This is a genomic window from Mesorhizobium sp. M0293, from assembly GCF_040321735.1.
Classification (GTDB): Bacteria; Pseudomonadota; Alphaproteobacteria; order Rhizobiales; family Rhizobiaceae; genus Mesorhizobium.
Window position 1 is genome coordinate 56,962 of the sequence record NZ_JAMYSA010000004.1, and the last position, 57,671, is coordinate 114,632.

The window sequence follows — 57,671 nt, forward strand, 5'->3', positions numbered from 1 at the left end:
TTTCGAAGCCACGTACCTTGGGCGGCAAGCTCGACCATGCGCTCGACGCAGCTCCAAGTGCGGCCCCGTCAACGATCTCCTTGAACCTGCGGAACTTGCCCGAAAGCACTTCTCTTACGGGAGATGATTGGCTTTGTCGCCGAACCGACTGATGGAGATGGTGGCGGCGCCGCCCTAGCGATCAGACCCGCCTTGCAGCGCAATGGCTACCCGGGCCCGACCGGGAGATGCGGGCGGGACTGTGAACTGCGGAGACGGAGCGGATCGGCATGGAGCCGTGACCGCTTGCGGTCTGGCTCTGGAACGAGTTAACGAAGCGCGGACTTCCGATCGTGTCAAGCGCCGCCCTCTCGATGATGCCGGACAAATCGGGCCCCGACGAGCGGCGGGCCTTGCCAGATCGGACGGACCGGATGGTTTAAGCAGGTTCGCACCAAGAGCCACGGCACCTGTGTCGTGCGGGTGCTGCTGTCGGCACGCGACCTTCTCGTCAGCCTAGTAGGCAAAATCGAGAACAGATGCCTGGGCTTCTTGAGGCCTTCGGCGTCATATTCGGCAAGAAGATCGATGCCCAGGTGATCCTACACATGCTCAGGATACAGGCGACGCAAGTCTACCATGATCCGCTGCGAGCCGGCATCAACGACGTGCAGGAACTGTCGAAGACACATGAAGCGATCGCCAGGGCCAAGACCGAGATCCAGCACCGCATCCTGACAACTACCTGCCGCTGTATTTTCCCGAGATCGATCGCTTCCGGGGGAACAGCCGCAGCGATTGGTTCTTTGCCTTCCTCCATGCCTTTCCGACCCCAGCAAGCATCACGGCGCTGACGAAGGAGGAGTTTGTGGCAGCAGCTTGGGATGCCGTCGGCCGCAAGGTCAGCAAGACACAGATTCTGATGGACATTTTCGAGACGGCGCGCCCATCGATCGGATTGCCGCTGCCACTGGATGACTTGATGCGCCTGCCATTCGCATGTTCCAGATGGTCATTGACGAAGCACGCAGCCTGATCCGGCAACATAATGAGATCGAAGCACAGGCCGACGATCTGCTGCGGCACAGCCAGGATTATCAGCTCCTGCGACAAATCCCGGGCATCGGACCGATCGAGGCATTGACCGTCATTGCCGAAGCCGGCGATCTTCGCCGCTTAGGTCATCATCGCCAGTTTCTAAAGTTTTGCGGGCTGGACCTCTCGACACAGAAGTCCGGTGAGGCCAGACCCGCCTTTCCAACCCAGGCACACGACCCATTCAATAGCATTCCTAAGCATACTGACCAGGGCGACCTCGACCCCCCTAATCACAGCGGTGAGCTCGCAGGCGGGGTCGATGAACACTATTGATTGGCCGAGCTTGAGCGGCATCTCTATCACATTGATAGCCTATTAGGCTGGTCAGGTTTTATCGGACCCATGATCCATCCGAGCAGCTTGTGAGGGATGCAGCCGAACCAGGCGCTGCTCCCACAGTCTTCGCAGGTCCTCCAGCAGAGCTTCATGCTCAGCCTGATCCGGCGCAATTATATTGAGGTGATCGCTTAACACGGCTTCGCCCTCAATCCGCATCAGCAGATTAAACAGGTCGTTTGAAATTCGCACACTGTCAATGCTGGAGTGGTTCGGAATAATCTCGCAGACAGTCTCCTGATGATCTCGCGCTGTGTAAGCACGGGTTTGATGGAGGGAGACTGAGGGAGGCAATGAAATCGAAAGCGCAGTCCAATCCTGCAGCGTTGCAGCCCGTTTTTTTACCAGGAAGGGCCCGACCACAAGTCCATCCAGCTCTGTCGTCAAAAATGTGGCAATCGCGTCTGCAACCGTATCCACGATCGGTTCAGCATTGTTGTTAAAGGACGTATTGAGCAGAATTGGAGTGCCTGTCCGCTTCTTGAACGCATTGATGACCTCCCAGTAAGCGGGGTTGGCATCGCGCGATACTGTTTGCAGCCGAGCCGTACCGTCGACGTGCGTAATGGCACCCAACAAGGCGCGCTTTGAGTCACGCACGCGAACGACGAAATTCATGAATGGAAATTCGTGTTTACCGTCCGGGAGGTCGAAAAATTCGCTCGCATCCTCTTCCAGCACAGATGGTGCGAAAGGCCTATAGCCTTCGCGCTTCTTGACCATGGCATTGATCCGGTCCTTGTTTGCAGCGGGCCGAGGGTCGGCAAGAATGCTGCGGTTGCCCAGCGCACGTGGCCCAAACTCCGAACGACCCTGCACCCAGCCGATCACGGCGCCGTTGGTGATCCAGTGGGCTGCACTGCTCGCTACGTCATAAGAGCGTTCAACCTCGAGATGTCCGGACCATGCGTTCAGTTCCTGTTCCACGGCGCGGTCGCTCCCGAGATCAGGACCCCAATAGACCTCCTGCAGTCGCTCACGCGGCGCGGGGCGGCCCATCTCGTTAGAGACTATCAGCGCAGCTCCCAATGCGCAGCCAGCGTCGTGAGACGCGGGTTGCACGAAGATGTCTTCGAAAAGCCCTGAATACAGCAGCTTGCCGTTCATCGTGCAGTTGTGGGCTACCCCTCCCGCCAGACACAACCGCTTCATGCCGGTGGCCTCACGGTGGTGCCGGAGAATGTGGAACACGATCCGCTCAAGCGCTTCCTGCAGTGACGCACTCACATCTCGATGCTGCTGGGTGAAAGGCATTCCCTTTCGCCTGATCTCGATGTTGCGGAGCAACGCCGGACCGATGCGGTCGAGGTGAACACGGTAGCCACCGTTGGCGGAGAGCTCGTAGAACTGCTCGAAGAGCTCGCGATAGGGAGCGGGGTCGCCATAGGGCGCGAGTCCCATTACCTTATACTCGTCGAACATGCCGTAGCCGAGACAGCGGATCGTCTCGAGATAAAACAGCCCAAGAGAATTGTCCTCCGGGAAAGCCTCGATTTGCGTAATTTCTGTGCCAGACCCTACCGCCACAAGGCCCGACAGGAAATCACCACAGCCATCAATCGCTAGAATGAGACTTTGTTCGAAGCCCGACATTGCAAAGGCGCTCACGGCGTGCGCCTGATGATGACCTACGAATGAAATACGCGAACTGTCCAACTTAGTGCCGAACTCACGCGCTAACAGGTTCTGCACCAACATTTTAGCATCCAACGGAGTGGAGAGAATGTCCGGTTGGGAAGCGGACATACCTTCAAGCATGGCGTTGGCATAGGGCTCGCTGGCGTAGACCGCGACACGATCAATGTCGCTGAGCTGAACCCCGGCCGTCGAGAGACAGTATTGAATCGAACCACTTGGCAGCTTGTTCGAGTGCTTGATTCGATTGAGGCGTTCCTCTTCTACGGCGGCTATCACCTTTCCGTCTCGGACGAGCACCGCGGCGCCATCGTGCATAAAGGCGTTCTGACGCTCGAATCGGTTTTCATGGACTTGGTCAAGTCCGCCGCTGATTCCTAGGCACAGCATTTCTTTCTCCAAATAGTAACGGGAAGCCAAATTGGCTTACCTCGACTGTTTCCAACTAAATAGGCCGTGTTGTCGCCTGCAGCTGCGACCGCCCGTCAGGCATCAGCGGCATCGAAGAAAGCCTCATAAAGGATCAATGAGATGCTTCGACTGTGCCGCCTACAGTGCCATCACGCCGAGAGCTTGGCTGGATCATCCAATCCTGAGCGGCTGCTGACATGTATCCGGCGATGTCGTTTTCATCGGCAGAACCAACTTGCGATGCCGCCTGTCTTGGGAAGGGCGGCCGTCGACGAATAACAGTACCGCCCCCGTGAACTGGCCCGATTTCATTCTCCGAAGCGACCATGGTCGCACCGCCCGACATTGTCGGCCAGTTGCAACTCACTTTCTCGGCACGACCTCCACTGCACGTCAGGGCGCATCGAAGATTTTCTCCTTTGGATTATTCCTAAGGCAGCTTTCGTCACGCGATAGAGCAGCGTGTGATTGGTGCGTGAGGCTCTTTTTTGTCCATGCACGATTCCGGAAGAGTGATGAAATCGATTGTTTTGATCAAAGTCATCCACGCTATGAATAACAGCCGCAGCACATGCGTTTTCAAAGCGCTTCAGGCTTCCCGGATGGCTACTCCGATGTGAAGCGCATGGCATTCCAAGCGCTCTGTCAACCAAACGATGAGTATCGGCGTCGACCCTCATTGCCTTCGTCTTCGCGACTCCGTGACAGCGGCTGGCATTGTGTTTGTAGGGCATCGGGCGAAGATCATGTCGATCGGCCATCTCGCCTGCCTATTGACAAACCCTTGAACAATGATCCACGCACCAGCGCGATTGTGATCACGAGCGCCTCTGAGCTCGGGAGGTTCGGTTTTCTGAGGGTTCCTGGGTCTCCGAAGCGATGGAGGTAGCTAGCCTTCCTGGTGCTATACGGTTGTGCTCTTCATGGAGTGGACGCATTTGCGTCTCGAAAGCGGTTCTTCAGTGGAACCGGCGCCAAGGCCCGTCTGTGGTCGTTCAGAACACGGGGTGCCGTCTCCAAACCGGATATTGGAGCGGGCAGCCGCCGGAATTTGACCCATGGAAATGAGCGCCTGTCAGGAGGCGTTCGAAAAGGGCGCGATCTTCATCGCGGCTGTTTCATGGTGTCATTCCTGACATGTTCTTTATAATCGGCAGCTTGCGGATAGTGTTGCCCGTCGCCGCCCGTAGCGCGTTGGCGACGGCCGGGCCGATCGGCGGCACACCTGGCTCACCAACTCCCGTGGGCGGCTCCTCGGACGGCACAATGTGCACCTCGACTCGCGGCATCTGCTCGATCCTGAGCGGTGTATAGGTATCGTAGTTCTCTTGGTCTACGACACCGCCATTCAGGGTCAGCTCCTCCTGGAGGATCGCGCCTAGCCCGAAGCCGATACCGCCCTCCATCTGAGCGCGAATCTGGTCAGGATTTATCGCGGTGCCGCAATCTACCGCGCAGACGACGCGGTCGACCTTGAAACCATTTTCATCGTTGAGGGTGATCTCCACCACATCGGCGACATAGGTCGAGAGGCTTTCATGCAGGGCCACGCCGCGGAAACGGCCTTCCGGCAGAGGCTTGTCCCAGCCTGCCTTCTCAGCAGCCACTTTAAGCACGGCGGCATGCCGTGGATGGTGACCGAGCATTGACAAGCGGAAGTCGACCGGATCACGGTTCGCAGCGGCGGCGAGCTCATCGATCAGGGTTTCCACCGCGTAAGCGGTGTGGGTGGAGCCTACCGAACGCCACCACAGCACTGGGATGTTCACGTCCGTGGTGGTCAGCTCGACCTTCAGGTTCGGGATCGCATAGGGCAGGTTGGTGGCGCCCTCTACGGAGGTTGGATCGATGCCGTTCTTGATCATCGCCGCAGAGGTCGAACCGCCCAAGACCGATTGGCCCACGATGTGGTCATGGAGAGCGACGACATTGCCTTTCTTGTCGAGCCCCGCCTTGACTGCGTGCACATAGGCCGGCCGGTACCGCCCACCCCGCATGTCATTCTCGCGGGTCCACTGCACCTTCACTGGCTTGCCGCGTCCCAGTGCACGCGCTGTGGAAACAGCTTCGATAATGACATCTGCATCCAAGACCGCGCGGCGGCCGAAACTGCCGCCGGTCTTCATCACGTGCAGCCTCACCTTGTCCGGCGTGGTGCCGCCTACCTGAGCGGCAGCCGCCTGATAAAGGTCGGGCATCTGGTGTCCGCCCCAGACGTCGATGGTGCCGTCTTCGTTGATTCGGGCGGCCGCGTTGAGTGGCTCGATCGAAGCATGGACAAGATAGGGGAATTCGTAGTGCCCCTCGATGATTTTCTCAGCACTGGCGAACGCTGCGGGAGTGTTACCGTCGTCGCGCGCGGTGGCCGCGCCCAGATCGTCTGCTGCCTTGTTGTATTCGGCCATGATCTCGGCCGTGCCGCGCTCTTCGGCCTTCTCCTCGTTCCAGGTCACCTCCACGAGGTCGCGGCCCTTCAGCGCCGTCCAGGTGTCCCTGCCAACCACGGCAATGCCTCGCGGCGTCTGGACGACATCGACAATGCCGTCGAGTGCCTTGGCCTTGGTTGCGTCGAAGCTCTCGATCTCGGCGCCGAACTTCGGCGGATGGATCATAACGGCCGTCTGGAGTCCCTCCATCATGAGGTCGATCGTGTAGGTCTGCGCGCCGTTGGTCTTGCCGGCGGAATCGTAGCGCTTGAGGCTGTCCGATCCGATCTGGGCCCACTTGTCGCGCGGCTTTAGCGGCACGTCGTCGGGAACCGGCATTCCCGCTGCGGCTTCAGCCAGGTCACCGTAGCGCGCCTGCATCCCTGAGGCGTGCGACACGACCCCGGAAGCGACTTTGATCTCGCCGGCTGGCACATCCCACCGCTGCGCCGCGGCCGCCACCAGCAAGGCCCGTGCGGCAGCACCCGCCTTGCGGTAGCGTTCCCACGACGAGCCCATCGACGTGGAGCCACCAGTTGCCTGTGCGGCCCCGCCCCAGGCGAGATTGCCGTAGAACGCGGTATTGCCATATCCGCCGACCACGTCCACCTGCGCCCAGTCGCCGTCGAGCTCTTCCATAACCAGGGTGGCGATGCCGAAATAGGAGCCTTGTCCCATCTCGAACTGCGAGGAGTGGATGATGATTCGGTTCTCCTTTGTGATCTCGACATAGGTCTGGAAGGGGTTCGCCTGAACCTTTGCAGGGGTCGTTTGTGCGATGTCGGGCGCGGCCAGCACTGGCCGGTAGCCCACTGCGAGGCCGCCGGTGGTGACGCCCGCGCCGACGAGGAACCAGCGGCGCGTGGGCCGCACGGCAGTATGCTTCGAGAGAAACTGCGACATGCCTCAAGTCTCCAGCCGGTTGGCGGTCTCGTGGATGGCCGCGCGGATGCGATGATAGGTGGCGCAGCGGCAGAGATTGCCGCTCATCGCCGAATCAATATCATCGTCCGACGGCTTAGGCGTCTCTGTAAGGAGGGCCACGGCCGACATGATCTGGCCAGACTGGCAATAGCCGCATTGAGGTACGTCGAACTCGGCCCACACGGCCTGGACCGTTTCGCCTATCTTGCCCGACACACCCTCAATGGTGGTGATCGAGGCTCCTTCGATGTCGCCGACTGCGGTCTGGCACGAGCGCGTCGGCATGCCGTTAACGTGAACCGTGCAAGCGCCGCACTGGGCAAGCCCGCAACCGAATTTCGTTCCCGTGAGTCCGATGACGTCACGGACCGCCCAGAGCAGCGGCATCTCTGGATCGACGTCGAGTGTTCGCGCCTCGCCATTGAGGGTAAAAGCGACCATTGCTTGCTCTCCTTGTCCTGAGCTGGCTATCTCGTTGAGCCTCCGCCCGCCTGGCAACCGAGCTCTTGTTGCTGAGGCCTAGCGACCACACCCTAGGAACGCGCAGCTCAAGCAACAAGCCGCTAGGTTGGCGAGTTACGAGATCGTGAAGTGGGTCGTGTCGAAAGGCTGGAGGCAACTGAATGTCATTTTTTGGGCGGACAGGCCGCTTTAGGCTGGGTTACACGAGACTGGACATTCGGGTCGTCGCGAACATCGACCGCTGGTCGGCCGCGTCCGGCAGGGCCCTGATTGGCTACACGAAATGAAATGGGACGACTATCGATGGGGGCCTACCTCGACCCGCAACCTCCACGACTGGACCCTCAGGTTTCCGACTATCGTCCCGGGCGGTGGCCGAGCTCGGCGCCTCGGACGCGATAATAGACGGTGAGGCGTTCGTCGTTGACCAGAAGGCTTGTCGCGCATTCCCAGTCTTCAGCGGGCTCTTGGCCGCGGCGGGAGACGTCAGGACCATGCTTGCCGGCTTCGACCTGCTCAAGATCGACGGCGAGGGTCTTCGCGATCGGCCACTCGTCGATCGGCGCAAAGCGCTAGTTAACCTGCTGAGACGCCGCCCAAACGGCATCGTTCTGAGCGACGAGATCAGCGGCGGCAGCGACATTCTCGCGCAAGTCTGCCAGTTCGGCCTCGACGGCATCGTCTCCAAGCTGCGTGTCAGTCCATATCGATCCGGCCGGCGCCAAGAATGGGTGAGACAAAATGCGTGCTGAGTGATGAGTTCATCGTCATCGGCTGCGAACCCGGCAACAGTTACGGCGGTCGGGAAGCGTGCTCTGGCGAATGTCGAGGACGGAAATCTGGTGTTCGCCGGCGGCATTGGCACCGGCTTCAATGCGCGCACCGGGCCGGAAGTAAAGCGCCGGCTCGATGCCATTCAAATGGGTAAACACCGATTCCTAGTTTGAAGGCGAACGGTGCGGCATGGGCGGAGTGCCCTGCGCAGTCTGTACCTCCGCAGTCGATTGTCGAGTTCGAAGGGGTGTGATTGGCGTCGAGACCGCTCCAGCCATGGCTATCAGCACGCCGAGTGCGTTGTTTTCGATCAGTTCTCGAAATGAGCGGGTAAATACATGCACTTCCTTTCACTTGCCGAACGGGGTTTGCTGTTCACCGGCTGGCATCCGATGGCAAACCTTTCAACGCGGCGGCGATCTGGCGCTTCGCTGCTGGGGGCAGAGGCAGGATGGGACGCGGGGGTTCGGCACTGCAAATGTCGAGCAATTCAGCGAGTGCATAGACGACGCGAAGGCTCGAGAACTCCTTGAAGACGCTCCAGATCGGGACCAGCGCGGCATTGATCCGTCGCGCTTCGGCCGCATCGCCCTGTTGCGCCGCTGTGACGATCGTCATGCAGACCTCGGGCAGGATGCCCGCGAGGACGCTGTACCATGTGTCGGCGCCGGCGATCATGGCCTCGGCGGCGTTCCAGTCGCCGCTGTAGCCAATCGAGAACCCTTCCGGCAGTGTGCGCCTCTGGGCGGTCAGATGGTTCTTGATCGCATCGCTTTTGTCTGTCGGATTCTTGATGGCGACAATCCCAGCCACCTTTGCCAGGCGGCTGACAAGGGGTGGACTGAAATGGAAATGCGTCGTTCCTGGATTGTCGTAGACGACGATCGGCAGGCCACTTTCGCGCGCCACAGTGGAGAAATGTTCGAACACCTCGTCATCAGTAAGCGGGGTGTAGGAGGCGGCGGCAAGCAAACCCGCAGCTGCTCCAAGGGCCTTGGCGTCTTGCGCGAGCCCCACGGCTTCATCGGTGCGCAGCGCGCCCACACCCACCACGACCGGCATTTGCCCCGCCGTTTGGTCCAAGGTCTCGGAGAGCGCCCGCCGCCGTTGCTCGCGCGACAGATAGATGTATGTGCCGGTGCTGCCGAGAAGACCGATGGAATCGACCTGAGCAATGCCAAGCCGAGCAATCAGCCTGCGCAGGGCAACGCTATCGACGCGGCCGTCACGATTGGTCGGGGTGATGGGGAACGCGGAAAGACCGCTCAGGAATGCCATGGCAAGGCTCCAGATCTATGTGTGAGCGCAGAGGTGGCCGCACGCCAGGTCATTACAAGACGTCCAAAGCCCGCCGCAGATCGGCGATCAGGTCATCAGCGTCTTCAAGCCCCACCGAGAGACGCATGAGATCCTCGCCGACTCCATCGGCCAAATGGGCATCCTTGCGGATCGGCTGCCGAGCACGGGTGAGGCTTGCTGGATGATAGATGAGGCTGTCGGCATCGCCGAGGCTGACGGCGCGAATGATCAGGTTGAGCCGGTCCATCATCCGGCGCGCTCCTTCGTATCCAGCGTGGAGGCCAAAGGCCAACATGCCCGATCCGTTGGACATCTGTTTTCGCGCCGTCACCTGATCAGGGTGCGAGTCGAGGAACGGATAACTCACAAATGCCACCGCCGGGTGCGCTTCCAGCGCCCGAGCCACCGCAAGGGCCGTGGCGCTGTGCCGTTCCATACGCAGCGTCAGCGTCTTGAGACCGCGCAGGATTAGGAAAGCTGACATGGGCGAGAGCGCTGCGCCGGTGATGTAGCGCAGGCCCGTTTCATGCAGCGTACGGAGCGTTTGGGCGTCGCCGAGAAGCGCCCCGCCAAGGGCATCGCCATGACCATTGATGTACTTGGTCAGCGAATGGAGCACGATGTCCGCCCCGTGCTCAAGCGGTCGCTGGAGCGCGGGCGAGGCGAAGGTGCTGTCGACTGCAACCCTTACACCGCGCGCGTGAGCGCGCTCGGCAATTGCCGCTATGTCGAGGATGCGGCTCAGCGGATTCACCGGCGTCTCGAAGAAAACCAGCCGCGTCCGCTCGGTGATCGCAGCATCGAGATTGTGGGGATTTGACAGATCGACCGCGACGACCTTGATGCCGAAGCGGGGGACCGCCTGTTCGACCATGGCAAGCGTGTTCGCATAAAGCGTCTTGTGGACGATGAGTTCATCGCCCTGGGACAGGAGCGACAGGATCAGAGTGCCGAAGGCCGCCATCCCCGAGGCAACAACCAGCCCCGCCTCGGCTCCTTCCAGATTCGCGAGCCGCTGCTCGAGGATCTCGGTCGTGGGATTGTATTCGCGCGCATAGAGCCGTCCACCAAGGGCGGCGGCGGCATCGTTTGCTGCCACGCTTTCGAACCCATAGGTTGACGTCAGGAACACTGGCGGCTGGACGGCATTGGAAAAGCCGGCCGGATCGTAGCCATGATGGATCGCCCGGGTGGCAAATCCGGGGCTGGTGCGGTTGAGCGACCCCGTGGGAGCATCGGTTTCGGATGGATGGGAGCTGGTCATTCGGCCTCTGCGATCTCTCTTGGGGTTCCGAAAGATTGACGGCAACCTGGCCAATGTGAAATATCCAGTTGGCGATGAAAGAGATGGTCCAGTCTTCAAGTGCCGGGTCTGCAGCGCGCTCGCACGCGATGGGTGCACGCCAGATATACGAAGCCCTTCGCGAGCAAATCCTCGGCGGCGTCTACGAAACCGGCAGTCAGTTGCCATCCTCCCGGGCCCTGGCAAATGACCTCGGCGTTTCGCGAACCACGGTGACGGTCGCCTATGAGCAACTGGCTGCGGAGGGTTTCATCGAAGTCCGTCAAGGCGCACGACCTCGCGTTGCGTCTTCGTTGATGGGCCATGGGACGGGGCGCACTCACGCGCAACGGGTCGGCCCGATCCACCTGTCCGCATATGGCGAGCGGCTGCGCGCGACGTCACCCTGGCCAGATTATCTGCCGACTGGGCTGAAGGTCGAGTTCCGCTATGGCGACCTCGCGCCGTCGGATTTCCCTTCATTGGTCTGGAAACGCGCGATGAACGAGGCGATGGGGCAGCGCCCGCTGCGTCTTGCCTATGACGATCCTCGCGGCTCGCGCCGGCTCCGCCAGGCGCTTCAGGGCTATCTCTGGCGCGCCCGGACCCTGAGCTGCGACCTCGACCAGATCATCATCGTCAGCGGTTCGCAGCAGGGCCTTGATCTGTGCGCGCGCCTGCTTCTCGATCCCGCCGACCGCTTCGTCATCGAGGATCCGTGCTACAGGATGGCGCGTCAGGTCTTTGCCAGTACGGGTGCCTCACCCATCCCGGTCATCGTCGACGAAGACGGGATGAGGACCGAGTTGCTGGCGGGGATCGGAGCACGACTGGCTTATGTGACGCCATCGCATCAGTTTCCCCTGGGCGGCGTCATGCCGATCGCGCGCCGCCATCAGCTTCTGGAATGGGCGCGGCACAACAACGCCTATGTGATCGAGGACGACTACGACAGCGAATATCGCTACGACATCAATCCGGTCCCTCCGCTGCACAGTCTCGAGGACCACGGGGCTGTCATTTATCTCGGCACGATCTCCAAGACGCTCTCGCCGATGCTGCGCATCGGCTACCTCGTCCTCCCGCCCGAATTGCAGGAGGTCTTCGCAACCGCCAAACAATTCGCAGACCGGCATTCGCCGGTCGCTGAACAGGAAGCGCTGGCATCGTTGATCGAGAGCGGCGGCTACGAAAGCCATGTGCGCCGTGTGCGCAGGCTGAACGGCGAGCGTCGGGAAACGTTGTTGGGTGCCTTGCAGCACAGCTTCGGGGATCGCATCACTGTCCAGGGAGCTGATGCGGGACTGCACGTCGCCGTTTGGTTCAATGACCTGCCACGATCGCGGGAAACGGCCTTGGTCGAATCCGCCCGCGACGCTGGCCTGGGGCTACACTTGATCTCGCCGCTCTACGAACGGCCATCGGACGAAGGCCGCACCGATCGCGTCGGACTTGTCATGGGCTATGCCGCCTTGAGCATTCGGCAGATCGGGAAGGGCGTTGAGGTCCTGCGAGAGGTTGTCAAGCAGGTGCAAGACGCGATGCCGGCGCGGAACAACTGAGACGGGGCGACGCCGAAAGCTGGCGCTGAAAACGGTCCGAGGGCCCCCCGTATTTCTTTCCAAACAGCCAACTGGACCGGGAAAATGCCATGCAACTGGCGCTGTTGATCAGGCCAGTTATGCAGCAGGTTTCCACGAGACGAATTTCCGAGAGCGATGATGACCTGGCGAGGAAAGCTGCTTCACGTCCATATCGCGCCTGCCGCCTCCTATGAAATGGAGGAGCTGGCGCAGGCGCAGCTTATTGCCGGCCAAGGCATTGTCGGAGACCGCTACTACCTGGGGACGGGGACCTATTCCGCGCGTCCTGACGTTCGCGAAGTGACGCTGATCGAAGCTGAAGTCTTGGACGCCATCGCGCAGGGCGAACCCAGAATTCCGGGCTTCAAGGCCAAGCTCGCACCCGAAGATCACCGGCGCAATCTGACGACACGAGGCGTTCCGCTTAGCCATCTTGTCGGCAAACGCTTCCGGGTCGGGGAAACGATTCTCAGGGCCGCCCGGATGAATGTGCCGTGCAAGTATATCGAGGAGTTGCTCGGGCTTCCGGGTCTCTACGAGGGGCTTCTGAACCGCTCCGGCCTGAACTGCACAATCGAGGTCGGGGGCGTGATCCGCCCCGGTGATCTGATCTTGCCCATCGACGAGTGAAACGCCATGGCCTCGCCGCGCATCATCATGAAGCTGACCGTGACCGCCGCCCGCAAGGAGCCGGGCGACGTGCTGGTCATCGACCTGAAACACCCACGCAAACCTGTGCTGCCGGCGTTCGAAGCGGGTTCTCACGTCGACGTCCATCTGCCTGAAGGGAAGGTGCGTCAGTATTCACTTTGCGGCGACCCGACCGAGCTTGGCCGCTACACCATCGCGGTGAAGCGCGAGAATGACGGCCGTGGCGGCTCGGCGTGGATCCACGAAACCATTGCCGTCGGCTCCACACTGCCTGTCTCCGCGCCACGCAACCATTTTGCGCTCAAGCCAGGCGAGGGGCCGACTTTGCTGCTGGCAGGGGGAATCGGGATCACCCCGATTCTGGCCATGGCGCGCGCGCTCACCCGGCAGGCCAAGCCCGTCGAGTTGCACTATTTCACCCGCGGCCGGGCGCTCACGCCACTCTTGGACGTGATCGAGGACGATCTTCCTGGCGGCAATGTTCGGTTCCATTTCGACGACGAGCCGGCGACCCGCCAGGACATCGCCGCGCTGCTGGCGAACCGTTCGGACGACGCGCAGACATACTACTGCGGACCGCCTGGCTTCATGGCGGTTGTGGGGCGCGCGGCTCAACACTGGCCCGAGGGCACTGTTCATTTCGAAACTTTCCAGCCTCCCGAGTTTGATGGCGCGCCACCGGAACCATTCGTCATAGAACTGGCTGAGGGCAGGGTGGTTGAGGTTTCGGCTGAGACCACGGCACTGGCCGCCTTGCGTGCGGCCGGTGTGCCGTTGATGGCCTCGTGTGAGAACGGGGTGTGCGGGACCTGCGAATGCGCAATGCTGGCGGGACAGCCGATCCATCGGGATGCCGTCCTGTCCAAGGAGGCACGCGGCCACCGCTTCATCCCCTGCGTGTCGCGCGCGACAGGTGTGTTGAAACTCGATCTTTGACCATTTGGGCGGGGGTCCTGTGAGACCGGCAGCTGATTTGCGGGAAACTGAATGACGAGGAAACTGGAATATCTGAACGAGATCGAGCGCTGCGTCTCCTGGCTCGCAGCCTGGACGATCCACCACGCCAACCACGTCCGCGAGGGCGATGAGATCAAGGTCGGGGGGCATCAGGCCTCGTCCGCGTCGCTGAGTACCATCATGACCGCGCTCTACGGTTCGGTCCTGCGCCCGCAGGATCGGGTGGCGGTCAAACCCCATGCGGCGCCGATCTTCCATGCACTTCAGTATCTGGCGGGCAACCAGACCCACGAAAAGCTCATGAACTTCCGCGGCTACAAGGGCGCGCAGAGCTACCCTTCGCGGACGAAGGATGTCGACGATGTCGACTTCTCGACCGGGTCGGTGGGTCTCGGCGTTGCTCAGACGCTGTTCTCGTCGCTGGTGCAGGACTACGTCTCGGGTCACGGCTGGATGAAGGAGCGTGCCGAGGGCCGAATGGTCAGCCTGATCGGCGACGCCGAGATGGATGAGGGCAACATCTACGAGGCCCTGATCGAAGGCTGGAAGCACGGGCTCAGGAACTGCTGGTGGGTGGTCGACTACAATCGCCAGTCGCTCGACGCCGTGATCCGGGAGGGCCTCTGGCAGCGTTTCGAGCAGATTTTTCGCAACTTCGGCTGGGACGTGATGGTCCTGCGCCACGGCGCTCTGCAAGAGGCTGCCTTTGCCGAGCCGGGGGGCGAGAAGCTGCTCGAGTGGATAGAGCGCTGTCCGAACCAGCTCTATTCGGCGCTGACCTTCCAAGGGGGTGCTGCCTGGCGCAAGCGGCTGCTCGACGAGATCGGAGACCAAGGGCCGGTCACCACTCTGATCGAACGCCGCTCCGACGACGAGTTGCAGGCGTTGATGACGAACCTTGGCGGGCATGACATGCCGAGCCTCCTCGAAGCCTTCGAGGCGGCGTCCAGGCATGACCGTCCCGTCTGCTTCATCTGTTACACCATCAAGGGCTACGGTCTGCCGCTTGCCGGACACAAGGACAACCACGCGGGGCAGATGACGCCCACGCAGATGGAAGACTACCGCCTGCAAATGGGCGTAAAGCGGGGTGAGGAGTGGGACAAATGGGCGGCCGCCACCTTGCCGGAAGCGGAACTTGACGCCTTCTTCGCAAAGGCGCCGTTCTTCAGTGAGGGGCGTAGGAGGCTGTCTGCGCCGTCGGTGCCGGTGCCTGAAACCCTTCCGTCACCGGGGCAGCCCGGCAAGCCGCTCTCGACCCAGATGGGGTTCGGCCAGATCCTGAACGACATCGCACGCGAGCGCAGTCTGCTTGCCGACCGCATTGTCACCACCTCGCCCGATGTGACGGTCTCGACCAATCTCGGTGGCTGGGTCAACCGGCGCGGCCTTTTCGCCCGGGAGACCATGGCGGACACCTTCAAGGCCGAACGCATTCCGTCGACCTTTACCTGGGAATTTGGGCCGAAGGGGCAGCACCTCGAGCTCGGGATCGCCGAGTCGAACCTGATGATCATGCTCGGGGCGCTCGGTCTCTCGCACTCGATCAATGGCGTGCGCCTGCTGCCGATCGGGACAGTCTATGATCCCTTCATCTACCGATCGGCCGACCAGCTAAACTACGCCTGCTATCAGGATGCGCGCTTCATGCTGGTCGCAACGCCCTCGGGCGTGACGCTAGCGCCCGAGGGCGGAGCACACCAGTCGATCGGCACCCCATTGATCGGCATGGCGCAGGATGGGCTTTGCGCCTTCGAACCGGCCTTCGTCGACGAACTGTCCGTGATCATGCGCTTTGCCTTCGATTACATGCAACGTAATGGCGAGGGGGATCCGGATGAGACGACGTGGCTGCGTGATCAGACCGGAGGATCGGTCTATCTTCGCCTGTCAACCCGGCCGCTCGAGCAGCCGCTGCGCGACATGAACCCGGCGCTCGCGCGGGACATCGTCAATGGCGCCTATTGGCTGCGTCCGCCTGGGCCCAACGCGAGTGTCGTCATTGCTTATCAAGGCGTCGTCGCGCCGGAGGCGATTGCCGCGACGGGTCTTCTGGCGGAGGACCGGCGCGATGTCGGGCTGCTCGCGATCACCTCCGCGGACCGGCTTAATGCGGGCTGGCAGGCGGCGGAACGTGCCCGGCAGCGTGGCGCGATTGGCGCCCTGAGTCATATCGAGCGGCTGCTCGCGCCGCTATCGCGTGACTGCGGCATCGTCACCGTGATCGACGGCCACCCGGCGACGCTCGCGTGGCTCGGTGGGGTTAACGGGCATCGCGTGAAGGCGCTCGGGGTCGAGCAGTTCGGCCAGACGGGGACTATTGCGGACCTATACCGTCACCACGGCCTGGACACCAACGCCATCGTACATGCGGCGCAGGCGGTCAGTGCGGGACCGGCTGTTCGCTACCGGAAGGCGCTGCCTTGACCATGAGCTACCGGATGCTCCGTGGCTGGTACGGATCGGCTGTTTCCACGGGCGTTCCGGTTCGCTTCAAAGCGGACAGGGCCAGGGACACTGTGGACGTTCTGATCGCGCTTGAGTAGCTTGTGCGACCCCCAGGGTCACCTGGAATACGCAGGGAGGCGGCTTTTATTTAGCCTTGCGTCCAATTACGAATTCGATCCAATCCAGTCCGGAGCAAAAGCTCCGCGTCCTCCCGATTTTCGGCTTCGACGTAGCACCGCATTTCCGGGGCATTTCCGGATGGACGCAAATGCAAGACACGCTTATCCGCGAGAGTGATACGAAGTCCGTCAACATCGCTAACCTTGCTTACCACCCCAATCGACCCGACGAAGGCGGCGATGTTAGTTTCCGCTGTACGAAGGTATGTCATGAGGCGAGTGCTGCTTTCGACGGAAAAATTTTCCAAGCGATCCGCCGCCGCTGCCGGCAATTGAAAGGAACTGCCAATCTCCGACAGTGGCTGCCCACTTGTACTAACAAGGGAAAGTGCCGCAAGGATGGGGAGAAAACTGTCGCGTGTAGGTAGCGCTGGCAGTTTAGTTCCGTTCGGGTCAAAGTCCGTGCCGGTCAACAAACCACCGTTTGCTTCGAAACCAACCACGCGCTCGTGACCCGACGCAACCAAATCGAGCATGGCAGCGATAACAAATGGCGATCCAACCTTGGTACGCACGACTTTAAAAGAACCTGCGGTCTCGATACCAGAGTTTGATGTGACCGGCGTGACGACTGCCTTCGCTTGCAGGAAGTTCGCCGTAATCAGGCCTAACAAATCACCGCGAAGGGGGTCTCCGTGGTCGTCAGCTACCAGTGGGCGGTCACCATCGCCATCTGCCGAGACGACCGCATCAAGCCGATGCTCTTTGGCCCAGAGCTTGAACTGTTGAGCAGTCTCGTCAGAGACCGCTTCAGTGTCGACAGGAATGAAACCTTCCGAACGTCCCAGGGTTACGACCGTCGCACAGTGATATGAGAGAATGTCAACCAAGAGATCGCGCGCGACTGTGCTGTGCTGATATACGCCCACCGTTAAGCCCTTTAGAGCATTAATCTCCATAAGCTTTCGATTGCGCGCCATGAAAAAGGCCTTGCATTCGGCCTCCCGGTGCTGCCGACGTGCAACAGCACCTTCAAGGACGTATCCGCGCTTCTCCAACTGCAAGGCGATGCGCGTTATCTCCCGCTCATCACCCTTGTCGATCTCACCGTCGGGTCGATAGAATTTTATTCCATTACGGTCGGCCGGAATGTGCGAGCCTGTGATCATCAAACAACCACTCTTACGCGCCTGAGCATACAGTGCCAGGGCAGGGGTGGGGACTGCGCCGCAATCGACTACGATGAAGCCGAGCGCGGACAGTGCCGCCGCACAGACGGCGGCGATGGCCGGACTCGAGGCGCGAAAGTCGCGCCCTATGAGTATCTCGTCGCCAATTCTGGCCAGGCCGGATTCCAGCAGGAATGTCGCGAATGCCGTTGCATATAGGGCAGAGGCGGCTCCTGCCAATTCTGTCGCCAGGCCCCGTAATCCACTTGTTCCGAATTTCATACCAAATCCGACGTTGCTAACCGGGTTTTGAAGGTAACATGCTCAAACTTTGGCTCGTCCGGAATGCCCATCGACAGATCCCTCGGACGAGAACAAGAAGTACATTCGGTTACCGTAGACGCGTTCGGTTATCGACGGTTACCCTTGTGAGGATTGACGCAGTCGGCGTCGGCGTGGGCAGCGCACCGTGACCTTCACGGCGACGAGGTTGGAGCGGATGGGGTCCGGGTCCGGCAGGGCTCCTCGCGGCTGGCTCACATGAGCGCTATCGCCATCGAGTGATTGTCTCAGTCTACATTAGCTCTGGGTCCCGAAAGCGCGTACAGGCCTGAGACGCAGCAAATCCTCTTATCTATCGCCGTTCGGTGTAGCTCCCGTTCAGAAATGCATGATAGACACTCTCGATGCCTTCCATGAGAGTGATCTTTGCTGCCCATCCCAAAGTGCGCAGCTTGTCGACGCTCATCAGCTTTCGCGGTGTACCGTCAGGTCTAGAGTGATCATGCGCGATCTCCCCGGTAAATCCGACTACACGGCAGATCATTCTAGTCAGCTCTAGGATCGTGATGTCCTGTCCGCAGCCGAGATTGACGTGATCATGGTCAGAGTAGTTCTTCAGAAGGAAGACTAATGCGTCGGCGCAGTCGTCGACGTGCATGAATTCCCGACGTGGTGTGCCCGTGCCCCAGATGGTGATTTGCTTATCACTTATGAGCTTAGCTTCATGCGCTTTCCGGATCAGCGCTGGGATGACGTGGCTTGACTGCAAGTCATAATTGTCGCCTGGCCCGTAGAGATTCGTCGGCATAGCGGAGATGTAGTCGCGGCCATATTGCTGGCGATAGGCTTGAGCCATTTTGATGCCGGTGATCTTGGCGACGGCGTAGCATTCGTTGGTGCGCTCTAGTGGCCCGGTCAAAAGCGCGCTTTCAGGAATGGGCTGTGGTGCCATCTTCGGATAGATGCAAGACGAGCCGAGGAAGAGGACGCGGTCGACATTGTTTTCGTGGGCTGCCGCGAAGATATTGGCCTCGATCATCAGATTGTCGTAAAGAAAGTCGACCGGATAGGTGGCGTTCGCGAGAATACCACCTACCTTTGCCGCCGCCATAATGATAGCGTCCGGTTTCATCACTGCCACGAAGTTTTCAACCTCGGTCTGTCGCTTGAGGTCTAGCTCTCCCCGAGGGGCGGCCACAACTTTGCAGTCTTCAGACGCGAGTCGGCGTACAACAGCGCTGCCCACCATACCTTTGTGGCCAGCGACCCACACGGTTTTTCCGTTCAGATCATACATTACGCTTCCTTCATGACTACAGATGTCTGCATGACCTTCAGGTCTTCGCGTACCATTTCCGCAGCAAGCTCGCGCACGGATGTCTCATGCACCCAGCCGAGCTTCTCCTTCGCCTTGGTAGCGTCACCCAGGAGAAGATCGACTTCCGTGGGGCGGAAGTAGCGTGGGTCCACTTGGACTAGGCATCTGCCGCTCGCTACATCATAGCCCTTTTCGCCGACACCCTTGCCACGCCATTCGATCTCGACGCCGATATCTTCGAAAGCCCACTCGACGAATTGGCGGACAGGAGTCGTTTTGCCCGTAGCCAGCACGTAATCATCCGGTTGATCCTGCTGCATCATCATCCACATACCTCGCACGTACTCACGCGCATGGCCCCAATCGCGTTGAGCATCGAGATTGCCGAGATAAAGCTTGTCCTGCTTGCCCAGGTAGATAGCAGCGGCAGCGCGGCTGATCTTGCGCGTCACAAAAGTTTCGCCACGAAGGGGGCTTTCGTGATTAAAAAGAATGCCGTTGGAAGCGTGCATACCATAGCCCTCGCGATAATTGACGACCATCCAGTAGGCGTAGAGCTTGGCGGCGGCGTAAGGGCTGCGCGGATAAAAGGGCGTCGTTTCGTTCTGCGGTACGGACTGCACGAGGCCGTATAGCTCCGAAGTCGAGGCTTGATAGAAGCGGGTCTTGTCCGTCAGACCGAGGAGGCGAATCGCCTCAAGAAGTCGCAATGTACCGATACCGTCCGCGTTTGCTGTGTACTCAGGTGTTTCGAACGACACCTGCACATGGCTCTGAGCAGCCAAGTTGTAAATTTCGTCTGGCTGAGATTCCTGAACCACGCGGATGAGGTTAGTCGAATCAGTGAGGTCACCGTAATGCAAGATCAGGCGCGGATCGGATTCGTGCGGGTCTTGGTAGAGGTCTTCGATACGACCTGTGTTGAAGGAAGAGGAACGTCGCTTAATCCCATGAACGATGTAGCCTTTTTTGAGAAGAAGACGGGCAAGATAGGCACCATCCTGTCCAGTTATGCCCGTAATAAGAGCAACTTTCCTGCTATCGCCCATTCTATTCCTGCTCTATTAAAGTTTAAAGTTTCGGCTCCGGCTCGCCACGCCGACACAATGTGCGGCCAGCCCCGTGCGCTATGGAGCACTTCGACAGATGCGGCGCGAAGCTCGTCAATTGACAGTCCGCCAGCCGAGCACACCTCTTGCTTGGAGTCACAGCAAAATAGAGTTGCGCCGCTAACCGTCGGCTTCGTACATGCGGTCTGAGTGCCGCTCAGCTCACGCCGTGAGCGACATGTACTCCCAGCACCTTGCAGCTGATTTGCTCATCCATCAGCGAGTGAGGACGCCTTTCTTTCTTGCTTCAGCGTCTTCTAATGGGAATTGTTTGGATCAGTGAAATCGATTGTTTGGATAAAGTGCATCCACAGAATGGATGGTCGGACCGAGCAGCGGGGGCGCCTCGCCGGCCCGGAGTCGTAGGCGCGAGCTTCCGTTCGGGGCGAGGACAAAGTTCGTGGCCGCGAGCCCTCACCACAGCATCCGGCACAGGTCGTGCAGAACTTTGGGAGCAGACTGCAGATTCTGTCGATCAGCTGGTTCCAGGCGCGTCGAGCTGTCGACCTCATCTCGCCCGGTACGGTTGCTGTATGCAGCCTTGCACCCTTGGCGTATGGCGTCGACGGAACGATTTGCTCCGGCAGGCAGTGTCGCAGCGTTCCCCGGCTGTTTCGGCTCTATTGGCCGGGCCCGCGTCAGCCGAGCCCTTTCATCATGGCATCCAACGCATGGATGGCCGGCATCCATTCAATAGATTTTACATATGCCGCGGAGGCCCAGTAGAGAAGGCTGAACCGGAAGCGAGGGCATCGGCTTCAAGCTGTGCGAGCGTCACGGGATTAGTGGGCAGTGCTGAGTGAGCTCTTCTGCCCTATGGCCCGGCCTCTGCCAAGCGCCCGGCGTCAGGGTCTACCTGTCGACTAAGGATTCCAAACCGGATGCAACCTCCTCTCTGAACGAGATTTCCGAAAATGCATGTTAGTGGAGTGGAAAAGCGCCGGTTCGTCGTCTCTCGGAGGCGTACGGGGTTCGGTGATTGTCTGTGGTCGTTGGCGGCCGCTTGGCGCTACGCGCAGCGGTCGGGACGAACTCTAGTCATCGACTGGCGGGGGGCCTGCTACCTCGACCAACCCTTCACAAATGCGTTTCCGGTGTTCTTCCAGCCGATCAATGACATCGCTGGCGTGCCGGCTATTTCCGACGACCGGATCAACGACGTTTCCTTCCCTGGTCCATTCTTCCCGGAGTGGTGGAACAGGCCGGCGATCGAGTGCCTTTACCGGCCAGATGAGCAGATTTTCCAAGAGCGCGATGAGTTGGGCGAGCTCTTTCAGGCCGAACACGATGTCGAAGCGAACACAGTAGTGTGTGACGCTTGTCTGATGTGGCGGTGCGATGAGGATGCAGAGCGGCAGGTGTTCCAGAGTGTCCAGCCTCGGCCAGAAATTCAAGCCCGCATAGATGCCATTTATCAGGAATGTTTTGAGGGGCACAGCATCATCGGGATTCATGTTCGGCACGGTAACGGTGAAGACATCATGGAGCATGCGCCCTACTGGGCCGATCCGGAGCTCGCCGTTCGGCAAGTGTGCGCTGCAATTGACAAGGCTAAGGCGTTACCGCACCCCAGGCCTGTGCGGCTGTTCTTATGCACGGACAGCGCGCGGATACTGGATCTTCTGTCGGCCAGGTTTCCCGATCTGCTCACTGTCCCGAAGCACTTCGGATCCAATCAAGGTGGCCCCTTACACACTGCAGCACTCGGGATTGACGGCGGAATTTCCGCCCTCGTTGAGATGTATCTTCTCGGGCGCTGCGATACCGTAATTCGGTTTCCCCCGACGAGCGCCTTTACACGATATGCACGTCTATTCGCACCACGGGTAATTGAATTCGATCTGAAGGAGCCAAGTCGTTTGACTTTGATAGAAGACAGCCAAGTCTCTGATCTCAGTTAAGACCCGCCACCTGCGCAATTCGGCAGAGGCAACCAACAGGCATAGTTGAATGCGCATTTCTCACCGACGCCAGTGGAGGCGTCGTACATTACCGATAGCGTCGTCATCTGACGCCGCCTGCAACGTACCAGAACTTCGCTGTTACGCGGGGCCGCAGACAAGCCAGAGCGACGGCGATCGTGACGCTGACGCTCGAAACAACGCGGGCGATCACTCCAGAGACGAGATTGAGGTTGGTTATGAAAGTCATTCCCGTGATCATCAGCGGCGGAGCCGGATCGCGGCTATGGCCCGCCTCAAGGCAATCGCACCCCAAACCTTTCCTCAAAGTAGCGGATGGATATTCTCTCATTCAGCACACTGTGCTGCGCGTCGCTTCGATAGAAGGTGTCGTGGAACTCGTCGCTGTGACATCCGCGGAACACCTCTTCCTGACCAAGGACGAATTTGACGAACTGGATTCCGTGGTCCTGCCACGCACCTTTCTGCTCGAGCCCGAACCTCGGGATACGGCCGCCGCCGTGGCTGCAGCCGCGATCCATGCGAGGGCAACGCAAGGCCCTGACGCGATCCTGTGCGTCTTCCCGGCCGATCACCTGATTGGCAACCTGCCTGCGTTTCTAGACGTCATGGGCCTGGCCATGGAACATGCGAAGCTCGGGCGGATCGCCACATTGGGCATCACCCCAACCAGACCGGACACAGCATTCGGCTACATCGAAGCAGATGGTGAGAACGTCGTCCGTTTCGTTGAAAAACCGGATCTGGATACAGCCAAAGCCTATGTCGCGTCTCAACGCTTCTTCTGGAACGCCGGCATCTTCTGCTTCAGTGCGCAAACCATGCTCGACGAGATGGTTTTGCATTGTCCCGAGGTGCTCCAGGCCGTCGCCGACAGCTACGAGAACGGCCGCGCCAGTCAATGCCAAGGCTTTGCCAAAATCGAACTCGCGCCTGAGCATTTCGGTTCCGCGCCGCGAATCTCGCTCGACCACGCTGTCATGGAGAAGACTAACAGACTTGCCGTGATTCCCTGCGACATGGATTGGAACGACATCGGATCCTGGAACGCAATGGCCGATTTGATCGCCCCCGACGAAAGCGGGAACAGGATACGCGGCGATGTGCACATGGTCGACACGACCGGCACCTATGTGAGCTCCGACAAGCGCGTCATCGGCACGGTGGGCGTAAGCGATCTGGTGATCGTGGATTCCCCGGACGCTTTGCTTGTCACATCCCGCGACCGCGTTCAGGACGTTAAGAAGCTCTTCGAGGGCCTCAAGGCTTCGGGACATGAAGCTCATCTGGTCCATAGCACGGTACACCGGCCCTGGGGTTCCTATACGGTTCTGGAGGAAGGCGAGCGCTTCAAGATCAAACGCATCGAGGTGAAGCCCGGTCGCCAGTTGAGCCTGCAGATGCACTATCATCGCTCGGAGCACTGGGTCGTGGTCAGCGGCTCCGCCAAGATCGTCAATGGCGAGCAGGAGTTGTTCCTGAGGACAAACGAATCTACTTACATCCCCTGCGGCCATAAGCATCGGCTCGAGAACCCAGGCAGAATTGACCTGGTGATCATTGAAGTGCAGAGCGGCGATTATCTCGCCGAGGATGATATCGTTCGCTTCGACGACGAATATGGTCGAACGTAGATAACAGTACAAAAAACGTTAAACGGCGAGCCGTCGCTCAAGGATCTCTGTCGTGGGTTCTGGGCCTCACATTGACAAGCAGCGGGCCGAGCGTGTCACAGTATCCGCCCCGCACTCTCATCAGGCACTCGATCGTGGTCGAAAACATCGGTGAGCGCTTGACAGCGCGCCGTCCGCGGTAACGAAGACTTCAGATCTTTTTAGGCGGACCCGTTGCTCAGCTGTTCAACGGCACAGCCGTATTTCAGCCTGTAGGCGGAAATGAAATCCTCATCGCTGCAGATGCAGCGGCCGCTGGAATCTTTGGCTTTCGGATCATGGAGGTGAGAACCAAGGGGGCGCAGTAGAATCACGCGAGTGCTGGTTGTCGGACTATCGGAAAACCCGCACTATGCTTGACCAGCTCTGCGGCAAGCATGATCCCGGCAAGCACTGATTGAAAGGCCATCGGAACCACGGTTCGAACGAGACGACTTCCATCGCTAAGCTGGAACACCAGACCGCCGCAGATAGCCTGCTGATAAAAGGAACGGAGGGGCTGGCCAACAAACGCGGCGAGCGGCTCAGACGGCACAGCCATCGCCGTAGCCACCCGAGCTACGAACTCATTGGGGACTCCGGTATTGGTCTGCAGGAGCGTTTTTACCTCATCGTGTGCTTCCGGCATTCCGAGTTCCTCCGCGACCGGTTGGTGTTCGTCCTTGGATTTCCCGGTCGGCATTTACATGCAGCAAAGGCAAGCCTGGCCGTCATCGAAACCATGCCGCGAGATGCCTAGATCTTGCTAATATGTTGCGCGCCGGGGCGACTGGGTATTCGACCGAGTGGGTGTGGCGCTTGACACCGCCGCCGACCGTCTAGCTAGCTGTCCAAGGTGCTCTGCCCCGATGGATCGCGAACGCTTGGACTCAAAAGTGGTGGAACGTCTGGGAGTTGCCTCCCGAATTCAGTATATCCTTTGGAGATAAACGGGGCGCTTAGTCAAGTGACAACACTATTATCCTGGGTTTCGGTCGATTCGAGAGGGCCGAGCAGCATTTACATTGTGGGAGATAGCCGGATCACATGGGGCTCAGAATCTCACCGGTGGGACAGCGGCCGCAAGGTATTTGCGTCCCGGTCGGCGGAAGTGTTCGGCTATTGCGGCGACGTTCTGTACCCAACCTTAGTGCTCGGTCAACTCGGAGATTTAGCCGGGCAAAGCCTGCTTTGGGACCAACAGGCAACCGCTGAAATGCGGCACGACAAGATTGTTGAGTATCTGAAACGGTCATTTGAACGGCGGCATAATGCTCCAGATTACGACTTCATCATCTTGCACGGTGCACGAGATGGTGAGGGGCTAAGAGGGTCGTTTTACCTTTGGAAAACCAGTTATCAAGCTGGGCGGCGGACCTGGACGGACCAGAAGATCGAAGTTGGCGTTCCATTGAAAAGCGCCGTGTTGGTTAAACTTGGAAGCGGCGACCACGCGCTGGATCGCGAAATCAACGCTTGGAACGCGAGCCCACAGGGCGGCACCGCCCGGTCGATTTTTTCATCGTTTTGTGACGCGTTGGAGAAGAAAAGCGATCCACTTTCTGGCGGCGTGCCGCAGATCGTGTCGCTTAATCGGCGCGGCGGTGGCAGGGTGATTGGGTTCATTGCCGACGGCGCGCACTACGTCTATGGCCTTCCAATCCAACCGCTTCCGGAGTTGAGCAAGATAGAGTGGGTAGACTCTCTCTTTCAAAGGATGTCTCCGGAAACAATGACACTGCTGCCGAACGCCCAACGACACGCCCGTGTTGAGAAGGGAGAGAAAGACGGTTTAGCTAAATTTATCGGCAAATCGTTTGGCAAGACGGGCTCTTAGCTGCTCCAATATTGCCCTTAGCGTCATACCTGTGGATGCACGGCCACTGGCATTCAAAATAGGCGCCCTTGCAGCGCCTGCGCCCCGGCTCAGCTTGCCGATAGACCATTCTAGGCGGAAGTAGGAGATGCATCTGGCAACCCTGCGTTGCCCACCTCTTTCACGACGGGCCACGGCCGACCTGAGGAGATATCCGGATGGCGGGGACCAGCATCAATCCCACCTTCCTCATCACGCTCGGCGTCAATCTGCACCAGATAGTCGGCAGCGAATTTGGCCGTTTCGGGATCAGAAGACTGGGTCAGACCGTACAGTCCTTTACGGAGTTCGGACAGATCGCGTGGGATGAGAGAGTAAGACGACGAACCGTTGCCAGTCGGCTGGTGGAAATACAGAATCTTGGAGCGCGTATTCCAGCCAAATTGACCGATGACATGGCGTCCGGTCTTGTCTTGTGCAAGCTTCAGGACGGTGGCGTGATCTGCTCCAGCGAGAAGGATGCCCGCGAGCAGCGCCTTCTGTCGCTCATCATTTACCGCGTCATATCGCGCCGGTAAGTTCTCCCGCGCCTCTGGCGAGAGCGTCAGAAACAATTCGTCGGGGTAGTCAAAGCGTGTACCGCGCTCGATCGGTCCATTGCCGTATTTCCCGGCCGCCATTTCCAGTAGGAAGTCCAGCGTTGCCTGCCCCGGATTCTTGAGCGCAAGAAACAGCTCGTATTGGTCAGTCAACTTCGGGTAGCGGTATACGAGCCCACGCAAAAGTTCCATCCGAAGACCTTCTTCCAGATGTCGCACACTGTTCAACAGATCCCGGATACGCCATTCGCCGAACTGGAATTTTGCGGCCATCGCATCGAGTCCGTCAAACAACGCGAACGGCTGATCCGAGACCGGTAGCAGTTCCAGCCAGTCAAACAATGTGTATAGGTCATTGTCCTGTATCCATTTACGATCGCCGTGCTCGGCCATCGCATCCGACAGCCCCTTCATGATGATGCCAGCGGGCACGACAAGACCGCCGACCGTCATGCGTTGCGCAAGTTCTAGCCGCAGCCGGTGTGGTAACTCGGCCTGCAGGAAGTCGATCAGGAATGCCGTGCGGTTGCCATGCGGAAGCAGCACGGCGCAGCCGGCAAATCGCGCCGCACGTCCAAGTTCTTTCATGGATCCGGCCTTACCCCAGGTCTCTGCGACCTTGAAAAGCAGATCCGCTGTGTCGCAGCTCTGGGTGCGGTCCCTTGACCGATTTGCGACGGCACGGGCGAAGTCGGGCCATTGGCTGAACTTGCGATCTTTGTCGTCAGGCGCTGGTTCGTTTCGCTGCTGCCAGATGACTTGGAGCCCGACAGCCGCTTCCGGACCGAAGTCCGCGTCGAGAAGATAACGCTTCAGCACCGCTTCGGCCTCGTCGTTGCCGATAGTTGTCAGCATGATGCGGTACTCGTGAACGTGAGACCATCGCATTTCGTTCAAGGCATTCTCGTTGGACCTGTTGACCGCATACGCCGCCCTTGCCGCGGCAAGACCCGCGAGGTCTGCTTCGACCATCCTGTTCAATATGGGTACCTGACAAGCATCAGGAACGCGGCGCATCGCCCACGTGAGTTGGGCCATGTGATGCCGTGAAGCTGACTTGCCGAGGAGCTGCTGCCCCCATCCTTCTATAAGTTTGACGGCAGCTGGTCTGCTGGCAGGGGGCATCTGCAAGTGTTCGATATCCCCTCCGCGACCGTGCCGGCTGAGAACATCGGCGAGGTCGTTGATTTCATCTGAAGTTAGCCCTTCTGCGAACTCCTGCAAGACGTCGATCAGCACGCTTGCGCGCGTGCTTTCCAGCTTGTCTGCAAGCTTGTGGGAGGGTCCGTAGGCAGCCTCTGTCCGCTCGCCGTCCGCTCGCAACTTGCGTCTGGTATCAAGGTAGCGAACGGTCAATTCCCGAACGGTACGCTCCCCGGCTAGAAAACACGCCACGCTTGCTCGATCGCTCTTGTCGTCCTGCAACGTCAGCGTGGCTACAGGGTCGTCGTCGGTGGGCTCGGCGCCTTCCAAATACTGCAGCGGCTGATAGGGTAGGTCGAGACCATTCTCCACTCGCCACCTGAGCGCCACGGCGACGTGGCGCGGAAAGCGGTTCCAGGCTTCGTGCGTGATGTGATGTCCGCGGTCCTTGAACGAGAATGCGAGATCTTTCAGTTCGCGCTCAACCGTCACCGCTGCTTCTTCGTCCGAAAGGGAGTCGAGGGCCCTCGCCAAACGGACCTCTGGCGATGCATCGGCTGTAACTAGGGCTTTTCGCCTTTCCAAGAGGTCAGCCAGTAGTTCTGGATCCCGAACCCCGTCGAATTGGTTCTTTCGTGCGACTGCTTGCGCCAACTCGTCACCAGAGGCTCGCAGAAGCTCCTCCATTTGCCGCGTGGCGACACGGAAAGAGAGGCCTTCAAAGATGCGAAGCCGGATTTCCAGATTGTGTTCATTCAGCGCCAATGCGAGGACCGCATCGAGGGCGTCCCGATCGCCATGAAACGCCAATTCGGTGGCTAATGTCTCGCGTGCCTGATCAGGCAGTCCCGCGAAGTCCCGCGCGAGACGATCTCCGAGGACGAACGGATTGAAGCGACGCACGATCCTCATCGCGCTCATCTGCTTCTGACCGTTGTCGCCGGAAACGAAAGGCCACACGATATCCGCAAACTCGGGCCTTTTAGTCTCGATCATGAAACCGACCGCGCGGTCTAACCGGCCTTGCGTATGCCAGGCACGCCCGAACCTTACGACCCTGTCTCCAATGATCTGCCAAACAGTCGGCCCCGATCGCGCGACAACATGCGCGGCGAAGATTGGGTCGATACCCAGCAACAAATCCACAACCTTCGCAACAACCTTGGCACCCGCCTCGTCTTTCCGCGACATTCGCTCGCATGCAAAAAGGACCACCTCGGTCCAGCTGCGGTCGTTGAGCGCAACTGTCGTAAGCGGATGCTCTAGGCTGAGGTCATCCCCTGCCATTACGAGCCCCGCCTCCAGGTCAAGGGATGCAAACCACTCCTGTAGCGCGTGGTGCTGTAACGAGTAGAGCTGGCTGTCATGCCTGATCAGCAAATGACTGCCCACAAGGACGTCGAGGACGGCATCGCGATCGTGAATTGTCGGCGTACCCGACAGTTGGGCGGTCGCCGCGATGGTCGTGAGGTAGGTATGCTGGGCGCGTTCGGCAGTATCGAGCGCAAGCGAAAACCTCCTGTCTGACGGGCAGATTTCCACCGCACCAAACCCGCCTCATGCAGTTCCCGGTGAAATAGCTCCTTGTTGGCGGGAATGGCCTCGTGGGCTTCGACCATGCGGCGAAGTTACTTCTTCCTTCGTCTCGGGTAGCTTTCCCGAGGTGGTCGCTTCCATCAAGGCGTGCAGATATAGAGGTATCGTTACGAGGTCGCGCAGACCGACGGTACGCCAAGCGGCATCGAGCACGCTGACGCCGTCCTGCCCCCTCATGCCCTTCGCGACTTCGCGTTGCTGCTCGTCCGACAGGGGGAGGACAGAGATACGGCGCCCTGCAAGCGGGACGTCCACGGCGGTCCGGCGACTGCTCATAACCACGTTCAGCAGCGGGAACAGTGTTTCAAGTTCTTCTATCTCCTTGATGAGACGGCGGCGTGCTGTGTCGGGGACTTCGTTCCAGCCGTCCAGGATCAGGGCGAGCTCGCCATGGTCTGCCAAGAACTTGAGGTGCGCACTGGAGAGCGCCTCGTAAACTCTCCGTCGGGATGCCCAGTCAAAGAGGTCTCTACCGGATTCGGCCCATGCGCCAAGAGGCACGAACACTGGCACGGGACCTGCCTCGATCATCTTGCGGGCGATCTGGATGAGGGTCGTGGTCTTGCCGGTGCCGGGGGCCGACAGCAGGACGATATGCTGCGCCGTAGCGAGAACCTGAGCGAAGTGGCCTTGGTCTAGGTTGCGGACGTCTTGAACATCCTCGACGTCCTCCACCCCGAGTTCAAGTTCCACGGAATGCCTTGGCCAGCTCCGTCGCCGCTCATAGGTTTCAATATCCGCCAGCGACGCCGCGCGTACCTGCGCCTTTACAGTCGCAAGATCGGCATCGTGCGGCAGACCGAGCCGTGAAATGTATGGCGCCAACTGCTGGATAAGTTCGTCCGAGAGTTGGGCGATGATCGCTGGACCCTTGCCACTGGCAAGTTGCTGGAACGCGCGCTCTTCGGCCTCCTGCTTCCACTTCTCCAGTTTCTCGACCGTGAACTCCTTGGCGTTGTGGTCAATGAGGTGGGCATGGTCGGCGCAGAGCCAGATTCCGTTATCCGCACTCGCGCGTTCGGTCGGGTTCTGACTGGAATCGTAGCGGGGCCCTCCGGGTGACGCGGCTTTGATGTGGGCGGCCACGCCTATGTTGTTCGCACCTTCTTCGCCTTTGCGTGGCCCGACGGTCAGCCGCTGGCACTTTGGGTTGGAACACAGGTAGCCGACACGCTGGGCGAGCTGGATCTTGACGATGGGCTTGAAGTCGTCGCGCCGGCGTGCTGCGGCGGCAGGCCTGATGCCGTCTATCGGCGAAGCGGTCTCGGGCGTCATAGGCGTGTGGGGCATGTGACGAGGATACTGGAAAAAGCGGTCGCCGCGAAATGCTCGGTATAATAAGGCGCCTGCATAGGCGCGGGGAGGGAAGGTTGCTCAGCGGCCGACCTCTGAGAGCAGTTCACAAGGAATGGGGTTACCTCGCGTGGTGATCCTTCAAGGGGTTTCAGTGGCATACTTGGATTGCTTTTCGATCTTCAACGACGTGCAGTCCCGCAGAGCTGCCACGGCTACAACAACTGTGATGGTCGCCTCGACGGGCTATTCCAAGAGGTTGTTGCATTCGGGTTAGCCGGCCAAGGGACCAAAACGCTTTCGGCCACCAATAAGTCAGCTCCGCGTCGTGGGCGACGCACTTGAGTGGCCAAACGGCAGCTATTCGCTGGCTTCTTTCGATAGCGGACCGTCGGCAGTCGGCCCCAAAGCTGCCAGGCGGGAACGCGCCCAATCTGAGACGTTCAGACAAAACTTGCTTTCTCCCAGAAGCGGATGTTCGCGGGCCCTGTCCACGAACGTCAGCCAACGCGTCTTAAGGTCGGACGTTCAAAGCTCGTAATGTCGATCATATTAGCTGCTGCTGCCTTGTATTAGCGCGCGATATCGGATGCGCGGCGCGCAGATTGTATACCCAGTCAATTGTTTCGACTGGCCTACTGCGCTCTTCGGCATGGGCTAAGCCGAATTGCCGAGGCGGATCGCGGGAAAGGAGCTGTCGTCGCCTCACTCTCATGAGGAATTTCAGATCGTTCTTATCGAAAAAATCTTTGCTCTCAATCGCCCCGGGTCGCGTCCGCAACCAATTCCTATTTCTTGCTGTGATGGAAAAGGAAAGTTGAACTGGCCACCTTTCTCAACGTTGCGTCCTTGCGCGTCAACTTCGGTGTCGTCGCGCGTCCACGGCATGAGATATCCAGTGCCTGAGATTATCCCGGATGTATTCATAAACGGCTACGCTGTCGGTAAACGGGGGGTCATAGGTCTGGGCGTCCATGGCAGTGCCTTCAATCAAAAGCGCATCGAAGGGGCTCGCCCCCTTTTCTGAGGACCGCCCGTCCCGGTCCTTGAGATTGTGAACGTCGATCGCGAGGATGCCGAGGCCGTTGCGCCATGCCCTTTCTATCTCGTACCTCACCCACTTTCGGTCAGCGGTCTGGGCACCGACCAACACGATCAGACACTCTTTCCCACGCATGTTGTCGTCAACCCAGGCAGTGATGGCCTTGTCGCCACGCCTGAGAACCTTGTCCCAGGCCTCCCGATCCAGTATCGGCTGCGTTTCTATTCGACCCATGTTTCGGATCTGCTGAACCCGCCACATGTCATGCACGGCGTCGAAGCTGATGTAGCACTTCCGACCGGGACGGGGCCCAGGCTCCAGTTGCGCTGGCCTAAGCATCTTTACGATTTTTCTCGCAGCGGAATCGAAGTCGAGGCTAACGGCGACATACTGCATGTGGCGCAGAAGGTCGGGTATTGCCGAGGTGGGCGTGCCATCCAGCAAGACCGGCACGATGAATCTAGAGTGCCCGTCGGTCGCGGCTTGCCGTTGGAAAGCGCGAATCTCGAATTCCTGCCAACGACGCTCGCGCGTGCCGTCCCCTACCAATACTAGCATGTGGTCCGACGCCTCAATGGCGGATCGCAGCGCCGCCTCAGACGGCTCTCCGGCTTGAAGCTCATAACGGTCCATGAAGACCGAAAGCCCCCGCTTCGAAAGCGCCTCCCGCATTTCTTCGGCCGCGAACGTGTTAACATGGTCGTAGCTCAGGAACACGTCTGACCTAGAACGCCTACTGCCGGCAGCGATGCGCCTCGCTGCGGCTACGTAATCGTCGCGGCTCTCCAGCATAAGGCTCGTCTGGCCCAGCCTGTGAGCGAACAACGCGGCAAGGGTCTCAAGGCTGTAGTTGATGCCGAGGGGGTCCGCGGTCTCGTCCTCGACGACGGACAGCCGTTCCCCAAAGGTCCAATACGGCACGTAAGGGATGGTGGTGGCTTGGATAAGCCGAGCGGTCGAGTCCGTGGGTCCGGCCCAACCCCGATAGAACTCAGCAAGCTCGGTCGCAAACCGGTCCCGCCACGCCATCGAGATCCGATGCTCGAACTGGGTTTCGAAGCGCGCAGGTATCGGAAGGAGCAGGAGCCGCGAACGGTCCAGGGCGAGACCGTTGCGGGCTTTGGCCGCACGCCGTGCGACCTCGATCGAGCCCTCGAGGCTCTGCTCATTTGCGGTGAACAGAAATGCGAGCACGTCGGGGAGTTGCGCAGCAATAATGCCAGAAAAGTCTGTGACGCCCGTGCGAGCGTCAATCAGGACGTAGTCGAACTCATCCCGCAACTCGCCGAACATCCGCTCCAACGCGCCCCCGAGACCCGAGCGGTAAAGGCTCTTCCAATTCAGACGGCGCAGGCGCTGGGAATATGTCCGATCGGCTTGGCCCGCTTTCATCAGCGAGATTCCCCCAAGCGACGGGGAGCTTAAGCGGTGGACGTGGTCACGCCAAGCAAGCGGTGCCCCGGGGTGTCTTCTGTAGCGGGCAACGAGCTCAACCAGACCGGGCCCCTCGCCAAGCCAGTCGCGCGTCTGGTCGTCCTGTGCCACAGAGCCGAAGAAGTGCGAGAGGCCTGGTGCCTCAAGGTCGAAGTCAATACAGAGAACCCGGAAGCCCCACCGGGACAGCAGCACGCCGACATTAGCGAGGGCGAAAGATCTGCCGACGCCGCCCTTATATGAGTAGAACGTTACGACGCTACCAGCCAAGGTCAAAGCTCCAGTAACGCAACGGGGGGTGATGCCTCAACCGGGGGCTCTACTATTGGCCAATCCGCCTGCCAAGGCGGGACCGTCTGGAGATGCGTCTCGATATCCGCCGCAATGGCCATCATCGCGTCGTGAAAAGCGAGGTAGGCGGCCGAGTCTCTAAAGCCGGGATAGGGGTAGGTGAACGCTGTCAGGTCGCGCCTGAACTGGGTCTGCTTTGCCTTCTGCGCGAAGTGATTCCCATCGGAGTAAACCACGGGGTAGACAAGTCCGCGCGGTGGCCGCCCGCCGGCTAGAAAGGCCTCGCGCGCAAGCATGCTTTCCCATTCGGACATGCACCAGTGTGAGCGGAAAAACGGCGGGGTCCAGATGGCAACCAGCAGACGGCTGCGGAGCAAGGCCTGCTTTAGCACGTCGGACCAGATGACGCCGGTCTCAATTCCGTTGTCGATGAACACCCGTGGTTGCTGAGGGAGCACTGAGTCTAAGCATTCCCGCAGTACAGGAGCGAAGTGATTGCTAACCCATGTTCCAACCTGACCGTGGCGGGGATAGCTGATGAAGACGTCCCACTCGTAAGCCAAGTCAGCGCGCTCCCTATATAGCACCTTCGGGCGACTCAACTTATCAGCCGACCGAAGCCATGAGCAAGCCGACAACTCGCCAAGCAGGCTTGTGGACATCCGCGTGTTAGCCATCCAGGGGCACGGACTTCGCTCCAGGGACTTGCAAATTGACTTGTGACCCGGTCCGCCAGCCATGGCTCCCTGCCTGTCGGGATTTGCTTATCAGGGCTTGAAGGCAGGCCTTTGATCAGCCAGAGCGCGCGCCGGAGCCATCGCAACGTGCAATAACAACCATCGGTTAAAATGTTCCGGACGAAATGATTTCGGTTGTCGTATCGGCAGATTTCTGGCTTACTCTTTGATTTGCGAGGGTGAATTCATGGCAAGGAAATGCTTCTACAGTTTCTACTACGACGAAGACAATTGGCGGGTTAGCACGGTCAAGAACATCGGCGCAATTGAGGGGCAGGCGCTGGTGTCCGCCAATGAGTTTGAGGAAATCAAGCGCAAGGGCGACAAGGCCGTGGCGGATTGGATAGCCGGGAACATGGTCGGTCGGAGCACCGTCATTGTCCTCATCGGCGCCAACACAGCGTCGCGGAAGTGGGTAAGGCACGAAATTAAGTATGCGTTCGATAATGGCAAGGCGCTAGTGGGCATCCACGTTCATCGTCTGCTGGATAGAAATGGCGATGCAAGTGCAAAAGGCGCCAATCCATTCAGCACATTTACGGTCGGTGCCGACGAAAAGCCCTTGACCAATTGGGCCAAAACCTACGATCCAGGCGGGATAGACAGTAAGGGTGTGTATGATACGATCAAAAACAACATTGAATCCTGGGTAGAGGAAGCTATTCGTCTAAGGGCTTAGGTAGCAGGCTGTGACGGAAAGGCTGGCGAACGAGATTTCGTTCGCCAAATGCGGCGGGTAGTCGCCCTCAATTTACTCGATCGCTGCACCTGTTCCGGTTGTTGGAACGGGCAACACCTGGGTGTTTGGGTTATGCCTTCTAGCCGGAAGAAGATCGCTCTGGCACTGTCCAAGCGGAAGGCGTATTGCACGATGCCCAGTTCTGCCAGCGCTTGGTTTCCACGTGGCGCACACCATGTGCGAGGTGCGTTTAAGAAGCGGTTTTTCACGTGAAGCTTGGTGCCAGAGCGAGCACAAAACGTAGAATTTCTTGGGATACATGCAGAATGCACGGCAGCGTGTCACGCCTGCTCACCACGAGTGGCCGCAAGGACTTTGGACTCGGGAGCCGAACGGCTAAAAATGGGTCGGCTGTAGAACGGCAGCTATCTGCGTGACTGCCGCCAACAACCGACAGCCCAGTTTCGGCCCCAGGGCTGCCAGGCAGCAATGGCCCAATCCCGGACCTTTAACAATCGGCTAGAGCAGAATCTGATCACTCAGGCTCGTATCCTGCGGCGCAGAAGTAGTTTGAGCACTCCTCGGCGGTGAAGCGTGGCAAGGCGTCGCGGATTGCGTCCCAAAGCTCGGGGATGTTGCGTGCGGCGGCTTTCCTGAGGATCGACTTCAGCTTGGAGAAGGCATTCTCGATCGGGTTAAAGTCGGGGCTGTAAGGCGGGAAGAGCATTCGCGCGCCGGCCGCTTCGATCGCTTGGCGGGCGGCGGCGACTTTGTGAGCGCGCAGGTTGTCGAGGATGACGATGTCACCAACTCGAAGCGTAGGCGCCAATACATGCTCGGCATAAGCGGCGAACCATTCACCCGTCATCGGTCCGTCGAGGACCATCGGCGCAGTCATGCCCGTCAGGCGCAATGCGCCTGTAAAAGTAGTCGTTTTCCAGTGCCCGTGCGGGATCGGAGATCGGCACCGCATGCCCCGCTTTGCCCGTCCACGCAGGCGAGCCATCTTCGTCGATGCGCCGGTCTCGTCGATAAAGACCAACCGTTCGGGATCGAGATCAGGCTGGGCCTTGAACCAGGCGCGTCGCCGCGCGAGCACGTCGGGCCGATCCTGCTCGCTGGCGTGCGCTGTTTTTTTTGAAGGTCATCGAGTGACGGTCGAGAAAGCGCCAGATCGTGCTCGGCGCGAACACGACCGCATGCTCCGCCCTGAGAAATTCAGCCAACTCGACCAGTGTGATGTCGTCCTGACCTTCGATCACCGCTAGGATCGTATCCCGGTAGGCTTCGATCCGCTGGGAGCGCTTGTCTCCGCCTTGGGGCTTTGCCCGCGTCGCGCCGCTCTCTCGCCATTCGCGGACCCAGCGGACCGCGCTTGCCGCGGCAACACCGAAACGATCCGCCGCAGCCCGCCGCGACGGGCCACTCTCAACCGCTGCGATCACTCGCGAACGCAAATCCTCCGATATGGCTCTAACCATGCCTGCTGGCCTCCATACCCAGCCGACATGATGAATCAGATATTCTCCCCGATGGGAATCCCTCGCGATTCCATCAGGTCAGATTATGCTCTAGCTTGTCTCGAGGCATACGTTCGCGGCTTGGAATTAGAGCCCCTCCGTAACAGGCTGTTGAACGGCTCTCAGCCAAGCCGATTTTTGCTCAATCGTGCTATTCGATGCAAATTGCACAGTCGATTGTGTCAGATCCCAAAAATAAGCGCAGAGATATTTAGCCAAAAAATCTTCATGAATTCAAACCTGATTCTGCATTGAATAACACTGTGATTCTGACTGTTTTACTTGATTTGCTTTTGGGGTCGCAGGGAATAATTTCACTTTAAGATCGAGGCAGGGAACTCGCCTGAGGCTTCCGAATCAGACAAGAATCCGCGCTCGAGCGAGGGAATTACATGGCCATTGACCAAAACGACATTCGTAACTCGGCGAGCTACTCGACGGTAAGGAAATCAGCGAGCGAAGGGCGGGCGCAAAACAAACGTACGGCGTTTTTGTGTCACAGCCACCTTGACGCCGAACTCGCCAAAGGATTGCAGGGCTTCCTCCACAGAAATGGATGGGAGGTCTACATCGACTGGGAAGACGGGACGATGCCGGAGCGACCGGATCGCCGAACAGCGGAAAAAATCCAGGCGAAGATCCGCGACCTGGAGATGTTCTTCTTCCTCGCGACCCAGAATTCCATGGGAAGCCGTTGGTGTCCGTGGGAGATCGGGTATGCGGACGGGGTCAAAAGTCTGAATCGCATCCTTGTCATTCCCACACGCGACGGTCGCGGCGTTACGCACGGCAATGAGTATCTGGAGCTCTACCGACATCTCGATGAAGCCTCGACTGGCGGGATTGGGAGCTTCGACGCGGCGGGGAAGGGGATCCACCTTTACGGCAATCAGACGCTCTGAGTAGGAAAATAGCCAGTGTCGCGTAGAACGTTCTTTTCCTACCACTATTTATCCGACGTCTGGCGTGCGTGGAATGTTCGCAATTCATGGGTGGCGAAGCCTGACCATGTCGACGTCGGATTTTTCGATAAAAGCGTGTTCGAGGCCTCCAAACGCGAAAATGACGACACGCTTAAGGCCTTTCTCCGTAGGGGACTCGAGAATACATCGGTGACTTGCGTCCTAACTGGAGCGGAGACTTGGCGGAGGCGCTGGGTGCGCTATGAGATCGCACGCAGCATCATCAAGGGCAACGGCTTGCTGACGGTCTACATCCATGGCGTCAAGGACAGGAGCGGATACACATCTACCAAGGGGTACGATCCACTCGCGCAGATGGGTGTCTACCGGAGCGGTGGTTCCATCTATCTCGCCGAGTGGAAAGGCGGAAAGTGGGTGTCTTATTCCGACTATAGACGTGCCATCCCAGAGAGTGACTTGTGGTTCGCTGCTCCCAAGACGGACGGCGTCGTCCAGATCTCGATTCACTGTATGGCCTATGACTACACGCAGCAGCGCGGACATCAGAACATAGGCGGATGGATTGAAACCGCAGCGGGGCTCGCAGGTCGATGAGTTTCTACGAGCTAGCAATACTTGGATCGCCGACCGAGAAAGAACGCATCGTGCTCGCGGCCACGATAGGAGAAATGATCGCCGATTTTGGCTTATCGGTCGGGACGGAAGTTCTGCTTCACGACGGCCAATCCGTTCGGAAGCGAGATTCGCGGAACGCTTTTGCGGCCGTTTATTTCGGCGGTGCCAAAGAGTTCGATGTCGATGTTGCAAACGAACTCAAAGACGCAAGCTTACCGATCATCCCTACGGTCGATCACTTGGGCGATTTTGGTGCCACAATCCCGCCCTCGCTGCAGTTCGCGAACGGGCTAAGGCGCCGGTCCGACGATCCGGCTCTGACGGAGCTTTCAGGAGCTGCCTTGGAATGCGTCGGCCTTCTGCGCGCGCAGCGCCGGGTATTTGTCAGCTACAGACGAACGGAGTCCCGAGCTGCGGCGTTGCAGCTTCATGACCTCCTCAACTCTCGAGGGTTCGACGTCTTCCTCGACACGCATGATATACGTCCTGGTGAACCTTTTCAGGATGTGCTGTGGCATCGGCTGGTCGACTCCGACGTTGTCGTTATGCTTGATACTCCCAGCTACTTCGCGAGCCGATGGACGCGGCAGGAGATTGGTCGTGCTCGGGCCAAGGAGATCCAAGTTATTCGTGTGATCTGGCCGGAACATACGCCGAGTCGTCTGATGGATATGGCTGAGACGGTATATCTCGATCCTGAAGAACTCCTCGGTCCTGATGGACCGATCGTAGATACAACGGCAGATTCGATCGTGCTCCGCGTGGAGCGACTCCGAAGCATGAGCATCGCCGCGCGGTACATGTCTATCACAGGCAAGCTCAGGGCGGACGTCGAGAAAATCGGCGGCGCGGTCGAAGCTGTGGGCGCCCACCGGGCAATTGCTGTGCGGCTGCTGAACGATCGCCTTATCTGGGCTTATCCGATCGTTGGTATCCCATCGGCCGAGACCTTGAACGACGTCGCCACGAAGGCAAAGAAGGCCGAACAGGGTGGGGTGCCCGTACTTGTTTACGATCACATCGGAATTCGCGATAGTTGGATTGCGCATCTCGCGTGGTTGGACGACCAGATTAAGGCAGTGAAGACGATACGGGTGTCCGAGGCAGGATGGGCCTTGGCAGGTATGGACGACTAATGGCTGACGCGATCTTCTTATCGGCGGGGGTTCCCGATCCGCGGCGTGGCCCAGAATTCGCGGCGACAGCAGATACCGTTGCCATAACCGCCGCGGTGTCCGCTCTCGCATACGTGGCGCTGGGGCGCAGGCGCCTTATCTGGGGCGGCCATCCGGCGATTACTCCAATGATCTTTGTCATGTCCGAGGGGATGAGCATCAACTACGCGGAGTGGGTGACGCTTTATCAGTCCGAGTTTTTCAAGGACGAGTTCCCTGAAGACAACAAGCGCTTCCGGAATGTCGTTTTCACGGAGAGGCTCAATGATGATCGTGAGGCGAGTTTGAGGCTCATGCGGCAACGCATGTTCGAGGAGCACGAGTTCAGCGCGGCGGTCTTCATCGGTGGCATGGGCGGAATCGTCGCGGAATACGAGATGTTCAGGCAACTTCAGCCGCATGCGAAAGTCATCCCGGTGACCTCTACCGGAGGAGCATCCCTCGACGTAGCCGCCAGGCTAGGCAAGGTGCCGTCTGACTTCCAGGACCAACGCGATTACGTCGCGCTGTTCCACGAGCACCTCGACATTTCCGTGAGAGAGGAGCGCTTCAGAGTTCCTGGAGATCAACCGGCGGTCGTCGAGGAGCGGTTCTGGCGACCTACGAACTAGATGTGAATGGCCGCTTACGCCAACCATGATCGAAAAGCTGCCACACCGCTCTCGGCCAATACAAGTCATTCGCTCGTGCCTTCGCGATGACATTTCTTGGCGCCCCCAATCTTCCAAGCTGCTACGTTCACTGCATCGCACGGGCGCGTATATTGGGTATCTTCAATATTCTGAAACGTCACGCCATCCTGCTTCCGTTTAACAAAACTCGGAGGCTGCGCCCATGACACCGACGAAGCTCCTTGTCGGTCAGATAGTCATTGTGTTCGCCATCGTCATTCTCGGCGTATGGACAGCGACTCAATGGTGCGCCCAAACTTTAGATTATCAGCCGCAACTCGGGCTCCCATGGTTTGTCGCAGCCGGATGGCCGATCTACAAGCCGTGGCAACTGTTCGAGTGGTGGTTCCATTTCGACGCATACGCGCCCGAGGTCTTCGACACGGCCGGGATGCTTGCGGCCACCACAGGCTTCATGGGCTGCGCGGCCGCCATCGCTGGCTCCCTCTGGCGTGCGCGGCAGCGCGGCCTAGTCACCACTTATGGCTCGTCGCGATGGGCCGTGTCTTGGGAGATCGAGAAGGCAGGGCTGTTTCGACCAGCCGGTGTTTTCCTTGGCAAGCTGAAGGACCGCTATCTTCGCCATGACGGGCCGGAGCACGTAATGGCCTTTGCTCCCACGCGCTCGGGCAAGGGTGTTGGACTGGTTGTTCCGACGCTTCTTTCCTGGACCGGCTCGGCCGTCATTCACGACATCAAAGGCGAGAACTGGCAGCTGACCGCCGGCTGGCGGTCGAAGTTCTCGTACTGTTTTTTGTTCAATCCGACCGATCCGAGGTCAGCACGCTACAACCCGCTACTTGAGGTGCGCAAAGACGTGAACGAGGTCCGCGATGTCCAGAACATCGCTGATGTCTTGGTGGATCCGGAAGGTGCGCTCGAGCGGCGCAATCATTGGGAGAAGACCAGTCACTCACTCTTGGTCGGCGCCATCTTGCACGTGCTCTATGCCGAAGAGGAAAAGACGCTCGCCCGCGTCGCCACCTTCCTGTCGGATCCGCAACGCTCCTTTGTCGCGACGCTGCAGCGGATGATGACGACCAATCACCTCGGCACGGCGGACAAGCCCCAGGTCCATCCGGTCGTGGCCTCCGCAGCGCGCGAGGTGCTGAACAAGTCGGAAAATGAGCGTTCTGGCGTGCTCTCGACCGCGATGTCGTTTCTCGGGCTCTATCGTGATCCGACAGTGGCCGCGGCAACATCGACCTGCGACTGGCGCATTGCGGACCTGATGGATGCCGAGCGGCCGATGTCGCTCTATCTGGTCGTGCCGCCGTCGGACATCTCGCGCACCAAGCCGCTGGTGAGACTGGTGCTCAATCAAATCGGCCGCAGGCTGACTGAGCGCCTGGAGGGTGACCCGAAGAAGAGCCGCAGGCATCAACTCCTCATGATGCTCGACGAATTCCCGGCGCTCGGACGCCTCGATTTCTTCGAGACCGCGCTTGCCTTCATGGCAGGCTACTGCATCCGCGCCTATCTGATCGCTCAATCCTTGAACCAGATCTCCAAGGCCTATGGCGAGAACAACGCCATTCTCGACAATTGCCATGTGCGGATTTCCTTTTCTTCCAATGACGAGCGCACGGCCAAACGCATCTCGGACGCGCTCGGTACAGCGACGGAACTCAGAACCATGCGTAACTATGCCGGCCATCGGCTGGCACCCTGGCTTTCGCACGTCATGGTGAGCCGCCAGGAAACTGCGCGACCGCTGTTGACACCAGGCGAGGTGATGCAATTGCCGCCTTCGGACGAGCTGGTGCTGATATCAGGATTGCCGCCGATCCGTGCGAACAAGCTCCGCTACTACGAGGACCAGAATTTCACCGAACGGGTGCTGCCGGCGCCGGTGTTGCGCGACGGTCTGTACGCGGACTGTCCTGCGTCGCGCCCCGACGATTGGAGCGGACTAGTCCGCAGTGTTGACCGCCGTCTCGCTGCAGATGACGAAAACGCCGGCGCGGCAATCGAAGAAGACGGCGGCGTGCAACAGCAGCGTCATCCCGGCCTGCCTGAAGACCACGTCGTCGTCTCTCAGGAGCCTGATCAAGACGACCTCTTCAATCTGGCGGACGATGACGCCGAGGCACTCGCAGACAAGCGCGTCATGGACCGGGTTTCCACCGCAGCCAGCGCCTACGGTATCAACGAGGGAAGGGGCGACGAAAAGGACATCATCCCCGGCTTCTAAGCGCTTTCGCAGCTCAGGCGTATCTCAGCGTAGATAACGCCCATAAGCGATTTTTCAGATATCGGCGATGTTCGTTCCCGCCGCCGGCGCAGCCGCGCCGGCCAGTCGGAACGAGCCCCATGAAGCCCCATCGCATTCGCCACCAGTTTCTGCTCGAACCCGCGTTAAGCGAGAAGCTGGAAACGCTCAGCCGCAACCCGTCGACCACAAAATCGGCGATCGTTGCGAAAGCGGTCGAGGCCTTCATCGAGCGGCGTGGCGAGAACGAACTCGACAATCGTTATGGCAGGCGTCTCGACCGTCTTTCCCGCGACCTCGACCATATCCGAACCGATGTCGAGGTGATCCTGGAGAGCCTCGCACTCTTCATACGCTTTTCGATTACGCTTCATTCCCACACGCCGGTCCCGGATCGGGCGACACAGGCGATTGCCCAAGAGCGCTTTGACAAATTCGTCGAGCAGGTCGGTCGCCAGATCGCCTCCGGGAAGCGCTCGCTTGGCAACGGCAATGGCAATGGAGGCGAAGGATGAGCTCTCATCCCGCAGCCGACCACCGCCGCCGCGCCATGCTGCGCACAGCCATGGGCCACGCGATCACCGAGGCCCTTGCCGATCCGACCGTCATCGAGGTGATGGTCAACCCCGACGGCGCGCTGCGGCTCGACCGGTTGGGAGAAGGCCGGGTCGATACCGGCGTGCATATGCATCCTTCCGAGGCCGAACGCATCGTCCGCCTCGTTGCCTCTCACGTGCGCGCCGAGGCGCATGCGGACAACCCAATCGTCAGTGCCGAACTACCCTCAGGCGAGCGTTTCGAGGGCCTGTTGCCGCCAATCGTCTTGGCGCCATGCTTTGCGATCCGCAAGCCGGCAGCTAAACTCTACACGCTGGCCAACTATGTCGCCGATCGCATCATGCTCCCGCTGCAGGCTGATGCCCTGAGGAAGGCGGTACGCGAGCGGCGCAACATCCTGGTCGCCGGCGGCACATCATCGGGCAAAACGACCCTTGCCAATGCTCTTCTGGCAGAAGTCGCCGAATGCGATGAGCGGGTGATCCTCATTGAGGACACCCGCGAGCTGCAATGCGCGGCCAAGGACTGTGTTGCGCTGAGGACGAGGCGGGGCTCCGTCACACTTGCCGATCTCGTACGCTCGACCCTACGGCTGAGGCCCGACCGCATCATCGTCGGCGAAGTCAGAGGCGCGGAAGCGCTCGACATGCTGAAGGCGTGGAACACCGGTCACCCCGGCGGCATCACCACGGTCCACGCCAGTTCGGCGCGCTCGGCCCTCTACCGGATCGAGCAGCTCGCCCAGGAAGCGGTCGTCACCGTTCCCCGCCGGCTGATCGCCGATGCTGTCAACCTGATTGTCTTCATCGCCGGACGCGGATCGTCGCGCCGCATAGACGCGATTGCCGAGGTCACAGGCCTCGACGGCAGTGGCGACTACGCCGTTGGCCAGCTCACTCTTCCGCAACTCCAGCAGCTTTGAAAGGTCATCTCATGCGCAAGAAAACTTGCTTTCTTTCGTCCGCCGCCGTCGCGCTTCTTCTCACGGCCCAGGCTCACGCTGCCGGCTCCGGCATGCCCTGGGAACAGCCGCTTCAGCAGATCCTGGAATCGGTGCAGGGGCCGGTGGCCAAGATCGTTGCCGTGATCATCATCATAACCACTGGCCTTACCCTTGCGTTCGGCGACACGGCCGGCGGTTTCCGCCGGCTGATCCAGATCGTCTTTGGCCTGTCGATTGCCTTCGCGGCCTCGAGCTTCTTTCTCTCCTTCTTCTCCTTTGGTGGCGGGGCGCTCGTCTGATGGCCATGGGAGAGAAGCATATCCAAGGCTTCGAGGTGCCCGTCCACCGGGCGCTGACTGAGCCGATCCTGCTCGGTGGCGCGCCGCGGGCGGTGGCGATCCTTAACGGCACCGCGGCCGCCGCAATCGGCCTTGGCCTGCAGCAGTGGATTGGCGGTCTAGTGCTCTGGATCGCCGGCCACACGCTCGCGGTCTTTGCCGCACGGCGCGACCCGGACTTTGCCAGCGTACTTGTCCGTCATCTTCGTCAGAAGGGCTGGCTTGCATGCTGAAGCTTTCCGAATACCGCGGCAAAGCCGACCGGCTTGCCGACCATCTGCCCTGGGCAGCACTCGTCGCGCCCGGCATCGTGCTCAACAAGGATGGCAGCTTCCAACGGACATTGCGGTTTCGTGGCCCCGACCTTGAAAGCGCGACGGAGGCCGAACTTATCGGCATATGCGCGCGGGCAAACAATGCGCTGAGAAGGCTCGGCTCTGGCTGGGCGCTGTTCTTCGAGGCCGAGCGCATCGAAGCGCTGGGCTATCCGAGCTCGGCCCTTCCCGATGCTGCCTCATGGCTGATCGATGAGGAACGGCGCGCGGCCTTCGAGGGCAAGGTCGCGCATTTCGAGAGCATCTATCATCTGACCTTGGTCTTCATGCCAGGGCCCGATGGCCAAGCGCGCGCGGAAAGTGCTCTCGTCGACTCGCATCACTTGGGAGGGGAAAGAGACTGGCGCCAGGAGCTTGCCCGGTTCCGAGACGAGACTGACCGCGTTCTCGATCTTCTTTCGGGCTTCGTGCCCGAGGTGCGCGCGCTCGACGATGCCGAGACCCTGACGTACCTGCACGGCACGATCTCGACCCGCCGTCATCCCGTTGCCGTGCCTGAAACGCCAATGTATCTCGACGGCGTCCTGGTTGACGCGCCGCTGACCGGCGGCCTAGAGCCGATGCTGGGCGAACAGCATCTGCGCACGCTGACAGTTCTCGGCTTTCCGAACGTCACCCGGCCAGGAATCCTTGATGCGCTCAATAACCAGGATTTCGCCTATCGCTGGGTGACGCGCTTCATTCCACTCGACAAGGCGGAAGCCACGAAGACGCTGACTCGGCTCCGCCGGCAGTGGTTTGCCAAGCGCAAATCGATCGCGGCTATTCTGCGCGAGGTGGTGACCAACGAACCGGTGCCTCTCGTCGACAGCGACGCCGACAACAAGGCGCTCGATGCCGATGCAGCACTGCAGGCATTGGGCGGCGATCATGTCGGCTTCGGCTATCTCACCACAACGGTGACGGTGTGGGATCAGAACCGTAAAGCCGCCGCGGAAAAGCTTCGCGCCGTCGAGCGGATCGTCAACGGGCTCGGCTTCACCACCATTCGCGAAAGCATCAATGCCGTCGAAGCGTGGCTTGGTTCATTGCCGGGTCATGTCTACGCCAACGTTCGCCAGCCGCTCGTTCACACGCTTAACCTTGCCCATCTCATGCCGCTGTCGTCCGTGTGGGCAGGTCCAGCGGAGAACGAGCACCTTGCCGAGGTCACCGGCGATTACGCTCCGCCGCTTCTTTTCGCCGAAACCAGCGGCTCGACGCCGTTTCGGCTTTCGACCCATATCGGCGATGTCGGCCACATGCTGATTGTCGGGCCGACCGGTGCCGGCAAGTCGGTTCTGCTTGCCCTGATCGCTTTGCAGTTCCGGCGCTACGTTGGCGCGCAAATCTATGTCTTCGACAAAGGCAATTCGGCCCGCGCCGCCGCGCTTGCCATGGGCGGCGACCACCATGCGTTGGGTGCGAATGGTGGGCTTGCTTTCCAGCCGCTGCGCCACATCGACGACCCGGCCACACAGAGCTGGGCGGCCGAATGGATCGCCGGCCTCATTGCCCACGAGAATGTCACCGTCACCCCGGAGGTGAAGGAGGCAATCTGGTCGGCGCTCACCAGCCTCGCCACCGCGCCGGCGCAGGAACGCACGCTGACTGGCCTGTCGGTCCTGCTTCAGTCCAATGCGCTCAAATCGGCGTTGATGCCCTACACGCTCGACGGTCCATTCGGCCGCCTGCTCGATGCCGATGACGACCGGCTGGCCATCTCGGATGTGCAGTGTTTCGAAACCCAGGAGCTGATGCACAGCCAAGGCGCTGTGCTGCCTGTGCTTACCTATCTGTTCCATCGTCTTGAGGACCGGTTTGACGGGCGGCCGACGCTGCTCATGCTCGACGAGGCCTGGGTCTATCTCGACAACCCGCTCTTTGCCGCCCGCATCCGCGAATGGCTTAAGGTGCTGCGTAAGAAAAACGTCTCCGTCATCTTCGCGACGCAGTCGCTTGCCGACATCGCCGGCTCTTCTATCGCACCCGCAATCGTCGAGAGCTGCCCGCAGCGCATTTTTCTCCCCAATGATCGTGCGGTGGAGCCGCAGGCACGGGCAGCCTATGAGCGCTTCGGTCTTAATGAGCGACAGATCGAATTGGTCGCCCGCGCCACGCCGAAGCGCCACTACTATCTGCAGTCGCGCCGCGGCAATCGCCTCTTCGAGCTCGGGCTAGGCCCGATCGCTCTTGCGCTTTGCGGCGCCTCCGACCCGGCCGCCCAGAACCTGATCGACAATATTCTTTCCGAAGAAGGGCAGGGCAGCTTTGCCGCCCGTTTCTTCAGTGCGCGCGACCTGGATTGGGCTGCCGAGCTTCTCCAGCAATTTCCCCAACCTAACAAGGAGCAATCGTCATGATCGGACGCCGCCTTTTTACTAGCCTGGTCACCGTTTCCCTGATCGCCAAACCGATGGCTGACTACGTCCAGCCGGCCTATGCGCTAATCGTGTTTGACCCGTCCAACTATACGCAGAATGTGCTGTCGGCAGCACGCGCATTGGAGCAGATCAACAACCAAATCCAGTCGCTTCAGAACCAGGCGACCATGCTGCAGAACATGGCGCGCAACCTTCAGCGCCTGGATTTCTCTTCCGTGGGCCAGCTTACCGGCTCGCTCCAACGGATTGACGGGCTGATGACCCAGGCGAGCGGCCTGAGCTTCGATCTCGACAAGCTGCAGGACCAGTGGCGCCAGCAATATCCGGAAAGCTACGACGCCACCATCAAGGTCAGCGATGTGGCGAGCGCCGCGCGCGAGCGCTGGCAGAGCGCCATGCAGGCGTTCCGCCAGACCATGAGCGCGCAGTCGCAGATCGTCGAGAACGTGCAGGCCGATGGCGACCTGCTTACCGATCTCGTCAATCGCAGTCAGGGCGCGGCAGGTGCCCTCGAGGCAAGCCAGGCTACCAATCAGCTGATCGCGCTTTCGACCAAGCAGCAGATGCAGATCCAGACGCTGCTTGCGACCCAGTTCCGGGCCGAGGCCGAGGATGCGGCGCGCAAGGCGCAGTCTGAGGAAGCCGCTCGCGAGACGACGAAGCGTTTCCTGGGCACCGGCACGGCTTATCCCGGCAACTGAGCGGCAGTTCTTCAAGACAACGAGGAAGGCGGCGACATGAACGACCTCGGAGTCATCGATCGCTTCATGGAGACCTTTACCCGCTACATTGACAGTGGGTTCGGTCTGCTTTCGGGCGACGTCGCCTTTCTCAGCACCATTCTGATCGGCATTGACATCACGCTCGCGGGCTTGGTCTGGGCGTTCGGCGGCGAGCCCAACATACTTGGCCGGCTTGTTCGCAAAGTGCTCTATGTCGGCGCCTTCGCCTTCGTCCTGAACAATTTCAAGAACCTCGCCGACATAATTTACCGCTCCTTTGCCGGTCTCGGCATCAACGCATCGGCCGGCAACCTGTCCGCCGACAGTCTCCTGCGGCCAGGCCGCATTGCCGCGGCCGGCTTCGAGGGCGCCTGGCCGCTCCTCAATCAAGCGAGCCAGCTTGTAGGCTTCCCCGAGATCTTCGGTAACGCGCTCACCATCTTCGTGCTGCTTCTGGCCTGGTTCCTGGTCCTCATCGCATTCTTCATTCTTTCCATCCAGCTCTTCATCACCATCCTCGAGTTCAAGCTCACCACGCTGGCCGGCTTCGTCCTGGTGCCCTTCGCGCTCTGGAACCGCTCGGCGTTTCTGGCCGAGCGCGTGCTCGGCAATGTGATTTCGTCGGGCATCAAGGTGATGGTGCTTGCCGTCATCGTCGGCATCGGCTCCACGCTCTTTGGCGAGTTCGCTTCCGCCCTGCAGGGCCAGGAGCCGGACCTGGCGGCGGCCATGTCTCAGGTGCTGGGTGCGCTGGCGCTGCTTGGGCTCGGCATTTTCGGCCCCGGGATTGCCTCGGGCATTGTTTCCGGCGCGCCGCAGCTTGGCGCCGGCGCGGCACTTGGAACAACGGCGGCCGCAGCTGGATCAACGCTCGTTTCCGGAGGCGCTGCGTTTGCCGGCGCGCGCATGGCAACAGGCGGCGGCCTCGCCGCAGTCCGTGCCGGCGCCGCCGTGGGGTCCGCTGCCACCGTCGCTTGGCAGACGGGGCGCGCGACATCGCCCGAGTCCGGGCTGTCCGGGGTAGCTGCTGGGCTGCAGGGGGTTGCGAGTGCCGCTAGCGGCGCCGCGATGCGGGGAATGCGATCCGCAGCAGAACCATTCCGCCGTAGTGCCGACGCCGGTCGCGATGCCGGCTGGACCGCGACCGGCGGCATGCCGACCAGCTCGATGAGCGGAAGCTCTCCAGTTATAGCTCCCGCGGCCGCGCCTGCCTGGGCAAGGCGTCTGCGTTCCGAACAGACCGCACGCGCCCATCGCAATGCTGCCACGCAGGCGGTGCGCGATGGAGATCGGGGCGGAAGCGGCGCCAATCCCTCCCTCAATGACAAGGAAGACTAGATGCTCTTCAAGCGACCCGTTCAGCGCTATGGAAAGACGCCCGAACCCGTAACACCCTACCAGAAGGCCAGCCAACTCTGGGATGAGCGCATCGGCGCGGCGCGCGTGCAGGCCAAGAACTGGCGCTTCATGGCCTTTGGCTGCCTGGCTCTGACGACGGGGCTTTCCGGTGGGCTTCTGTGGCAGTCGATGCAGGGCCGCGTCGTGCCTTATGTCGTCGAGGTCGACCGCTTTGGCGAGGCGCACGCGGTCGCGCCGGCAGTCCAAAACTACCAGCCCGACGATGCCCAGATCGCCTGGCATCTCAGCCGCTTCATCCAGAATGTTCGTTCGGTTTCCACCGATGCGGTTCTGGTGCGGCAGAATTGGCTGTCGGCCTACGACTTTGCCACCGACCGAGCGGCGCTCTTCCTCAACGAATATGCCAAGGCGAACGACCCTTTCGGCCAAATCGGCACGCGCAGCGTATCAGTGCAGGTGACCAGCGTGGTCAGGGCTTCCGACAGCTCGTTCCAGGTCAAATGGACCGAGCAGGTGTTCGAGCGCGGCAGCCTCGCCAGCACGACGCGCTGGATTGGGATTCTCACCATCCTCATCCGCCCGCCTAGGACAACCGAGCAGCTGCGCAAGAACCCGCTCGGCGTCTTCATCAACGCCATCGACTGGTCGCGCGAGCTCGACAGCGCCGCGCCAACCCCCCTTTCCCCTAAGGAGCCCGCCAATGACAAATAGACCCCCATTGCTTCGTGCTGCCTTGATCCTGTCGGCGTCTGCTGCGGTTCTTTCGGCCTGTGCCTCGAAGCCAGTGCCGCCGCCTCAGATTTCCTATGACCACGAGGACTTCAAACCAGCCGCGATCGAGAAGGCGCCGGAGAAGCCGGTCAAGGTCGTGGAAGTGCCGAAACCGTTACCGTTGCCTGGTCAGTTGATGCCCGCACCCGGCAAGCCCGCCCCAGATAAGCGCTCGCCGGAAGAACAGGTCGCCGATGCCAACAAGGCGGCGACGCAACAACCCACCAAGTTTGGCTATGTCAATGCGGTGCAGGTTTACCCCTTTGCCGACGGCGCGCTCTACCAGCTCTACGCCGCGCCGGAGCGCGTCACCGATATCTCATTGCAGCGGGGCGAGAAGCTGACCTCGGTCTCAGCCGGCGATACGGTCCGTTGGGTGATCGGTGACACCGTTAGTGGCTCAGGCGATGACCAGCGCACTCATGTGCTGGTGAAGCCATTCGCGCCGGGGCTTGCCACCAATCTGGTCATCACGACGGACAGGCGATCCTATCACCTGCAGCTTCAAAGCACTGAGAAAACTGCCATGGCGGCGCTCTCCTGGATTTACAGCGAAGACCAACTCGTGGCGCTTCGGCGGCGCAACGCTCAGGCCGAGGCTGAAATGCCCGCGGCCTCGAACGTAGCACTCGAAAACATCCGCTTCCGCTATTCGATCACCGGCGACACGCCGCCGTGGAGACCGACCCGCGCCTTCGATGATGGCAGCAAGGTCTACATAGAGTTCCCGAAGCGCATCGATCAGGGCGAGGCGCCACCGCTCTTCATCGTCGGTGCTGACGGGGACAACCAGCTCGTCAACTATCGGATGCACGGCAACTACTACATCGTCGATCGCCTCTTTGCTGCGGCCGAGCTAAGGCTGGGCACCAAACAGCAGCAGGTGGTGCGCATTACGAGAACCGACGGTCGGCAACCTCCGCGGCGGGTTTCGCTGTTTTCGCGTTTTGGCAGGTGAGGGGAGGCTCATGACCGATACTTCCCATCCGAATGCTCCGCCGAAGCTCAATCCCGAACAGCTGCAGCTGCGAGCCTCGCCCCGCCGAGCGGTGCGGTTCAGGCGCGGCATAATCGTCGCGATCGCTGCTGTTGGTTCCGGCGCCGTTTTTGGCGTCACGATGATGGCGCTGCAGGGGCCTGCGTTGCGCCTGAAGCAGCAGGCCGAAGAGCTTTACAGCACCGACCGCAAGCCGACCGCCGAGGGACTTGAATCGCTGCCCAAGGACTATTCCGGGATTAAGCCAAAGGCTCCGGTGCTTGGACCGCCGCTGCCCGGGGATCTCGGCCGTCCTATTCTCGAGCACCAGCGCCAGCTTGGCATCGCGCCCGGGCAAGACGTTTCCGCCGAGGCGCAGCGGCTTGCACAACAAGCCATTGAAGCGCGCGAGTCGCAAGTCCTCTTCCGCATCGAAAACCGGCCCCAGCAGACGGAAGCTTTTGGCAATGGGCGGGGCGGACGTTCACCTTTCGAGACGGCGCCTCAGCAGCCAGATACCGAAGGCACGCGAGCTTCCGTCGCCCCGGCCGAGGGCGACCAGAACAACCAACAGCGCAAGCTCGATTTTATCGATCAACGGAACACCAGCGGGATCTACAATCCGCATGCGCGGCAGACGCCGGCCTCGCCCTATCAGATCATGGCCGGCAGCGTGATTGCGGCAAGCCTGATCACCGGCATCAATTCCGACTTGCCCGGCCTCGTCGTCGCGCAGGTTACCGAGAATGTGCGCGACAGCGTCACCGGCAGCATCCTGCTCATCCCGCAGGGCTCACGGCTGATCGGCACCTACGATAGCGTTGTAGCCTTTGGCCAAAGGCGCGCTCTGTTGGTGTGGCAACGCATTGTGATGCCGGACGGCTCATCGATCGAAATCGACAATCTGCCCGTGACCGACGCGGCCGGCTATGCCGGGCTCGAGGACAAGGTGGATTTCCATACTTGGCAGCTGATCAAGGGCATCGCCGTGGCCACATTGCTGGGGGTTGGTACCGAGTTGACCTTTGGGGAAAACGAAAGCGACTTGGTCAAGGCGATTCGTGAATCCACCCAGCAGAACGTCAGTCAAGCCGGCCAACGGATCACTGAAAAGAACCTGAACGTCCAACCCACGATCACCGTCCGCCCTGGTTGGCCGTTGCGCGTCATCGTGCACAAGGACCTCGTGTTGCGGCCATACACGGGGTGAACAGGAGGACTTCATGGCTAACCTGAAACTCGGAAAACTTCCGGACCGGACACCTTCGAAGATCACCATCACCGTTGCCGCCGACTTGAGCCAAGCACTCAACGACTATGCCGCACTTTACCGTGAGACCTATGGCGAGTCCGAAACGGTGGCGGAACTGATCCCCTTTATGCTGGTCGGGTTCCTGGAAGGCGACCGGGCGTTTGCCAAGGCCAGAAAGGAAGGTCTGCCGGGCGCCGGCGCGTCTGAGAAACCAGGAAGGCAATCATCTTCCACACTGGACAAAGGTTAGCGCTTGGTGTCGTTTTGGAGCAGCTAGGTTCTTGATCCTGACCGCGTTGCCGCCGGTCCCAGCGAGCGTTTCGCACAATTTGAGATCAGGCTTTCGCTTTACGCTTTAGGAAGGTTTCTTGGCCGGAGCAGCCTTCCTTCCCAAACCTAACGATTTTGCCAGCGCTGATCGGGCGGCCGAATAGTTCGGAGCGACCATGGGATAGTCCTTCGCCAGGCACCTTATCTCGGTGTCCACGAAACCGGCAGCAGGCCAATCCGGCTTGCCGAGCGCCTGGAGCGTGCCGATCGTACGCGCGAGGCGAAAGCAAACCTCGCCAACGACCTGAAGCGATTGCAGGATAGTCGCGAGATCCTCGATGCTGAAATTTCGGCCATGAGCGCAGCAAGAACGAGGTCCTGAGCGTCTTTGGCGTATCCACCTTATCCGAAGTCGTGCAACGAGACGAACTCCTGCGCGACAGGGATCGTCTGCGCGCTACGGTCGCCGAACTCGAGGAACAGGTGTCGGCCGAGCTCGCGGTGGAAGGGTTCGAGCAGGCGCGTTCGATATTGGATGTTCTCGATCTGAATAGCCTGGCCATCGAGAAGGCTGAAGGCGAGCAACGGCTTCGGGATCTTGTCGAAGCGATACAGCAACAACTCATTCGGCAGACGCGAGCGGCCGACAAGCTGGACGATATCGGCGGCGACAGCGCTGTTGCCCGCATAGATGCCGAACGACGCACAGTCCTTCTGGAGATCCAAGAAAAGGCCATCCGCTACATCGAGCTGAAATTGGGCGTCATGGCCGCCGGGAACGCTCTGCGCGTCTATCGGGAGCGCCATCGATCCGGAATGATGGCGCGGGCATCCGACGCTTTCGCGCTTATGACGCGTGGCCAGTACTCAGGCCCGACAACCCAACCGGTCAAGGGTGGCGAAGTGCTCATCGCATTACAGCGCGACGGGCAGTCCAAGGTCGCGGACGGGCTGTCGAAGGGCGCGCGTTTTCAGCTTTATCTGGCCCTGCGGCTTGCAGGATATTACGAGTTCGCACAGTTTCGGCCCTCCGTGCCCTTCATTGCCGACGACATCATGGAAACCTTCGACCATTTCCGGTCAGAGGAGGTTTTCCGGTTGTTTGGAGAGATGGCGAGTGCCGGTCAGGTAATCTACCTCACGCATCATCAGCACCTGTGCGAGATCGCCAAGACTGTTGTGCCTGGCGTAGCGATTCATAATCTCGGATGAGATTATACTTGCGTTGCTGACATACCGTGCCGTTCGATGTTTTACCTTAGCTAGGCTCAGGACCTATTAAATCGCTTGCGGGGATATCGATCGGTTGATTCATTGGCGGCGTAAGGAGACGCTGTCATGGGTGATTTGATCTGGCTGTCGGAAGCGCAGATGCGCCGCATCGAGCCATATTTTCCGCTGTCCCACGGGGTACCTCGTGTCGATGATCGTCGGATCATCAGTGGGATCATCTTCGTGATCAGGAACGGCTTGCGGTGGCGCGACGCGCCTGCGGCGTACGGCCCACCAAAAACGATCTACAATCGCTTCATTCGCTGGAGCAGGCTGGGCGTTTTCAACAAGATTTTCGCGGCGCTTGCGGCGAAGGGTGGGAAGCCAGACCATCTGATGATCGATGCGACCCACCTGAAAGCCCACCGGACGGCAGCAAGTCTGCTCAAAAAGGGGCTGTTCCCCGACGTATCGGACGTACCAAAGGCGGCCTGAACTCGAAGCTACATGCCGTCTGCGACGGCAAAGGCAGACCGCTGGTGATGCTGCTAAGCGAGGGGCAGATGAGCGACTACAAAGGCGCGGCCCTCATGATCGACGCTTTGCCCAGGGCCAAGGCATTGCTCGCAGACAGGGGGTATGACGCCGACTGGTTCCGCACCGCTCTCTCAGAGCGCAAGATCACCGCCTGCATCCCGTCAAAGGTCAACCGAAAGGTGCCGATCCCGCACGACGTCGCACTCTATCGCCAGCGCCACAAGATTGAGAACATGTTCGGCAGGCTCAAGGATTGGAGGCGCATCCACACCCGCTATGACCGCTGTGCACACACCTTCATGTCTGCCATCTGCATCGCAGCCACCGTCATTTTTTGGCTCAATCAATGAGTCCTGAGCCTAGTCTAATCGACATTCCAAGCGCCGGCCTTCGCGTCCGCTTTGCGCCAGAGAACGAACCCGCTCGCGGGAGGGGCGCGGGCTTTGGGGTGTGTGCTTCGTCGGCAGCGTCGGTGAGGCTTTGATCGATCAGGGGTGACGGACGGCCATCGGCCTCCGAGCATGAAGTGTCAACCTTCAGCTTGAGAGGAGCATCCGATGACCGTCCCTACGCATCCATCCAGCAGCGCGCTTCGCGAGCGCATGATCGAAGACATGTCCATGCGCGGCCTCACCGAGGATACGCGCCGTGACTATATCCGTTGCGTGAAGGCGTTTGCAGCCTTCATCGGGCGCTCGCCCGACACGGCAACGACTGAGGATCTTCGCCGTTTCCAACTGCACCAGACGCAAGCCGGCATGCGGCCGCCCGGCATCAACAGCTCGGTCTCGGCGCTGCGCTTCTTCTTCACCGTGACGCTCGACCGGCCCGATCTTTCCCGCCGTCTCACGATCATCCACGAGCCGCGCAAGCTGCCGCTGGTGCTGAGCGTCGAGGAGGTGGCGCGGCTGCTCGAAGCCGCACCGGGTCCGAAGTACAAGGCCGCCCTCGGCACCGCCTACGGCGCCGGGTTGCGGGTCTCGGAGATCGTGGCGCTCAAGGTGACCGATATCGACTCGACGCGCATGCTGATCCGCGTCGAGCAGGGCAAGGGGGCAAGGACCGCCACGCCATGCTGTCGCCGCAACTGCTCGGCCTGCTGCGCACCTGGTGGCGCGAGGGCAAACGCCGCGGCGTGATGCTGCCGCGGGGCTGGCTGTTTCCGGGCCGCAACCCGATCCGCCGCTCTCCACGCGGCAGATGAACCGCGCCGTTCATGCGGCACCCGAGGCCGCCGAGATCAAGAAGCGGGTGACGCCGCACACGCTGAGACATTCCTTTGCCACACATCTGCTGGAGCAGGACGTCGACATCCGCGTCATCCAGGTCCTGCTCGGACATGCCCGGCTCAATACCACCGCGCTCTATGCGCACGTGGCCACCAAGACGATCCACACCGTGATAAGCCCGCTCGACCGGATCACGCTGCAGGCAGAGACAGACGAGGAGACGAGACCGGACGGCTGACGCGGCGGCGGTGCGCCGCCCGTCCCTGGAGGTCGCCGACATCTTCCATCGCCACGGCGCGCCTGGCGCGCAGCCCAGGCCGGCCACTTGAGCCTCGGCCAGCTGAAGGTGATGTCGGCGATCGAGACCTGCCGCACCGCAGCCCAGGCGGTCATGTCGAGGCCTGCGAGGACTGCGGCCACAGACGGATCGCCGTTAATAGTTGTCGCGACAGACATTGCCCCAAATGCCAGGGCGCGGCGGCCAGGGAATGGCTTGCCGCGCGCGAGGCCGAGCTGCTGCCCGTCGGCTACTTCCACGTCGTCTTCACCCTGCCGGCCGAGATCGCCGATATCGCCTATCGCAACAAGGCGGTGATCCACGACCTGTTGTTTCGCGCCGCCTCGGAAGCGATGCTCACCATCGCGGCCGATCCAAAACATCTCGGCGCCCGCATCGGCATCACCGCCGTGCTGCATAGCTGGGGCTCGGCGATGACCCATCATCCGCATGTCCATATGATCGTGCCCGGCGGCGGCATCTCGCTCGAAGGTGAGCGTTGGGTGTCCTGCCGGCCCGGCTTCCTCCTGCCCGTGCGCGTGCTCTCAAAACTGTTCCGGCGGCTCTTGCTGGCGAAGCTTACTGATGCCCATGCCGCCGGCCGGCTGAGGTTCTTCGGCGACAATGCTGGCCTTTGCGACCACCGCGCTTTTGCTGCCTTCCTGGCACCGCTCAGACGGAAGAACTGGTTCGTCTACGCCAAGCCACCCTTCGCCGGACCCGAGGCCGTGCTGGCATACCTGTCGCGCTATACCCACCGCGTCGCCATCTCCAACAGCCGGCTGATCGCGCTCGACGAGGCCGGCGTGACGTTCCGCGTCAAGGACTACCGTCGCAACGGGGAGGAGCGCTACCGGACCATGACGCTCGAGCCGGCCGAGTTCATGCGCCGCTTCCTGCTCCATGTCCTGCCCAAGGGCTTCCACCGCATCCGCCACTATGGGCTGCTTGCCAGCGCCAACCGCAAGGCCAACATCGCGCGCGCTCGCGAACTGCTCGCCGCACCCCAGCCCAAGGACGAATGCGGCGATCCAATAGCGCCGATGCGACCGCCCCAACCGACTGGCGGCCGCCATGTCCGTGCTGCGGCGGTCGCATGATCATCATCGAAACCTTCGAGCGCGGCAGCGATGCCAGAGCACCCCCGTCCGGCAGCTCGACAAGCGAAGCCCGAGCATCATGACCGGGCCCCGCTCATCACCGCGCATCATCTCTGCCGAGGGACCTTATCGTCCCCGGATGGACGGCTTCGCGCGCCGCCGCCCAACCGCACCGAAATCGCCCGCTCTTCAACCGCCACACCGCATCATGCGTCGCCTCGGCCGGCCGCGCGCGCCCGTCAACCTGAGCAGTCCCACCTGTCAGGCGCATCAGTGCACCCACCGCGGACCAAGCGAAACCGTCAAATCCCCATAGCGCCGAAACCGAGCCTCCATCCCGCGGGTTCTTTCCCTGGAGGCTTTCGGACGCCGGCCCTCGCGCCAAGCCAACACGTTGTTGGCCGGCATCCGTAACCCTACACAATGTCGGTCATAGAGACAAATTTTACCTTCGCCTGGAAGCGGACATTCTGCTGGCCTGGCTGAGGTCAGCTTTGCGCCCCATGAGGAAAAAGACGGTGCAGGAATTTAGTAGCGTTTGCTTTTTCGTGCGGCCGGCGGACATCGGTCCGCGCCGACTAATCTCGCCACTCGATCTTCCGGTTGGCGGATTTTTACGATCTATTGTCGTTGCGACAGCGGTTTGCTCGGCCAATCGATTCTCGAAACAGGCCACGATATCGGGGGTGGGGTGAATACATTAGATGTGTTCTTTGCGGATTGCGCATCCGCTGACGCGGGAGGTAGGGCAAAATTCACTCTGTTCTGTTACCAAGATCCCGAGCCATGTCCTTGGCCCTTGATGATTTTTGAGTTGTCGGTCGAATATGTCAGATACTGATTCAGTCTCCGCCCGTGATGGGCTTAGGGCGGTGGATTTCTTTTGTGGTGCGGGCGGTATGTCATTCGGTCTCTCGCAGGCCGGCATCCGAGTGCTTGGTGGTGTCGACAACGCCGTCGATTGTAAGCGTACCTATGAAGCGAATGTCCCTGGCGCCAAGTATATCCGCCACGACATCACGACACTGACCGCGCCCGAACTCGGTCGCCGGTTGGGCCTAGAACGGGACGATCCAGATCTCGTGTTCAGCGGCTGTAGTCCCTGCCAGTTCTGGTCAAAGATCCCAACCGATAGGACAAAGTCGGTTCAGACGGCATTCCTGTTAGGTCAATTCCAACGATTCATTAGGCACTTTCGACCTGCCTTCGTGATAGTTGAAAATGTCCCCGGCCTCTATCGCCGCAAGGACAATCGCATTCTGCATGGCTTCATCGAATTCCTAACCAACCTCGACTACCGTATGCAGGACGGGATAGTAAATGCAGCCCACTTCGGTGTCCCTCAAAATAGGATGAGATACCTGCTGATCGCGTCACGCTTCTCCGAGGTCGCGCCGTTAACTTCGGTCGATGCAACCACCTCGCTGACGGTAGCGGACTTCATCGGCGCGGACAAAGGCTTCCCACCGATCGGGCCTGGGCACCGCGATAGCACAATCTTCAACCACAGCTCTGCTGCGCTCTCGGAATTAAATGTCAGACGGATTGCCATGACGCCATCGTCTGGAGGCGACAGATCGGCCTGGTCCAAGGATCCTGAGCTGCAGATCGACGCCTATCGTGGTCGTGACGACATCTTCAAGGATGTCTACGGGCGGATGGCGTGGGATCGTCCTGCGCCTACAATCACCACCCGCTTTATTAGTCTCTCCAATGGCCGCTTCGGTCACCCCGAGCAAAATCGAGCCATTTCCGTTAGGGAGGGCGCCGTTCTTCAAACCTTCCCGAGAGACTACAAGTTCTATTCAAAGAACCTCAATGGCTTGGCTCGCCAGATCGGTAACGCT

Annotated in this window: 43 protein-coding genes and 4 pseudogenes (1 of these 47 running past the window's edge); 32 read left to right on the forward strand and 15 right to left on the reverse strand. The window is 60.1% G+C overall.

Annotated elements, in window-relative coordinates:
• Window positions 1-566: 566 nt before the first annotated feature.
• A pseudogene (locus NKJ06_RS02930) lies at window positions 567-1,227 on the forward strand (transposase); the annotation flags it as partial.
• Between the two features lie 174 nt (window positions 1,228-1,401).
• Here the strand turns inward: NKJ06_RS02930 and NKJ06_RS02935 are convergent.
• From NKJ06_RS02935 to NKJ06_RS02945, 3 genes are all read right to left on the reverse strand, one after another.
• Complete coding sequence (locus NKJ06_RS02935; RefSeq protein WP_352809081.1) at window positions 1,402-3,438, reverse strand: carbamoyltransferase family protein; 2,037 nt, start codon at window positions 3,436-3,438, stop codon at window positions 1,402-1,404.
• A gap of 1,139 nt (window positions 3,439-4,577) precedes the next feature.
• Window positions 4,578-6,788, reverse strand: a complete 2,211-nt coding sequence (locus tag NKJ06_RS02940; protein ID WP_352809011.1) for a xanthine dehydrogenase family protein molybdopterin-binding subunit — start codon at window positions 6,786-6,788, stop codon at window positions 4,578-4,580.
• A 3-nt stretch (window positions 6,789-6,791) separates the two neighbouring features.
• Window positions 6,792-7,250, reverse strand: a complete 459-nt coding sequence (locus NKJ06_RS02945; RefSeq protein WP_023708041.1) for a (2Fe-2S)-binding protein — start codon at window positions 7,248-7,250, stop codon at window positions 6,792-6,794.
• Window positions 7,251-7,642: 392 nt separating this feature from the next.
• On the opposite strand from NKJ06_RS02945, the gene NKJ06_RS02950 reads away from it, so the two are divergent.
• Both NKJ06_RS02950 and NKJ06_RS02955 read left to right on the forward strand, forming a co-directional pair.
• On the forward strand, window positions 7,643-8,023 hold the full coding sequence (locus NKJ06_RS02950) for an ATP-dependent DNA ligase (RefSeq protein WP_352602282.1): 381 nt from the start codon (window positions 7,643-7,645) through the stop codon (window positions 8,021-8,023).
• Window positions 8,024-8,026: 3 nt separating this feature from the next.
• Window positions 8,027-8,218, forward strand: coding sequence for a hypothetical protein (locus NKJ06_RS02955; RefSeq protein WP_352582421.1), 192 nt, complete (start codon window positions 8,027-8,029; stop codon window positions 8,216-8,218).
• A gap of 202 nt (window positions 8,219-8,420) precedes the next feature.
• Here the strand turns inward: NKJ06_RS02955 and NKJ06_RS02960 are convergent, their stop codons facing one another.
• Together NKJ06_RS02960 and NKJ06_RS02965 are read right to left on the reverse strand one after the other, a co-directional pair.
• Window positions 8,421-9,323, reverse strand: a complete 903-nt coding sequence (locus tag NKJ06_RS02960) for a dihydrodipicolinate synthase family protein (RefSeq protein WP_352752658.1) — start codon at window positions 9,321-9,323, stop codon at window positions 8,421-8,423.
• A 52-nt stretch (window positions 9,324-9,375) separates the two neighbouring features.
• Window positions 9,376-10,608 (reverse strand): trans-sulfuration enzyme family protein, encoded by a 1,233-nt coding sequence (locus tag NKJ06_RS02965; RefSeq protein WP_352672613.1) that lies wholly within the window; start codon window positions 10,606-10,608, stop codon window positions 9,376-9,378.
• Window positions 10,609-10,682: 74 nt separating this feature from the next.
• On the opposite strand from NKJ06_RS02965, the gene pdxR reads away from it, so the two are divergent.
• The 4 genes from pdxR to NKJ06_RS02985 all read left to right on the forward strand — a co-directional run bounded on the left by pdxR (window position 10,683) and on the right by NKJ06_RS02985 (window position 16,244).
• Window positions 10,683-12,188 (forward strand): MocR-like pyridoxine biosynthesis transcription factor PdxR, encoded by a 1,506-nt coding sequence (pdxR, locus tag NKJ06_RS02970; RefSeq protein WP_352553838.1) that lies wholly within the window; start codon window positions 10,683-10,685, stop codon window positions 12,186-12,188.
• 159 nt (window positions 12,189-12,347) lie between these two features.
• Window positions 12,348-12,839, forward strand: coding sequence for an MOSC domain-containing protein (locus NKJ06_RS02975; protein WP_023758446.1), 492 nt, complete (start codon window positions 12,348-12,350; stop codon window positions 12,837-12,839).
• A 6-nt stretch (window positions 12,840-12,845) separates the two neighbouring features.
• A complete protein-coding gene (locus NKJ06_RS02980; RefSeq protein ID WP_352809013.1) occupies window positions 12,846-13,796 on the forward strand; it encodes a PDR/VanB family oxidoreductase in 951 nt (316 codons plus the stop codon).
• A gap of 51 nt (window positions 13,797-13,847) precedes the next feature.
• Window positions 13,848-16,244 (forward strand): transketolase, encoded by a 2,397-nt coding sequence (locus tag NKJ06_RS02985; protein ID WP_352487295.1) that lies wholly within the window; start codon window positions 13,848-13,850, stop codon window positions 16,242-16,244.
• 169 nt (window positions 16,245-16,413) lie between these two features.
• Here NKJ06_RS02985 and NKJ06_RS02990 read toward each other — a convergent pair whose 3' ends face one another.
• From NKJ06_RS02990 to gmd, 3 genes are all read right to left on the reverse strand, one after another.
• Window positions 16,414-17,835, reverse strand: a complete 1,422-nt coding sequence (locus NKJ06_RS02990; protein ID WP_023766633.1) for a phosphomannomutase — start codon at window positions 17,833-17,835, stop codon at window positions 16,414-16,416.
• Window positions 17,836-18,187: 352 nt separating this feature from the next.
• Window positions 18,188-19,132, reverse strand: coding sequence for a GDP-L-fucose synthase (gene fcl, locus NKJ06_RS02995; protein WP_023689384.1), 945 nt, complete (start codon window positions 19,130-19,132; stop codon window positions 18,188-18,190).
• On the reverse strand, window positions 19,132-20,202 hold the full coding sequence (gene gmd, locus NKJ06_RS03000; protein WP_352809016.1) for a GDP-mannose 4,6-dehydratase: 1,071 nt from the start codon (window positions 20,200-20,202) through the stop codon (window positions 19,132-19,134). The genes fcl and gmd overlap by 1 nt, the downstream gene beginning before the upstream one ends.
• A gap of 974 nt (window positions 20,203-21,176) precedes the next feature.
• Here gmd and NKJ06_RS03005 point away from each other — a divergent pair.
• Together NKJ06_RS03005 and NKJ06_RS03010 are read left to right on the forward strand one after the other, a co-directional pair.
• Window positions 21,177-22,163, forward strand: coding sequence for a nodulation protein NodZ (locus NKJ06_RS03005; protein WP_352809019.1), 987 nt, complete (start codon window positions 21,177-21,179; stop codon window positions 22,161-22,163).
• Between the two features lie 239 nt (window positions 22,164-22,402).
• Window positions 22,403-23,818, forward strand: coding sequence for a mannose-1-phosphate guanylyltransferase/mannose-6-phosphate isomerase (locus NKJ06_RS03010; protein WP_352809083.1), 1,416 nt, complete (start codon window positions 22,403-22,405; stop codon window positions 23,816-23,818).
• A gap of 349 nt (window positions 23,819-24,167) precedes the next feature.
• On the opposite strand, the gene NKJ06_RS03015 is transcribed toward NKJ06_RS03010, so the two are convergent.
• A complete protein-coding gene (locus NKJ06_RS03015; protein WP_352809022.1) occupies window positions 24,168-24,485 on the reverse strand; it encodes a hypothetical protein in 318 nt (105 codons plus the stop codon).
• A gap of 462 nt (window positions 24,486-24,947) precedes the next feature.
• Between NKJ06_RS03015 and NKJ06_RS03020 the strand changes: the two genes are divergently transcribed.
• Window positions 24,948-25,673 carry a hypothetical protein gene (locus NKJ06_RS03020; RefSeq protein WP_352553803.1) on the forward strand — a complete coding sequence of 242 codons (726 nt, stop codon included), beginning with the start codon at window positions 24,948-24,950 and terminating at the stop codon, window positions 25,671-25,673.
• A 110-nt stretch (window positions 25,674-25,783) separates the two neighbouring features.
• Here the strand turns inward: NKJ06_RS03020 and NKJ06_RS03025 are convergent, their stop codons facing one another.
• From NKJ06_RS03025 to NKJ06_RS03040, 4 genes are all read right to left on the reverse strand, one after another.
• Window positions 25,784-28,936 carry an NACHT domain-containing protein gene (locus tag NKJ06_RS03025; protein WP_352809025.1) on the reverse strand — a complete coding sequence of 1,051 codons (3,153 nt, stop codon included), beginning with the start codon at window positions 28,934-28,936 and terminating at the stop codon, window positions 25,784-25,786.
• 15 nt (window positions 28,937-28,951) lie between these two features.
• Window positions 28,952-30,265: an NACHT domain-containing protein gene (locus tag NKJ06_RS03030; RefSeq protein WP_352809028.1), complete on the reverse strand. Its 1,314-nt coding sequence runs from the start codon at window positions 30,263-30,265 to the stop codon at window positions 28,952-28,954.
• A gap of 874 nt (window positions 30,266-31,139) precedes the next feature.
• The gene (locus tag NKJ06_RS03035; protein ID WP_352809031.1) at window positions 31,140-33,029 is read right to left on the reverse strand and encodes a KGGVGR-motif variant AAA ATPase; all 1,890 of its coding nucleotides are present in this window, start codon (window positions 33,027-33,029) and stop codon (window positions 31,140-31,142) included.
• A gap of 2 nt (window positions 33,030-33,031) precedes the next feature.
• Entirely contained in the window at window positions 33,032-33,790 is a 759-nt protein-coding gene (locus NKJ06_RS03040) for a TIR domain-containing protein (RefSeq protein ID WP_352809032.1), read from the reverse strand.
• Between the two features lie 184 nt (window positions 33,791-33,974).
• Between NKJ06_RS03040 and NKJ06_RS03045 the strand changes: the two genes are divergently transcribed.
• On the forward strand, window positions 33,975-34,466 hold the full coding sequence (locus NKJ06_RS03045) for a TIR domain-containing protein (protein ID WP_352809034.1): 492 nt from the start codon (window positions 33,975-33,977) through the stop codon (window positions 34,464-34,466).
• A 535-nt stretch (window positions 34,467-35,001) separates the two neighbouring features.
• Here the strand turns inward: NKJ06_RS03045 and NKJ06_RS03050 are convergent.
• Window positions 35,002-35,947 (reverse strand): IS630 family transposase gene (locus NKJ06_RS03050; RefSeq protein WP_352809037.1). Its coding sequence is split into 2 segments (ribosomal slippage): window positions 35,002-35,605 and window positions 35,604-35,947, totalling 948 coding nucleotides; the frame shifts between segments, so codons are not numbered across the junction.
• 431 nt (window positions 35,948-36,378) lie between these two features.
• Here NKJ06_RS03050 and NKJ06_RS03055 point away from each other — a divergent pair.
• The 16 genes from NKJ06_RS03055 to NKJ06_RS03130 all read left to right on the forward strand — a co-directional run bounded on the left by NKJ06_RS03055 (window position 36,379) and on the right by NKJ06_RS03130 (window position 51,449).
• Entirely contained in the window at window positions 36,379-36,888 is a 510-nt protein-coding gene (locus tag NKJ06_RS03055; RefSeq protein WP_352809040.1) for a toll/interleukin-1 receptor domain-containing protein, read from the forward strand.
• 15 nt (window positions 36,889-36,903) lie between these two features.
• Window positions 36,904-37,503: a TIR domain-containing protein gene (locus tag NKJ06_RS03060; protein ID WP_352809043.1), complete on the forward strand. Its 600-nt coding sequence runs from the start codon at window positions 36,904-36,906 to the stop codon at window positions 37,501-37,503.
• Entirely contained in the window at window positions 37,500-38,660 is a 1,161-nt protein-coding gene (gene thcB4, locus NKJ06_RS03065; RefSeq protein WP_352809046.1) for a Thoeris type III anti-phage system protein ThcB4, read from the forward strand. Before NKJ06_RS03060 ends, thcB4 begins: the two co-directional genes overlap by 4 nt.
• Complete coding sequence (thcA, locus tag NKJ06_RS03070; RefSeq protein WP_352809048.1) at window positions 38,660-39,310, forward strand: Thoeris type III anti-phage system protein ThcA; 651 nt, start codon at window positions 38,660-38,662, stop codon at window positions 39,308-39,310. Before thcB4 ends, thcA begins: the two co-directional genes overlap by 1 nt.
• Window positions 39,311-39,533: 223 nt before the next feature.
• Window positions 39,534-41,564 (forward strand): conjugal transfer protein TraG, encoded by a 2,031-nt coding sequence (locus tag NKJ06_RS03075; RefSeq protein WP_352809051.1) that lies wholly within the window; start codon window positions 39,534-39,536, stop codon window positions 41,562-41,564.
• Window positions 41,565-41,683: 119 nt separating this feature from the next.
• A complete protein-coding gene (locus tag NKJ06_RS03080) occupies window positions 41,684-42,097 on the forward strand; it encodes a hypothetical protein (RefSeq protein ID WP_023711820.1) in 414 nt (137 codons plus the stop codon).
• Window positions 42,094-43,062 carry a P-type conjugative transfer ATPase TrbB gene (gene trbB, locus NKJ06_RS03085; protein ID WP_352609757.1) on the forward strand — a complete coding sequence of 323 codons (969 nt, stop codon included), beginning with the start codon at window positions 42,094-42,096 and terminating at the stop codon, window positions 43,060-43,062. The genes NKJ06_RS03080 and trbB overlap by 4 nt, the downstream gene beginning before the upstream one ends.
• A gap of 11 nt (window positions 43,063-43,073) precedes the next feature.
• Window positions 43,074-43,382: a TrbC/VirB2 family type IV secretion system protein gene (locus NKJ06_RS03090; RefSeq protein ID WP_352809054.1), complete on the forward strand. Its 309-nt coding sequence runs from the start codon at window positions 43,074-43,076 to the stop codon at window positions 43,380-43,382.
• Complete coding sequence (locus tag NKJ06_RS03095) at window positions 43,382-43,654, forward strand: VirB3 family type IV secretion system protein (protein ID WP_023735761.1); 273 nt, start codon at window positions 43,382-43,384, stop codon at window positions 43,652-43,654. Before NKJ06_RS03090 ends, NKJ06_RS03095 begins: the two co-directional genes overlap by 1 nt.
• Entirely contained in the window at window positions 43,648-46,098 is a 2,451-nt protein-coding gene (gene trbE, locus NKJ06_RS03100; protein WP_352809057.1) for a conjugal transfer protein TrbE, read from the forward strand. Before NKJ06_RS03095 ends, trbE begins: the two co-directional genes overlap by 7 nt.
• Window positions 46,095-46,820 carry a P-type conjugative transfer protein TrbJ gene (gene trbJ / locus NKJ06_RS03105; RefSeq protein ID WP_023669263.1) on the forward strand — a complete coding sequence of 242 codons (726 nt, stop codon included), beginning with the start codon at window positions 46,095-46,097 and terminating at the stop codon, window positions 46,818-46,820. Before trbE ends, trbJ begins: the two co-directional genes overlap by 4 nt.
• 36 nt (window positions 46,821-46,856) lie before the next feature.
• Window positions 46,857-48,179 (forward strand): P-type conjugative transfer protein TrbL, encoded by a 1,323-nt coding sequence (gene trbL / locus NKJ06_RS03110; RefSeq protein WP_352794726.1) that lies wholly within the window; start codon window positions 46,857-46,859, stop codon window positions 48,177-48,179.
• On the forward strand, window positions 48,180-48,911 hold the full coding sequence (gene trbF, locus NKJ06_RS03115) for a conjugal transfer protein TrbF (RefSeq protein ID WP_023772758.1): 732 nt from the start codon (window positions 48,180-48,182) through the stop codon (window positions 48,909-48,911). It begins immediately after the preceding gene.
• On the forward strand, window positions 48,901-49,929 hold the full coding sequence (trbG, locus tag NKJ06_RS03120; RefSeq protein WP_352809060.1) for a P-type conjugative transfer protein TrbG: 1,029 nt from the start codon (window positions 48,901-48,903) through the stop codon (window positions 49,927-49,929). The genes trbF and trbG overlap by 11 nt, the downstream gene beginning before the upstream one ends.
• Window positions 49,930-49,939: 10 nt before the next feature.
• Window positions 49,940-51,157: a TraB/TrbI/VirB10 family type IV secretion system protein gene (locus tag NKJ06_RS03125; RefSeq protein WP_352794728.1), complete on the forward strand. Its 1,218-nt coding sequence runs from the start codon at window positions 49,940-49,942 to the stop codon at window positions 51,155-51,157.
• Between the two features lie 13 nt (window positions 51,158-51,170).
• Window positions 51,171-51,449, forward strand: coding sequence for a DUF2274 domain-containing protein (locus NKJ06_RS03130; RefSeq protein ID WP_352794729.1), 279 nt, complete (start codon window positions 51,171-51,173; stop codon window positions 51,447-51,449).
• A 105-nt stretch (window positions 51,450-51,554) separates the two neighbouring features.
• On the opposite strand, the pseudogene NKJ06_RS03135 reads toward NKJ06_RS03130, so the two are convergent.
• A pseudogene (locus tag NKJ06_RS03135) lies at window positions 51,555-51,665 on the reverse strand (MucR family transcriptional regulator); the annotation flags it as partial.
• A gap of 287 nt (window positions 51,666-51,952) precedes the next feature.
• Here NKJ06_RS03135 and NKJ06_RS03140 point away from each other — a divergent pair.
• The 5 genes and pseudogenes from NKJ06_RS03140 to NKJ06_RS03160 all read left to right on the forward strand — a co-directional run.
• Entirely contained in the window at window positions 51,953-52,681 is a 729-nt protein-coding gene (locus NKJ06_RS03140; RefSeq protein ID WP_352809062.1) for an ATP-binding protein, read from the forward strand.
• Between the two features lie 126 nt (window positions 52,682-52,807).
• Window positions 52,808-53,568, forward strand: a protein-coding gene (locus tag NKJ06_RS03145; protein WP_352809064.1) for an IS5 family transposase whose coding sequence is annotated in 2 segments (ribosomal slippage) — window positions 52,808-53,141 and window positions 53,141-53,568 — 762 coding nt in all. Because the reading frame shifts where the segments join, the coding sequence is not laid out codon by codon here.
• Between the two features lie 207 nt (window positions 53,569-53,775).
• Window positions 53,776-54,685, forward strand: a pseudogene (locus tag NKJ06_RS03150) (tyrosine-type recombinase/integrase).
• 10 nt (window positions 54,686-54,695) lie between these two features.
• Window positions 54,696-55,907, forward strand: a pseudogene (locus tag NKJ06_RS03155) (IS91 family transposase).
• 744 nt (window positions 55,908-56,651) lie between these two features.
• On the forward strand, window positions 56,652-57,671 hold the 5' portion of the coding sequence (locus NKJ06_RS03160) for a DNA cytosine methyltransferase (RefSeq protein WP_352794731.1). Its footprint extends 60 nt past the window's final position; the window shows 1,020 of its 1,080 coding nt (coding positions 1-1,020); it begins with the start codon at window positions 56,652-56,654; its stop codon lies off the right edge, out of view.

What these genes read in the sequence shown, in the direction of transcription:
- NKJ06_RS02935 (WP_352809081.1), bottom strand. Translation starts at nt 3,438, where the DNA reads ATGCTGTGCCTAGGAATCAGCGGCGGACTTGACCAAGTCCATGAAAAC.
- NKJ06_RS02940 (WP_352809011.1), bottom strand. Translation starts at nt 6,788, where the DNA reads ATGTCGCAGTTTCTCTCGAAGCATACTGCCGTGCGGCCCACGCGCCGC.
- NKJ06_RS02945 (WP_023708041.1), bottom strand. Translation starts at nt 7,250, where the DNA reads ATGGTCGCTTTTACCCTCAATGGCGAGGCGCGAACACTCGACGTCGAT.
- NKJ06_RS02955 (WP_352582421.1), top strand. Translation starts at nt 8,027, where the DNA reads ATGAGTTCATCGTCATCGGCTGCGAACCCGGCAACAGTTACGGCGGTC.
- NKJ06_RS02960 (WP_352752658.1), bottom strand. Translation starts at nt 9,323, where the DNA reads ATGGCATTCCTGAGCGGTCTTTCCGCGTTCCCCATCACCCCGACCAAT.
- NKJ06_RS02965 (WP_352672613.1), bottom strand. Translation starts at nt 10,608, where the DNA reads ATGACCAGCTCCCATCCATCCGAAACCGATGCTCCCACGGGGTCGCTC.
- pdxR (WP_352553838.1), top strand. Translation starts at nt 10,683, where the DNA reads ATGAAAGAGATGGTCCAGTCTTCAAGTGCCGGGTCTGCAGCGCGCTCG.
- NKJ06_RS02975 (WP_023758446.1), top strand. Translation starts at nt 12,348, where the DNA reads ATGACCTGGCGAGGAAAGCTGCTTCACGTCCATATCGCGCCTGCCGCC.
- NKJ06_RS02980 (WP_352809013.1), top strand. Translation starts at nt 12,846, where the DNA reads ATGGCCTCGCCGCGCATCATCATGAAGCTGACCGTGACCGCCGCCCGC.
- NKJ06_RS02985 (WP_352487295.1), top strand. Translation starts at nt 13,848, where the DNA reads ATGACGAGGAAACTGGAATATCTGAACGAGATCGAGCGCTGCGTCTCC.
- NKJ06_RS02990 (WP_023766633.1), bottom strand. Translation starts at nt 17,835, where the DNA reads ATGAAATTCGGAACAAGTGGATTACGGGGCCTGGCGACAGAATTGGCA.
- fcl (WP_023689384.1), bottom strand. Translation starts at nt 19,132, where the DNA reads ATGTATGATCTGAACGGAAAAACCGTGTGGGTCGCTGGCCACAAAGGT.
- gmd (WP_352809016.1), bottom strand. Translation starts at nt 20,202, where the DNA reads ATGGGCGATAGCAGGAAAGTTGCTCTTATTACGGGCATAACTGGACAG.
- NKJ06_RS03005 (WP_352809019.1), top strand. Translation starts at nt 21,177, where the DNA reads ATGCATGTTAGTGGAGTGGAAAAGCGCCGGTTCGTCGTCTCTCGGAGG.
- NKJ06_RS03010 (WP_352809083.1), top strand. Translation starts at nt 22,403, where the DNA reads ATGAAAGTCATTCCCGTGATCATCAGCGGCGGAGCCGGATCGCGGCTA.
- NKJ06_RS03015 (WP_352809022.1), bottom strand. Translation starts at nt 24,485, where the DNA reads ATGCCGGAAGCACACGATGAGGTAAAAACGCTCCTGCAGACCAATACC.
- NKJ06_RS03030 (WP_352809028.1), bottom strand. Translation starts at nt 30,265, where the DNA reads ATGACGCCCGAGACCGCTTCGCCGATAGACGGCATCAGGCCTGCCGCC.
- NKJ06_RS03040 (WP_352809032.1), bottom strand. Translation starts at nt 33,790, where the DNA reads ATGGCTGGCGGACCGGGTCACAAGTCAATTTGCAAGTCCCTGGAGCGA.
- NKJ06_RS03045 (WP_352809034.1), top strand. Translation starts at nt 33,975, where the DNA reads ATGGCAAGGAAATGCTTCTACAGTTTCTACTACGACGAAGACAATTGG.
- NKJ06_RS03055 (WP_352809040.1), top strand. Translation starts at nt 36,379, where the DNA reads ATGGCCATTGACCAAAACGACATTCGTAACTCGGCGAGCTACTCGACG.
- thcB4 (WP_352809046.1), top strand. Translation starts at nt 37,500, where the DNA reads ATGAGTTTCTACGAGCTAGCAATACTTGGATCGCCGACCGAGAAAGAA.
- thcA (WP_352809048.1), top strand. Translation starts at nt 38,660, where the DNA reads ATGGCTGACGCGATCTTCTTATCGGCGGGGGTTCCCGATCCGCGGCGT.
- NKJ06_RS03075 (WP_352809051.1), top strand. Translation starts at nt 39,534, where the DNA reads ATGACACCGACGAAGCTCCTTGTCGGTCAGATAGTCATTGTGTTCGCC.
- NKJ06_RS03080 (WP_023711820.1), top strand. Translation starts at nt 41,684, where the DNA reads ATGAAGCCCCATCGCATTCGCCACCAGTTTCTGCTCGAACCCGCGTTA.
- trbB (WP_352609757.1), top strand. Translation starts at nt 42,094, where the DNA reads ATGAGCTCTCATCCCGCAGCCGACCACCGCCGCCGCGCCATGCTGCGC.
- NKJ06_RS03090 (WP_352809054.1), top strand. Translation starts at nt 43,074, where the DNA reads ATGCGCAAGAAAACTTGCTTTCTTTCGTCCGCCGCCGTCGCGCTTCTT.
- NKJ06_RS03095 (WP_023735761.1), top strand. Translation starts at nt 43,382, where the DNA reads ATGGCCATGGGAGAGAAGCATATCCAAGGCTTCGAGGTGCCCGTCCAC.
- trbE (WP_352809057.1), top strand. Translation starts at nt 43,648, where the DNA reads ATGCTGAAGCTTTCCGAATACCGCGGCAAAGCCGACCGGCTTGCCGAC.
- trbJ (WP_023669263.1), top strand. Translation starts at nt 46,095, where the DNA reads ATGATCGGACGCCGCCTTTTTACTAGCCTGGTCACCGTTTCCCTGATC.
- trbL (WP_352794726.1), top strand. Translation starts at nt 46,857, where the DNA reads ATGAACGACCTCGGAGTCATCGATCGCTTCATGGAGACCTTTACCCGC.
- trbF (WP_023772758.1), top strand. Translation starts at nt 48,180, where the DNA reads ATGCTCTTCAAGCGACCCGTTCAGCGCTATGGAAAGACGCCCGAACCC.
- trbG (WP_352809060.1), top strand. Translation starts at nt 48,901, where the DNA reads ATGACAAATAGACCCCCATTGCTTCGTGCTGCCTTGATCCTGTCGGCG.
- NKJ06_RS03125 (WP_352794728.1), top strand. Translation starts at nt 49,940, where the DNA reads ATGACCGATACTTCCCATCCGAATGCTCCGCCGAAGCTCAATCCCGAA.
- NKJ06_RS03130 (WP_352794729.1), top strand. Translation starts at nt 51,171, where the DNA reads ATGGCTAACCTGAAACTCGGAAAACTTCCGGACCGGACACCTTCGAAG.